This is a genomic window from Azospirillum sp. FG154 (assembly GCF_057809575.1).
Genome location: NZ_JBMDKF010000002.1, coordinates 173,015 through 230,685 on the forward strand (window position 1 = coordinate 173,015; position 57,671 = coordinate 230,685).

Genomic DNA, 57,671 nt, shown 5'->3' on the forward strand with positions numbered 1-57,671 from the left:
TCTTTCGCGAACGACAGACCAGAGACAAGGCACCATGGACAAAGGCTCGCCGAAGGCCATCCGGCTTCAGGATTACCGCCCCCCCGCCCACCGCATCGACCGCGTCGCTTTGCACGTCGATCTGGGGGAGGACGTCACGACCGTTCGCGCCGTGCTGGCGATCCGCCGCAACCCCGACCGACCCGACGCGGCGGCGGAACCGCTGACGCTCGACGGCCAGCGGCTGGCGCTGGTTTCGGTCGCGCTGGACGGGCGGGCGCTGACGGCGGCGGATTACACCGTGACGCCCGACCACCTGATCCTGACCGACACGCCCGACAGCTTCACGCTGGAAACGGTGGTTCAGATCAAGCCGCAGGAAAACACGGCGCTGGAAGGGCTGTACAAATCCTCCGGCAACTTCTGCACCCAGTGCGAGGCCGAGGGATTCCGCAAGATCACCTATTTTCTCGACCGCCCCGACGCGATGGCGGTCTACAGCGTCACCATCACCGGCGAGAAGGCGCGTTATCCGGTTCTGCTGTCCAACGGCAATCTAGCCGAATCCGGCGATCTGGCCGACGGGCGCCATTGGGCGCGCTGGGAGGATCCCTTCCCCAAGCCCTGCTACCTGTTCGCGCTGGTGGCGGGCGCGCTGGTCCATGGCGAGGATCGTTTTCGCACCGCGTCCGGCCGCGACGTCACCCTGCGGATCTATGTCGAGCCGGGGAACGAGGACAAGATCGACCACGCCATGCGCTCGCTCGTCAAATCCATGCGCTGGGACGAAGAGGTCTATGGGCTGGAGTATGACCTCGACATCTTCAACATCGTCGCGGTCGGCGATTTCAACATGGGGGCGATGGAAAACAAGTCGCTCAACGTCTTCAACACCAAATACATCCTGGCCAAGCCGGAAACCGCGACCGACGCCGATTTCCAGAACATCGAGGCCGTCGTCGCCCACGAGTATTTCCACAATTGGACCGGCAACCGCGTCACCTGCCGCGACTGGTTCCAACTGTCGCTGAAAGAAGGGTTGACGGTTTTCCGCGATCAGGAATTCTCCGCCGATCTGAACTCCCGCGCGGTCAAGCGCATCGCCGACGTCCAAGGGCTGCGCACCGTGCAGTTTCAAGAGGACGCGGGCGCGATGGCTCACCCGGTGCGGCCCGACAGCTATGTGGAGATCAACAACTTCTACACGCCCACCGTCTACAACAAGGGCGCGGAAGTCATCCGCATGATCCACACCCTGTTGGGGCCGGACAACTACCGCAAGGGCACGGATCTGTATTTCCAGCGGCATGACGGGCAGGCCGTGACCTGCGACGATTTCGTCGCCGCCATGGCCGACGCCAGCGGCGTGGATCTGTCGCAGTTCCAGCTCTGGTACCGGCAGGCGGGAACCCCGGAGCTGGACGTCGCGGGCGCGCATGACCCGGCGACCCAAAGCTATCGGCTGACCGTGCGCCAGACCGTGCCGCCGACGCCGGGCCAGCCGACCAAGCTGCCGATGCACATTCCGCTGGTCGTCGGCCTGCTTGGCCCCGACGGCGCCGATCTGCCGCTGCGTCTGGCGGGCGAGGATACGGCGGGCGGAACCAGCCGCATTCTGCACGTCACCGCCGAAACCCAGACCTTCGTCTTCCAGGACGTCGCCAGCCGCCCGGTCCCGTCGCTGCTGCGCGGCTTCTCGGCTCCGGTGACGCTGAAGACCGACCTGTCGGACGCCGATCTCACCTTTCTGATGGCGCATGACAGCGACGCCTTCAATCGATGGGAGGCTGGGCAAAGTCTCGGCGGGCGCATCCTGTTGGGGTTGGTCGCCGACCAGCAGGCGGGGCGCGCCCTGGTTCTGCCCGACAGCTACGTCGCCGCCGTCGCCAAGGTGCTGGAGGACGCCGATCAGGATCCGGCCTTCGCCGCCCAAGCCCTGGTTCTGCCGACCGAAGCCTATCTGGGCACCCAGATGGCGGTGATCGATCCTGACGCCATCCACACCGTCCGTGAATTCGCCCGCAAAATTCTGGCGACGGCTCTGCGCGCTCAATGGTTGGCGGCCTATCGGCGCAACGCCACGCATGGGGAATTCTCGGTGGACGCCGCCGCCATCGGCAAGCGGGCGCTGAAAAACCTGTGCTTGGCCTATCTGATGGCGGCGGAGGACGCCGAGGCGTTGGGCCTGTGCCTGGGCCAGTATCACGGGGCTATGGCGATGACCGACGTGATCGCCGCCCTGCAATTCCTGTCCAATTCGGCGGCGGAGGAGCGGGCCGAGGCCATCGCCAGCTTCTACGAGCGTTGGAAGGGGGAGGCGTTGGTCGTCGACAAATGGTTCAGCGTTCAGGCGATGTCCCACCGTGCCGACGCTTTGGAACGGGTGACGGAACTTCTCGACCACCCGGCCTTCGAGATTCGCAACCCGAACAAGGTCTACGCCTTGATTGGCGGCTTCGCCAACGGCAACCCGGTTCGCTTCCACGCGATCAGCGGCGCTGGGTATCGGTTCCTGGCCGATCAGGTTCTGCGGATCGACCCGATGAACCCACAGGTTGCGTCGCGCCTGATGGGGCCGTTCTCCCGCCTGCGGCGCTATGACGCGGCCCGTCAGGGGCTGATGAAGGCCCAGTTGGAGCGGATCGTCGCCACGCCGGGCCTGTCGGCGGATGTTTACGAGGTCGCCAGCAAGAGCCTGGCGGCGGCGGGCTGACGCTGAACATGGAAAAGGGCCGGAGGTTTCCCTCCGGCCCTTCCACCATCGCGAAGACCGCGTGGAGTCCCAGGCTTACTTCTGCTCGCTCAGGAAGGCGACCAGATTATCGACCTTCTGCGGGTCCTTCAGGCCGGCGAAGGCCATCGTGCCGCCGGGGACGATTTCCTTCGGGGCGGTGATGTAGGCCTTCAGGTTGTCGGCGGTCCAGACATAGCCAGCCGCGCCCTTTTCCTTCATCGGGGCCGAGTATTTGAAGCCGTCGATCGAGGCGGCCGGGCGGCCAACCACGCCAAACAGCGACGGGCCGACCTTGTTCTTGCCCTGCTCGGCGGTGTGGCAGGCCATGCAGACCTTGAACACGTCCTTGCCAGCGGCGGCGTCGCCCGCCTGCGCGGCGCCGGCGCCCATGACAACGGCGGCCACCAGAGCCACGCCCATCAAATGCTTCTTCATTCCTCGGCTTCCCTTCCGATGTGATGGTCAGCGAAGCCCGCCGACCGAATTCGCGCGGCAGCATACACATTCCAAGGGTCAGGCCAACCCCCCAACATGCCGCTGTCCTACCAAAGAACACCCCGACGGGGCTATTTCATCCAAGTGAGAAACGCAACCATGGCGGCAACCACAAGGATCGCCGCCCAAGGCAGATAGAAACCGTTTTGCGCCGACGCGGCCTTGCCGTGGCCGACGACGACCGGCGAGGCGATGTCCGCCGCCGCGTCCGGGGCATCAGCCGCCGCCGGGGCGGGCGCGTCGAGCAGCGCGGAAAAACGGACGAAGAAATCATCGGCCATCTTGCGCGCCGTGGCGTCGACCAGACGGGAACCGATCTGGGCCAGCTTGCCGCCGACCTGGGCGTGCGCCTTGTAGGTCAGCACGGTGGCGGTCCCCTCGCTGGCCAACGTGACCGAGGCCCCACCCTTGCCAAAGCCCGCGACGCCGCCCGAACCTTCGCCCGTGATGGTGTAACCGTTCGGCGGATCGAGATCCGACAGCGTCACCTTGCCGGAAAATTTCGCGCTGACCGGCCCAACCTTGGCGACCACCTTGGCGGTCATTTCCGTGTCGGATTGTTTCACCACCTCGTCGCAGCCGGGAATGCACTGGCGCAGCACCTCCGGGTCGTTCAGCGCGGCCCAGACGCGCTCGCGTGGGGCTTCGATCCGGTGGCTTCCGCTCATGTCCATGGTTCGTCGATCCTCCAAGCCCGTTGTTGTCCGCACGCGCGGCGTTCCGGTTGCGATCCAAGATAAGGGATCGTCGCGCGCTTCAACAGCCCCCTCAACCATAGAAAAGCGATCATGACGCGCGTCTTTGCATTTGCTAAGACCGTGGCGTTTCCTGACCGCACCGAAATGGCGTCCAACATGTCTGATTGTCCCATCGCTGAGACCGCTTCCCTGACCCGCGTGCATTTGGCGCTGGGCGGCAACATTGGCGACCGCGCGGCCAATCTCGCCGCCGCCATCGCGCGCCTTGGCGCGGCGGTGCGGATCGACCAGACGTCCGCCGTCTATGAAACCGCGCCGATGTACGTGACCGATCAGCCAGCCTTTCTGAACATGGCGGTCAGCGGCGTGACCACGCTGGCCCCACCGGCCCTGCTGGCCTTCGTGAAAGAGATTGAGGCGGCGTTGGGGCGGGAGCAGGGCGGTTTGCGGTTTGGACCGCGCCCCATCGACATCGACATTCTGCTGTATGGCGCGGTGACGATGGCGGACCCGACGCTGGAAATCCCGCATCCCCGCATCGCCGAGCGCGCCTTCGTGCTTTGCCCGCTGGCCGACGTCGCCGCCGCCGTCACGCACCCAACTCTGGGACGGACCATCGCCGATCTTGTGGCCGAGGTTCCGGGGCGCGACACCGTTCTGCGGATCGCCGAAAGTCTCGACCGTTTGTGACGTCCGGGCCGCCGCCGTCGCTGGCGGGTGGCAAGACCGGGCGCTTGCGCCTATAGTGCCAAGAGGGGGCGGGCAAGGCCGCCCGAACCGTTCCAGGGGCCGTTCCGATGGGACTGGCTGGGAGATGCCGTTTGTCAGACAACAGCGCGGATCGTCGCGCCATCGTCCAACCGGGCGGGGCGACGCTCACTTACACGATTCTCGTGCGCGGCTTCACCGCTCCGGTTCGGCTGGCTGGACGGGATGGTCCAGTCATCGCCAGTTTTGACCTGACCTTGACGGTGGTCCATCCGGGACAGGGTTTCCCCGACGACATCGCGGCTGTGATGTCCTACGAGGACATCGTGGAGGAGTTGCGCCGCCTGTGCGCGGAGGAATCGATTTCCGGTCCGGACTATCTGGCCGAGAGCGCCGCCGATTTGTGTCTGGCCCACGCCAAGGTCCAACGGGCTTCCGTCGCTGTGGAGTTGCCGTCTGTGACCGAAGATGGCGCAGGAACGGGCGCAAGCATCACACGTATGCAACAAAACAGTCTTTCATCTTTCTGAATCCATCACGTTACTATCTTTGACCTATTGGTCAGTCCGATGGGACTACGCTGGCGTGACGATGTATGAATTGCCCATGACCAAAATCTGGGCATTTTTTCTTTTCCGCCGTCGGATATCGTTGCGGAATTGTATTTTTCGCGTACAATCCAAAGCTAAGGGTTAACAGCCCGTATATTCCGACCCAAACAGCGCGCAGGCACCCACCATCCGCAGTGATTGATCCGTTTCAAGGGAGGGATCCATGGACCGCAGCACGACGCCGACCCTTTCGGAACTCCTTGAAGACCCAATCATCCTCACCGTCATGGCCCGCGATGGCGTCAGTTGCGAAAATTTGCGGCAGTTGTTTGACAAAATTCGCCGCAATCGCCGCCTGCAAGAAGAGCGGATCGCGGCTTAAGGTCGGTTTTCGCTCTCGGCTTTGGCCGCATTGCTCGTGTTGAACGATAAGGATGTCGCTCCAGTGGGAGCGGCATCTTTTGGTTTTACGACGCCTTTTCAATCGTCACACTCCCAAAACCTCGTTGACCGCCTCCATCACTTCAGCGGGGGTGAAGGGTTTGCGCAGGGTTTTTTGCGCGCCAAGCGCCTCGGCGACGGGCAGAACGTCAAGCGAGGCGCGGGCGCCGCCACCGGAAATGGCGATGATTTTCAAATCGGGCATGACGCGCCGCAACTCCATGATCGTGGCCAGCCCCTCCTGGTTGGGCATGAAGATGTCGGTGATGACCAGATCGGCGGGATGCTCGTGGAATCGGGCGACTCCCTCCACCCCGTCACGCGCGCCGAACGCTTCATGCCCGCCACGCGTGACGGTGCGCAACAGCATGGTTCGCACCATATCGTCGTCGTCGATAATCAGAACGCTGGCCATGGCATGGTTTCCTCTTCGTTCTTATTGAAAGTGGGACGGGGTTGCGGGCGTGGGGCGCCCAAGAGACAGTTGCTTCACCAGTGTGACGAACGGATCCGGCGCAATGGGGGTGGGCAGCACGCGCGTGATGCCGGCGGCCTGGATGGCGGCCTCCTCCCGGTCGATGGGAACGTCCGCGCACAGCAAGATCGGCATGCCTGGAGAGGCGGTGGCAAAGGCGCGGGCCAACGTCAGCAGCTTCCAGGTCGGCTCAAGGGCGCTCTGAACCAAAACAACGATGTCGAACCGCTCTGGCGCGACGCTGAACAGCGCCAAGCCACGGCGGCTGTTCACCGAAGCCGCCACGCGGAACCCTTGCGACCGCAACAGGCGGCTGGCCATTTTCAGCATCGTGCGTTCGCCGTCCAGCAACAGCACCCGTCGCGCGTCGTCGTGTCGGCGGTGCGGGGCGTCCGGATCGTGCAAGGGTAGAAAGATGGTGATGGAGGTTCCTTGACCGGGCGCGCTGGTCACGTCGATCACGCCGCCATGGTCGGCGACGATGCCATGAACGGCGGCGAGACCAAGGCCGGTTCCTTTGTCCACCGGCTTGGTGGTGAAAAAGGGATCAAAGATTCGCTCCTGAACGATCGGACTCATCCCACAGCCGGTGTCGCTGACGGTCAGTCTGGCGTAACGCCCGGTGTCGAGGCGGCTGCGCGCCAAATCCCGTGGGACCGCGACGGACAGGGCGCTCACGGCAAGGGTGACGCGACTTCCACCGTCGCGGGCGGCGGCGTCATCAAGAATGGCGTCAACGGCGTTCTTGCAAAGATTGACGATCACCTGATGCAATTGGCTGGGGGCCGCCAAAACCGGGATCGGTTCGTCTCCGCATCGCAACACCCACTCCACCCCGTTGAGGATGGTCGGCTCAACCAACTCCACGGCGTCGCGCGCGATGTCCCGCAGATCCATCGGCTCGCGTTCCAGCTTTTCCTTGCGCGCGAAGGTCAGCAACTGTTGCACCAACCCTTTGGCCCGGTTGGCGGCGGCGGTCACATGGCGCAAATCGTCGCGAATGTCGCTGTCGGCGGGCAGAGCGTCGAGCGCGAGATGGCTGTAGCCGAGAATCGCCGTCAGAATGTTGTTGAAGTCGTGGGCGACGCCACCGGCCAGAACGCCGACCGCCTGCATCTTTTGGGCGCGCCGCACCTGCTCGTCGGCCTGCCGACGGGCGGTGACGTCGTCCAGGGTGGCGATGAGGTTGGTCATGCGGCCATCGTCATCCAGCATGGGGGTCACGCGGATGGCGGCCCAGAAATGTTCACCGTCGTTTTTGCGGCCGGGCAACTCGGTCTGCCAACTTTCGCCAGCCGACAAAGCCCGCCACATCGCCGGATGATGCTCCGTCACCGCCAGCGGACCAGAGGCGGCGACGCTGGCGATGAACGCGTCCAGATCCGGCGCGACGTCGGGCGTGCGTCCCGTCATCATGCGGAAACGTGGGTTGAGGTAGATGGTTTTGCCCAGCGAGTCGGCGATCAGAACCGCCACCGGGCTTTGCGCGACGGCCAGCGACAGGGTGCGCAGCGTGTCTTCGGCGGTCTTCAACTCGCTGATGTCGGTGACGAAGCCTTCGACGGCGGTGATCCGCCCCTCGGCGTCGGCCACCCCGACGCCCTGCTCCCAGACATGACGAAGGTTTCCGGCCCGGTCGATCAGACGGTAGCTGAGGGTGAAACGGCGGCGCTGGCCGAGCGCGGCGTCAATGCCGCTGCGGACATGGTCGCGATCAGCCGGGTGAATCAGCGCGCCGAACGGCACGCTTCCATCGATCAAATCGTTCGGGTGATGGCCGGTCAGCCGCTGCCCGCCTTCGCTGACAAACAGCATCGACCGTTCGGCGTCGGCCCGCCCCCGATAGGCCATGCCCGGCAAATTGCCCAGCAGGGTGGCCAGCCGTCGCTCGCTTTCCCAACGTTCCCGCTCAGCCCGCGCCTTCGCCGTGATGTCGCGGGCCACCGCCACCAGCCCCAGCACAGCGCCGGACGGGCCAAAATAGGGCGTCTTGATGGTTTCCAACAAGACGGAACGACCGTCTGGGAAATCCACCCGCTCCTCCATGCGATGCAAGGTGCGGTGGCGCAACACTTCGGCGTCGCGTTCTTGAAAAAACACGGCGCGATCTTCTGGCACCAGATCATGGTCGGTGCGCCCGACGATCTCGGCGACTGCGCGTCCCATAAAATCGGCGAAGGCTTTGTTGCAACCGAGATAGACGCTGTGCGGATCCTTGAAAAAGATCAAATCCGGGATCGAATCGATCAACGCTTGAATCCGCGCATGGCCGTCGGGCGGGACGGCGGCGGTTGGCGGATCGTCCCGCAGGGCGGTGACGTTGAAGGCGTGGCTGACGCAAAACGCCCCGCCGTCAGGGCTTGGGCGCAGAATCGTGACCGTATGCCACCAAGCGGCGCGGCCATCCGCCAGCATCATCCGATGATCGGCGTGGCGGACAAGCCGCTGCCCGACCATCAGAGCGTGGGCGATTTCCGCCAAGAAACGGGCGCGGTCATCGGGCGGAAGCTGGTCCGGCAGCGGCCCGGCCCCGAATTCCCGCCCGTTGGAAGGGAAACGCCATCGCAGACGCAAGGCCTCGCCCTCGGACTCCTCGTCCGCAAGCGACGCCGCATCATCCAGCACCAAGCGTTGCATGCCGCATCCCATCGACGCTGATGATGGAAAGTCTAACGGTCTTTTCTCTGGTTATGAAGGGGCATGACGGGCGCCGCCTTGCCCCCTTCGTCATCAATAGAGCGGACGCCCTGCCGCGCGGGCGGCCAGCATCGCAGTGTGGTCCAACTGCACCTGATCGGCGTAATCAGCGGCAAAGCTGCGGGTTTCCGCCTTGAATCCGGAAGCCGACACGACGGCGTCGGTGATCTGCTTGTCTTCGCTGAACGGCACCAGCGACGAATCATAATCCTGGTCGGCCAGCGCGTGGGTCTTGGCCAGGATTTTTCCCATCGCCGCCACGGTGTCCTTGAAATTGCCGAGGCTGCCTTTCAGCGCCGTGTAGTCGAAATCCTGCTGGAAGGGCGACTTCTCTTTCACGAAAAAGGGCTTTCCGGCGATGGTGGCCGAACCGATCAACGGATCGGTGTTGGTCAACCCGGCCTTGTTGCTCATCGCCACGCGGGTTCCCTCGTGGTTGCCGTAAGCCGAGGACGGCATCCCGCCGGGGTTGGCCAGCGCCACCGCGCTCGGCCCCATTTCCTTCATTTCCAGGATCACGTCGTCGCTGGTTCCGCTGGTGGCGCCCTCGATCAGCACCCAGTAGCGGGCGCGGCCCAGGCTGCCGACGCCCGACCCCATCCGTTGGCGAACATCCTTCACCGCGTAAAAAGCGGTCGGCTGCCGTTTGGCCGCTGAAATCGAGGCGATGTAGCCGCTCATCGCGCCGGTGATCGCGCTGGTCGTCGCCGTCGGAACCGCCACCAGGGTGGAATCGCTGTTCAGACGGCGAACGCCGCCGCTGACGCTGGTGTATTTGGCCAACAGATCGGCCCGGCTCTTGGTCCCTACCTTCTGCACCACATCCTTGGCGACGTTGGACAGATCACCGGCTTTCAACCGATAGGACAGCTCGTCGTTCGTGCCTTTGAAGTCGGACAGCTTGTTCAGGTAGGACTCGACGAACTGGTCAACCAGCGTTCCCTGATCGCTCTTGGAAAAGCCAAGCTCGCGGGCCGCCAACACGATGCTGACCGCCATGCGGCGGACGTCCCAAGTGTAGCGGCCAAGATAGGATTCGTCGAAGTCGGAGATGTCGAACACGTCGTTCCCCGCCGAATCGCGGACGCCGCCGTAATTCTGCACATGCAGATCGCCGTCGATCCACGCGGCGCTGGTCGCCGCGTTCAGATAGGCTGACGGCGGCAGGGTCGCCATGTCCCGGTAAAACAGATGCGCGGCCCCCCGGTAGAAGACAAAGGGCGACGTCGCCATCTTGTCCATCTTGGTCGCGACCTCCGCCGGTTGCGACTGGGCCAATGGGTGGTTGAAACCGTACAGCTCCGATTCGACCCAACTCGGGCGGTTTGAGGCGGCGTTCACGGGACTGACGGCGAGAAGGGACAGCGACAGCGCAAGGGCGAGGTGGCGCATCGGCGCGAACTCCTGAAATCACGACGGACGAGGAGGGCGATGATCGCCGCCATTCCCGACGTGGTCGTGTGGATTCTGCAAAATTTTGATGACGGGGTTTCATGGTTGGGGCGAGTGCGGATGCTTGCCCCCTCCCTACCCCGCCTTCGGCGGGAGAGGGAACTCCGCCGTCCTTCGCCAAGGAGCCTGCCCCCTCTCCCGCGAAGCGGGGGAGGGATGGGGAGGGGGCAAGCTGGCGCTGAAGCCCTGGTCTCTCATCCTCCCCGCCCGATCATTCCGCCGGGTGGGCGGCGGCCTGCGGGCTGTGGTGGTCCATCGCCTCGTCCGTCGGGAAGGGTTTTTTCCTGGCGATGTAGCTGTAGACGGTCGGCACAACGAACAGGGTCAGGAGGGTGCCCAGCGTCATGCCGCCGACAATCACGGCGCCAATGGCCTGTCGGCTTTCGGCGCCCGCGCCATGGGCGTTGGCCAAGGGCACCGCGCCCAGCACCATCGCCCCGGTGGTCATCAGAATGGGGCGCAGACGCATCACGGCGGCGTCCTCCACCGCCTTGCGGATGTCCACGCCGGCGCGTTGAAGCTGGTTGGCGAACTCGACGATCAAAATGCCGTGCTTGGTGATGAGGCCGACCAGCGTCACCAAGCCGATCTGGCTGTAGACGTTCATCGTGGCGCCGCTGAACTGCAAGGCGGCGAGCGCGCCGGTCATCGACAGCGGCACCGTCAGCATGATGACGAACGGGTCGATGAAGCTTTCAAACTGCGCCGCCAGCACCAGATAGATGAAGGCCAGCGCCAGAATAAAGACGAAATAGAGGCCGGTCGCCGATTCCCGAAACTCGCGGCTTTGCCCGGCGTAGTCGGTCTGGGCGGTGGGCGGCAACGTCTTTTGCGCCGCCGCCTGCATCACCGTCAGCGCTTCGCCCAGCGAAACGCCCGGGGCCAGCGTGGCGGTGATGGTGGCCGAGCGCAGCTTGTTGAAGTGGTTCAACTCTTTGGGCGCCACCCGTTCTTCGACCTGCACCAGATTGGCCAGTGAGATCATCGGCGCGGCGCCGCCCGCCGTCGTCGTGCCGCCGCGCACATAGATCGACGCGATGTCGTCAGGGTTGCGACGGTCCACGTTGGCGACCTGGACGATCACGTCATATTGCTTGCCGTCTTTCTTGAAGCGCGTGACCTGCCGCCCGCCCAGCAGGGTTTCCAAAGTGCGCCCGACGGTGTCGACATCAACCCCGAGATCGGCGGCCTTGTCGCGGTCCAGCGAGATGCGCAGCTCCGGCTTGTTCAGCTTCAGATCGGTGTCGAGGTTGGTCAGACCGGGGAATTTCCGCGCTTCGGCCATCATCGCGTTGACCATCTTCTGCAACTCTTCAAAGGGCAGCGAGGTCTGGATGACGAAATTGACCGGCTTGTCGATCGGGCTTTGCCCCAGCGACGGCGGGTTGGTGACGAAGCCCAGGATGCCGGGGATGCCGAACATCTTGGGGAAGAGCTGCGCGGTGATCGCCTGTTGCTTCACCTCGCGCTGCTCCCAGTCGATCAGGCGGACGAAGGCGATGCCCTGGTTGACCACCGGGAAGCCGACGACGACGAAGAATTTCTCCACCACTGGGATGCTGCGGAACAGCGCCTCCATTCTCTGCGCGTAGCTCATCGTGTAATCGAGCGTCGAGCCTTCCGGCGCGATGGCGATGCCGACGATGGTGCCGCGATCCTCCACCGGCGACAGTTCCGATTTCAGGCCGGTGAACAGCGTGTAGCTGGCCGCCGCCACGCCAAAGCCGATCAACAAAACCAGAGGACGCGCCCGCAGCGACAGCCGCAACAGCCCGCGATAGGCGGCGGTCATGCCCTCCAGGAAGCCTTCGATCACCCGATAGAACAGATTGTGCTTGGTCTCATGCTTCAGCAATTTGGAGCACATCATCGGCGACAACGTCAGCGCGACGAAGCCCGACACGATCACCGCGCCCGCCAGCGTCAGGGCGAATTCGGTGAAGAGACGCCCCGTCCGCCCGGTCATGAAGCTGATGGGGGCGTAGACCGCCGCCAGCGTGATGGTCATGGCGATGACGGCGAAGCCGATCTCTTTCGATCCTTTTAACGCCGCCTGGAAGGGCGGCATCCCCTCTTCCACATAGCGGAAGATGTTTTCCAGCATGACGATGGCGTCATCGACCACCAGACCGATGGCCAGCACCATCGACAGCAGGGTCAGGGTGTTGATCGAGAAGCCAAAGGCGTACATCAGGGCGAAGCTGCCGATCAACGACACCGGGATCGTCACCAGCGGCACCAGCGTCGCCCGCAGGGACCGCAGGAAGAAGAAGATCACCAGCACGACCAGCAGGATCGCTTCAAAGATCGTGCTGAACACCGCGTCGATGGATTTTGAGATGAAAACGGAGCTGTCATAGGCGACCTCGACCCCCATGCCCTCGGGCAGGGCGGCGCGGATCGACCCCAGCGCGGCGTTCACCGCCTTCGACACGTCCAACGGGTTGGCGGTGGATTGCTTGACCACGCCGATGGCGACGGCGCCGCGACCGTTGAAGCGGGCGCTGACCCGCTCGTCCAACGGGCCGATTTCCGCTCGACCGACATCCTTCAAGCGCACCAGATAGCCGCTGTCGTCGCGCAGGATGATCCGCTCGAACTCGTCGGGGGAGCGCAGATCGGTTTCCGACACCACGGTGAACTCACGCGCCACGCTTTCGACGCGGCCCGCCGGGATTTCGACATTCTGTTTGCGCAGGGCGTTTTCGACGTCCTGCGGCGTCACCCGATAGGCCGCCATCCGCTGCGGGTCGAGCCACAGCCGCATGGCGAAACGCCGTTCGCCAAAGATGCGGACCTGGGCGACGCCGGGCAGATTTTGCAGGCGATCCTTGACGTAACGGTCGGCGAAATCGGTCACGTCCAGCGGCGTGTGCCGATCCGACGAAAAGGCGAGGTAGAGAATCGGTTGCGCGTCGGCCTCGACCTTGGCGATCACCGGCTCGTCGATTTCGGTCGGCAGGGCGGCGCGGACGCGGCCCACCCGGTCGCGCACGTCGCTGGCGGCGACGTCCACGTTGCGGTCCAGGCGGAAGCGCAGAGTGATCTGCGATTTTTCCGCCCGGCTGATCGACGACATGACGTCGATGCCCTCGATGCCCGCAAGGCTGTCTTCCAGCGTCTGCGTCACCTGGCTTTCGATGATCTGGGCCGAGGCGCCCTTGTAGGTCGTCTCAACGGTGACGACCGGCTCGTCGATCTTGGGGTATTCGCGCACCGACAGCCGTTGGTACGACACGACGCCGATCAGCATCACTGCCAAACTCATGACGGTGGCGAGAACCGGACGGCGGATGGAGAGATCGGAGAGGACCATGGGTTCAGCTTCCCGACGGCTTGGCGTTGACGACGGCCACCGGGGAACCGTCGCGAATCTTCAACTGGCCCGCCGTGACCACGACGTCGCCAACCTTCAACCCCTGCGTGATCTCCACCTCGGCGTTGCGGCGTTCGCCCAACGTGACCTTGGTCTGCGCGACCTTGCCGTCCACCACCTTGAACACGAACTGTTCTTTGCCAAAGGCGACGATGGCTTGTTCAGGGATCAGCACGGCGTCGGGCACCACGGTCAGGGTCAGCGCCACACGGGCGAACAGGCCGGGGCGCAACGCTCCGTCCGGGTTGGCGACGCGGGCGCGGATGACCACGGCGCGGCCATTCACGTCGATCAGCGGGTCGATGGCGTAGACCTCGCCGTCAAAGTTGCGCCCGGCGAAGGCGTCCACCGCGACCTTGACCGTCTGGCCCATCTTCACCGCCGTCAGGAACATTTCCGGCACGCGGAAATCCAGTTTCAGCGTGTCGATGGCCTCCAGATTGACGATGTCCTTGCCAGACTGGACGAAGTCGCCGACCGACACCTTGCGCAGCCCCAGAACCCCGTCGAAGGGCGCGGTCAGAACCTGCTTGTCCAACTGCGCCTTGGCGAGCTGGACCGTCGCCTCGTCGGCCAGCAGTTTGGCCGCCGCTTGCTCGCGGGTGCGGACTGGGCCGGTGTTCTGCCGCACCAACTGGTCGGCGCGCGACAGTTCGGCGCGGGAAAAGGCGATGCTGGCCTGGGCCTGGGCCAGCGTGGCGCGCGCGATGGAATCGTCCAGACGCACCAGGATGGCGCCCTTGGTGACGCGCTGGCCTTCCTGGAAGGTGATCTCGGCGATGCGCCCGGCGATTTCCGGTCGGATCACCACCGATTCGCTGGACAGCAGCGAACCAACCGCCGTCACCGAACGGGCGACGGCGCCGATCTTGACCGGGACGGCTTCGACCGGCATCGGCGGCATGCCGCCGGGCGGCGGTCCTGCGGGCTTCGCGCCCGCCGCGTCGCCGCCCGGAAGCGGAACGCCGTGGCTTTTCAGCAGCGCCGTCAGTTCCGTCACCGTTCCGCCTTGCTTGACGAAGTACCAGTAGGCGCCGCCGCCCAGCGCGGCCAGGACGAGAAGGGCGAGGATGCGGAGCGAATGGCGCATGGAGGAACCCGGACGACGTTTCGTTTCAACCGCAGTGGAGCACCCTGCGGCGTGGCAAACTAAACTATATCGTTCAGTTCACTTCCGATGTCGAGAATGTTCAATCCGCAACCGCATCATGCTTGATGCGTCGGAGGCGCGCGGGTTGTTCACGACTCGTTCAGGGCAAGAAATTCCTGGAAGTTGGCGCAGCGACCGGCCTTGAAGGCGGCTTCATAGGCGGCGTTGCGGGCGCGCTTGGCCTCCACCGCTTTGGCGAATCGGGCGCGCAAAACTGGATCGTCGATCCGGAGACCGTCACCCGCCAGACGCGCCAGAACATGACGGTAGCAGCGTTCGGCCCGGTCGCCGCTGTCGGTGGAGAAGGTGATGGATCCGGCGCGCTGGCGATACTCATAGAGCGGGTTTTTGACCAGCGGGATTGGGCCGGTTCGGTCCAGAATCTGGACGTTGAAGACCACATCGTCGCAGAAATTGACGTCCTCCTCCCACCCCGGACACAGGTCGCGGCGCACCAGCGGAAACATCGGCACGGAGGTGGCGAGGAAACCTGCCGCGTTAAATTCTGCGGTTCCGTCGTCCGGTGGAAACAAGGTGGACAGCGGCGCGCCGTCTTCGTCCCGCACCACGGCGACGTTGTCGAAGGCGGCGCCGCGCGCCCAGGCCAGGGGGGCCAGAACGGCGAGCCGTTCCGGGCGGAACAGGTCGTCGGCGTCGAGCGGCGCGACCAGCGGCAGGGTCGCCGCCGCCAACCCGGCGTTGCGCGCGGCGGGCGCGCCAGCCCCAATCCGTCCGGTGCTGGTGAAGCGAATCCGAGGATCGTCGAGTCCCACTCCCAACAGGGTTGGCCGGTAATCCGTGCCGTCGTCGCTGACGACCACCGCTTGCCAGGCGGTCCAGCGCTGGCTCAGCAGGCTGCGCACGGCGCGGGCGATGGTGTCATGGGCGCGGTGCGCGGCGATGATGACCGACACGCCGATATCCGTGTCGTTTTCGCGTGTCGGTTCGGCCATTTGTCGCACCCTTTGTCCCGCTTGCGCGTGGGAGTGTGGGGAGAAGGGGGCCGGGTCGTCAACGCGCCTGTCGCTTTTGCCGTCGCCGGGCGTTGAACATGGACCCGATACGGGCTATGTGGTGAATCATGCGAGGCGCCATGCGGCTCCAGCTTTGAATATTCAGGTTTCCGATATCCAGGTTTCCGATAACTTAGGATTCCGACACCAGGGAGAACATCATCAATGGCGCAGGTCGGATACACCCGGTTCGACGACGAACCCGAAAAAGAACCGGACGAAAAGTCGAAGGACACCGCCCAGCCGCCGTTCGCCGCCGTGCAGCAATCCCTGTTCAAGGCGCGCACCGTGCTGATCTTCGGTCAGATCGACATGAAGCTGGCGCAAGGCGTGACGGCCCAGTTGTTGGCGCTGGCCAACGAGGGCGACGGCGACATCACCGTGGTGGTGAACTCCCCCGGCGGCCATGTCGAGGCGGGCGACACCATCCATGACATGATCCGTTTCGTGAAGCCGCGCGTTAAAATGTTGGGAACGGGCTGGGTCGCCAGCGCCGGTTGCCACATTTTCTTGGCGGCGGACAAGGAAAACCGTTTCTGTCTTCCCAACACGCGCTTCCTGATTCACCAACCGCTGGGCGGCACCGGCGGACGGGCGACGGACATCGCCATCGAGGCGAAGGAAATCATCCGCATGCGTGAACGGCTGAACCGCATCATCGCGCGCGAAACCGGCCAGACCTATGAAAAGGTCGCCAAGGATACGGATCGCAATTACTGGATGTTCGCAGGCGAGGCCAAGGAATACGGCATCGTCAGCCACATCATCGACGGCATGGACGAGCTGAAGTAACCGAACGCCCAAACAAAAAGGCCCCCTCCCGTTGGGAAGGGGCCTTTTTTATGACCGGAATTCGCCTTTCCGAGAAGGCGACCGTGTCTTACACGGACAAATTCAGCAGAGAGCCGCGCTGCGCCGCGCGATAGCCCTGGCCATTGACTTGAGCCGCCAGCGCCGCCGCGTTGCTGTCCTGAGACGAACCATTGTGCGTGCCGGAACGGGTGTCGCGGGTTTGTTCGGATTTTCCCGCCGCCTGTGGGGCGGCCACCGTCTGGGTGCGCACCACCGAAGCGGTTTGCTGCGCCGCCTGCACCGCCGGGGACAAAGCCAATTGCGCCGCCGGTGTGATCGACGGTTGCGGCTTGATCGCCTGAAGCGACGGAGTGGGCGCGTTGATTTGCATGATCCAAGATATGTGCCTTTCGGCGCATGTTCGCAAGACGTGATACCGCATGGGACAAGGTTTGAGCCATGCGCGCCGATGTGGTCAGGGCGCTTTCAACGCGTCGCTGCGGGCAAAGACGAACGGCCCAAAAACGCAGACGGCTTGCGCCGCGACCACAGCCAGCATCGCCAGCCGGTGGCCTGTGATCGTGTAACCGCCCGCATCCGCTGGAAAATGGCCCAACGCCCAGCCGATGGCCGGTTGCAAGGTGAAGGCGACGATGAACATCAACAGATTGACCGCCGTGTTGACCCGTCCGGCCAACTCCGCAGGAAAGCGCTGGGTCAGCAGCGAATAGCCCATCACCGACGCGCTGGCGGAAAAGGAATAAAGCGCCCAGCCGACCAGCGGCGACAGGCCCAGATCCAGCGCCATCGCGCCTTGCGTCAGCAGTGCGATGGACACCCCGATGGTCTGCACCATGGGCGGGGTCAAGCCGATCCGCCGGGCGGCGTCGGCGATCATCCCGAACAGGGCGAAGCCCGCCACCATCGCCACCGCCGCGTGTTGCAGATGCGTGGCGACGGCCAGACGGTCCATGCCTTCGACGTCGCGCAGCCATGGCCCGGCCCACAGGCTGATGTAAGCCAGGAAAGCCCCTTGGATCGCGGCGCAACTGGGAGCGAGAGTCCAAAAAATCCGGCTGCGGAACACCGTCATCGTGCCGCGCAGCAAGGCGCCGACCGTAAGGGTTCCACGACCTTCCGCCCGCCGTTCCGGCACGACGGCGAACAGCACAATCGCCACCACCACGGTGGCCGCAGCGATGCCGAAAAACAGGCCGCGCCAGTCGGTGAAGCCGAGCAGCAAGCGCACCGGGGTGGTGGCGAAGACCGCCCCCAAACCGCCGCAGGCCAGAAACAGACCGTTGATCGTCGGCAGCCGCTCGCGCGGCCACCACATGACGTTGGCGGTCAGGGCGGCCATCAGACAAGCCGACACGCCAAGCCCGATCATGGCCCGCGCCAAAGCCAGCGTGGGCAAATCATGGCCCAACGCGAACAGCGCCGCTCCGGCGGCGGCGACCAACAGCAGGGCGGATTCCACCCGTCGCGGCCCGAAGCGGTCGAGCAGCAGACCAAGCGGTGGTTGGAACAGGCCAAAGGCGATGAAATAGGCGCTGGTCAGGAAACCCAACCCCGCCGCCGTCACGCCCAACGACGCCGTCAGCTCATCGGCGATCACCGCGTTGACGGTGCGGTAGAGGAAAGACAGGAAATATCCCATGGCGAAGGGAAGGAAGACGAGAAGGACGCGCCGCAGAACGCTGGGCGCGCCATCAGGGGCGGCGATGGTTTGGTCTGTCACCTGTCTTGTCCCCCCAAGGCCGCGTTCGGCGCGGAGGCAGCTAAACCCACCAACGTCGGCGCGTCCAGCGGAAGGCGCTGATTGTCAGCCATGCGAACTTGACGGGACCGTCGAACAGGTGCAATCTTTGCCCTGTGTTGGATGATGCTGGCCCAAGCATTGATCCCACAACACCGACCATTCGCGCAGACTGGCCGGAAAGAAGGCTGGAGTTCAAGCGGCAACGTCTTGCGGCAAGTTGTTCCACTTGCCTGCTGATTGACAACGTTGCCCGTCCGGCTGACCGGCGGCAGGTCCACGGATTGATGGGCCTGCCGCCGATTGTTTCAATGACGCCTCCCATTGTTTTGTTTGCTGGTCGTCTGCGGAGGAGCCGTAGGTTTGCGGTGTGGATTGGCGCGTGACGCTCGTCTTCCGCGTGTTGTCTCTGCGGAAAACCAATTATGGACGGGCGGCGGTGAAAGACCGGCTTTCATGACAGGCGGTCGGCATTAAAAATTAAATTTATGAAATGTTTCAGGACGCGGCAAAATTTTGCTTTCTATTGAGCAAGTTAATTGACAATTAACCAACAATCACCGATTTTTGGACAAAGCGCGGTGAAAAAATTGGCCATTCTTGTGACCTCGATTTGATCGGCGCTGTTGCATTGCCGCCAAGCCGCACCAATCTACCAATTCCGACCCTCTCCGTTCCGAAAGGTTCGACCGCATGACCGCAACGGGCGTCCTCCGCAAGGTGGCCAAGGCAAGAAGCCATGGGCGGCGCCACGCCATGGGACTTGTCCTGGCGGTTGTCCCGTTGCTGGCGAGTTGCCTTGGCGTGACGACGATCCCGCCGAACGCCTCTGCGCCCGAGGCGCGCTTGACGGCGGCGGCGAGCCGGACGACGGCGAAACCGTTGCCCAAGGTGAAGCCCGCTCCGCCAATGGCGACGTCGTCGCTTCCGATTCAAACGGCGTCTCTGCCCGACCTTGCGCCACAGGCGGAGCCAGCCGCGCCTCCAGCGCCGACACGTTCCCCCCCTCAGGCGACGCCCGACACGTTGGTTGGCCTGAACGAAGCCCAGACGGTGAAGCTTTTGGGCAGCCCCGCCACGCGGGAAGAGGCGTCGCCGGGTCGTATTTGGCGGTACGCCAAAGGCGGCTGTCGGCTTGACGTGTTCTTTTTCATGGACATGACCCTGTCCCAAGACTTTCGCGCCCTTTCTTACGACATGAAGAGCAATCCCAATGTCCCCGATTCAGACCGCCAGTGCTTTGCCCAACTCCTCGCTCAATCCGGTTCCGCCGGTGGATCCGAACCGAGGGCTGTCCGCAATGACTGAGCCTGCCGTCACCCGCATCGCGTTGGTGGACGACGACGACCTGTTCCGCGAATCCCTCAGCCTCAATCTGGCGGATGAGGGGTATGTGGTGGAGACGTTCGACCGAGGCCCGCCTTTGCTGGAGTTCTTCGCGGCGGGCAAGATCGTGGACATTGTGCTGCTCGACTGGCGCATGCCCGGAATGGACGGAATCGATCTGCTCCGCCAGATGCGGGCGCGGGGTATCGACGTCCCGGTGATCTTCCTAACCGTGCTGTCCGATGAAATTTATGAAGAGGCGGCGTTGGCGGGCGGCGCTTTGGACTTTGTCGAGAAGTCGCGCAGCCTGTCGATTTTGCTGAAACGGATCCGCCTGATCCAGGCGGGAACCAAAAGTGGTGGCGAGGAGGGCGGCGCGGCGGCGCAACCGGCCCTGCGCCAGTTGGGCAGTCTGGAGTTGCGGCTGGAGAACAGCCGCGCCTTCTGGAAGGGCGAGCGCGTCGATCTGACCCTGACCGAGTTCAACATCGTCAGCCTGATGGCCGCCCAGCCCGAACAAGACGTCTCGTATCGACAGATTTATGATCTGGTGCACGGCAAGGATTTTGTCGCTGGTTTTGGCCCATCGGGCTACCGGGCCAACGTCCGCGCCTTCATCAAGCGCATTCGGCAAAAATTCCGCGCCGCCGACGCGCAGTTCGACTGCATTGAGAATTACCCCGGCTTTGGCTATCGCTGGGGGCAGGAGGGGGGGGCGGTTGGAGCCTCCGTGGACGAGGAGTCGCCGGATCGCGCTCGTGCCGACTGACACGCGGTCGGGCGGCGGGCGTGGCGTGTGGGGCGCCCGTTCGGCCTTGGGGCGCTGGCTGTGGCATTCCCTGGCCAGCCGTCTGATGCTGTTGGTCCTGGTCTTTCTGACCGTGCCGGTCCTGCTCTATGACCAGTTCCGCCGCGCCGACGAGGCGACCCAGCGGTTGCTGCTGAACAGCGCTCAACGTCAGGGCCAATTGGTCGCCCGGGCGCTGGAGCCGGAGTTGGTCAACGCCGACCGTTCCGCCCTGCCGACGCTGAGCGGGGCGCTGGCCCGGTTCACCGACGACCGCACGCGGTTGCGGCTGTTGGTCCGCCCGCGCGCCGGGGCGGTGGACGGGTTCTATTACGTCGCCACCGCGCCCAGCCTGCCGACCGCCGATCTGGATCAAGAGCGACGGCAGTTGGCGGCGCTGGGGATTCTGGACCGGCTGGGGGCCAGTTGCGCCGAAAACACCACCCTGGCCATGCGGGTTCCCCATTCGTCCGGCGGGGAGGAGGTGTTGTCCTCCATCACCCCGATCACCACGCCATTTGGCTGCTGGGCGCTGGTGACGAGCCATGCGACGGAGGGGTATGTCGCTTCGTCCTTGGGACGACCCTATTGGCGCACCCCGGCGGTGCAGGCGGCGGCGGCGGTTTATCTGGTGATGGCGGTTCTGGTCCTCGCCGTGCTGGCTGGGGTGTGGCGCAGCCTGCGCCGTTTCGGCGATCTGGCCCGTGACATTGTCGGCGGCGAGGGAGGCACGGGCGGGGGAGCGTTTGCCGCGCGCAACCGGGTGCCGGAATTGTCCGGGGTGGCCGAGGATTTCGACCGGCTGGTCGACACCCTGCGCGACAGCGCCCAATCCTTGCGCCGGGCCGCCGAGGACAACGCCCACGCCTTCAAGACGCCGATCGCGGTGATTCGACAATCCGTTGAACCGCTGCGCCGCGCCTTGCCGTCGGAAAACGCTCGCAGCCAACGGGCGTTGGCGATGATCGAAACCTCCGTGGACAAGCTGGACAGTCTGGTGTCCTTCGCCCGTCGGATGGACGAAGCCGCCGCCGATCTGCTGGCTCCGGCCCGCCGTCGGGTCGATTTGTCCGACTTGGTGGACCGTATGGCCGACGGCTACGCCGGAGTGTTGGCGGAGCGGCGGCTGCGCTTGCACGCCTGCGTCGAGGTTGGGTTGTTTGTCCGCGCCAGCGAGGAGACGTTGGAAACCATCGTCGAGAATCTGGTGGAGAACGCGGTCAGCTTTTCCCCTGCCGACGGTCTGATCTCGGTGCGCGTTGCCCGCGATGGGGCGTGGGTCGCCTTGACGGTTGAGGATGACGGGCCGGGGGTGGAGGCCGACAACCTTGACCGCATCTTCGAGCGCTATTTCTCCCAACGCCAACCAGGCCATGGCATGCCGAACGGCGAGCGAGGCGACGCTCAAGCGGATGGTCCCTCGGCTGACGGCGCGCATTTCGGCATCGGCCTGTGGATCGTCCGGCGGAATGTGGAGGCGTTCGGCGGGCGCGTCCGCGCCGAAAACCGCGCCGAAGGCGGCTTTCGGATGACGGTCGCGCTGCCGGTCGCCGGGTAAGGGTTACAGCTCCGCGTCGTGGGCGGGCAGCAACTCGTATTGCGGGGCGTAGCCGGGTTGCGCCTTGACGCGGTCGGCCCAAGCCTGAAGGTTCGGGTATTTCGCGGGATCGACCGCCGATTCGCTCAACAAGTCGATCCAGGGAAAGGCGAAAATGTCGGCGATGGTCAGCCGCTCGCCTTCGATGAAGGTCCGACCGGCAAGGTGCTGCTCGAACAGGGCGAGGCCGGTGGCCGCCGACGCGTCGATCCAGGGCAGGGCGTTGGCGTCGCCGTTGAACTTGCGCACCGCGCGGGCGCGCTGCACCGGCAGAAGCACATCGGCCAACCAGCTCAGCCATTCGGCCAAACGCAGTTTTTCGGCGGCGTCATGCCCGCCAAATTTGCCGGTCTGTTCGGCCAGATAGGTCAGAATAACGCTGGATTCCGACAGCGATTGCGCGCCATGGACCAGCGTCGGCACGCGCCCGAAACGGTTGATCGCCAGATACTCCGGCGTTTTTTGCTGCCCGTTGCGCAGATCGACGTGGCGGTAGGAGAAGGGGATCCCGGCCAGACGGAAGAACAGCCCGACGCGGGTGGCCGGTTGTGAATTGACGTTCCCGTACAAAGTGAAAGCGGCGGTCACGGTGTCTGATCTCCCTTCTTGAGTTGCGGCGGATCGCCGCAATGATCGGAAGCATGGCCAGAAATTAGGTTTGGGCGCCAGTGGGAAAAATGAGAATCAAATGCGCTCCTTGCGAAACAATATCTCGCCGCATGGCAGTGTTGTGTCTTTTTTGCTTCTCGCGATGGTTGCCCTGGTCTGCTTGACCAACGCACGCCATTTTAGTACAAAATATGCTGAATTTAAGCCAATGACCGCAACGGTTGTTGGTTGTTGTCCTCCTGGCGGCGTGATGATGGATACGGTCGAAAAAACCCGAACAATCCTGGTTGTTGAAGACAACATCTTGATGCGAAAGCTGTTTGTCCGTTGTCTTGAGGAGGGGGGCTATTCAGTCGTCGAGGCGACGGACGCGCGCGCCGTTCTTGACCTGATGCGGGATCTGCAACCCGATTTGGTTGTGATGGACATCGTGATGCCCAACCTGTCCGGCGTTGAGTTGATTAAGCAAATCCGCGCCGACTCCGATCTGGCGGCGACGCCTGTGGTGGCCGTCACCAATCTGGCGTCCCCGGCGGACAAGCGCCGCCTGGCCGACGCCGGATTTGACGGGCATGTCTCCAAACCGATCAAGCCGAAGGAGTTCCAGGCGGTGGTCGCCGAATTCCTGAAAGCGGTCGCGGCCTGACGATTGAGGCGCGGCTGCGGTTGGCGCGGCAGTTTCAGACGTTTTTCCAAGAATCCACGACAACAGGAACACCGCGACCATGGCGCGATATCTTGTCACCGGCGGCTGCGGCTTCATTGGCTCCCATCTGGTGGAGCGTCTTTTGGCGGCGGGGCATGAGGCGCGGGTGTTGGACGATCTGTCCACCGGCAAGCGCGCCAACCTGCCGGATTCGGTCCCGGTGACGGTCGGCACGGTCGCCGACCCGGCGGCGGTCGCGGTGGCGATGGCTGGGATGGATGGTTGTTTCCATCTGGCGGCGGTGGCCTCGGTTGACCGTTCCCGCGAAGCGTGGCTGGAGACGCACCACGCCAACCTGTCTGGAACCATCGCCGTGTTCGACGCCGCCCGCCGCGCCAACCCGCGCGGGCCGATCCCGGTGGTCTACGCCTCCTCGGCCGCCGTCTATGGCGACAATCCGAACATGCCGCTGGGCGAAGACGCCGCGACCCGCCCGTTGTCCGCCTATGGCGCCGACAAGCTGGGGTGTGAGCTGCACGCGCGCGTCGCTGACGGCGTTCATGGCGTACCGACGACCGGCTTTCGCTTTTTCAACGTGTTTGGCCCGCGCCAAGATCCGAAATCACCCTATTCGGGGGTGATTTCCATTTTTGCCGGGCGAATCGCCAAGGGGCAGCCGATCACCATCAACGGCGACGGCGAACAGGTGCGCGACTTCGTCTATGTGAAGGATCTGGTGCGCTGCCTGACCGCCGCGATGGACGCGCCCCGCGCGGGCGCCCCCGTCTTCAACGTCTGCACGGGGATTCCAACCACGGTCAACCGTTTGGCCGAGGTGTTGGCGTCCCTGTCCGGGCGCGTGCTGGATCGGACCTATGGCCCGGCGCGTCCAGGCGACATCCGGCTGTCCATTGGCGATCCGGCAAACCTGCGCGCCGCCTTCGGCGTCACCTGCGACACCCGTTTGGAAGACGGGTTGCGCGACACGTTAGAGTGGTTGGGGTGATCGGGCGGCGGGCGGTCGCGGGCGGACTGCTGGCCGGGGGAGCCTCCTTGGCGCTTCCCCGTGTGGCGCGCGCCGCGCCGCCTTCGGTTGGCGCCGGGGTGAGTTGGGCCGTCTATTACGCCGACAAGGAGCCGACCCGCGCCTTCGAGCCATACAAGCTCCTTGTGCTGGACAGCCGAAATCACCCGCCGCTGCGTCCGTTGAAGGATCGCGGCAAAACGCTGCTCGGCTACATCAGCGTCGGCGAGGTTGAGACGCACCGCCCTTGGTTTGATCGGGTCAAGGGCTGGGGCCTGCTGGACCAGGAAAACCCCAACTGGCCGGGCAGCTTTTACGTGGACGTTCGTGATCGTCGGTGGGTCAAGCTGGTGGTCGAGGAGTTGATTCCGGGCTTGCTGCACGCCGGTTTCGACGGCGTGTTCCTCGACACGCTCGACAACCCGCCGCATCTGGAACGCACGGATCCGAAGCGCTGGGCCGGGATGACGGACGCGGCGGCGCGGCTGGTCGCGACGATTCGGACCAATTGGCCGCGCATCCGCATCATGCAGAATCGTGGTTATGAGATCCTGCCGCAAACCGCGCGCGCCATTGACTATGCGCTGGGCGAAAGCGTCTACGCCGGTTGGGATTTCGCCGCCAAGACCTCCCACCTTCAGAGTGAGGAGGATTACCGCTTTCAGGTGGACGCCCTGACCGGGGCGAAGGCGATCAACCCGGCGCTGGGCCTGTTCTCGTTGGATTACTGGGATCCGGCGGACGCCGCTGGTCTGCGCGCCATCTACGCTCGCCAACGCGCCAACGGCTTTTCCCCTTACGTGTCCGTGGTCGATCTTGACCGGCTGGTCGCGGAGCCGCCACCGTGACGGCGTTGTTCCGCTGCCTGTGCCTTCTTCTGTTGATCGCGGGCGGCGCGGCGCGGGCCGCCGATCCCGTGGCGTCCACCGTGACGACGCCGCGCACGATTCTGGCTCTGGTGGATCTGCGCGAAGAAAAGACCATTCGTTTGAGCCGCATTCACGGCATGGTGGAGATGCCGCTGAACCATTTGGGTTTGCTGGTGGTCTATTGGGACGTGGCCGATGGGTTGCCCGATCTGGCGCGTTACCCCGATTTGCGCGGCGTCGTCACCTGGTTCGCGGGGGAACCCTTTGACGACGCGGGCGCCTACATCGCCTGGGCGGGGCGGGCGATGGATCGGGGCGTGCGCTTTGCCGTTTTGGGCCAGCCGGGCGTTCGTCGATCGGCCGGCAGAAAGCCGGTGCCGTTGGCGTTGACGAACCGCTTCTTCGCCAAATTTGGCTTGCGCGATGATGATGGTTATTCCGACCTGACCTACAAATCCCGTCCGGCGACGATGGATCCGATGGTCGGTTACGAACGTCCTCTGATCGGCGTGTTGCCCGGCTATCCGCTGTACCGCAAGCTGGACGCCCGTTTCACCTCCCATCTGGTGATGCGGCGAGGGGATGACGCGGCGACCGACAGCCATCTCGTCGTCACCGGACCGACCGGCGGTTTGACGACGGACGGTTATGGCCGCTATTACGATCCCGAAATCAACCGTCGCCAGTGGATCATCGACCCTTTCGCCTTTTTCCGCGCCGCCTTCGCCACCGACGATTTGCCCAAGCCCGACGTCACCACCTTGTCGGGGCGGCGGATCTATTTCAGCCACATCGACGGCGACGGCTGGCGCAACGTGACGGAGGCGGCCCCCTACGCCAAGGACAAGCTTCTTTCGGCGGACGTCGTGCGCAAGGCGGCGGTGGAGCCGTTTCCCGATCTGCCGGTGTCGGTGGCGCCCATCGTCGGCGATCTGGACCCAAGTTGGAAAGGCACGCCGGAATCGCTGGCCGCCGCCGCGCGGCTGTTCGCCCTGCCGCAGGTCGAACCGGCCAGCCACACCTGGACCCACCCCTTCCAATGGGCCTTTTTCAAGGATTACGACCCACAAAAGGAAACGATGTTCCAGACGGGGGAGGGAGGGCCGAGGCGCAGCGCGCTGGATCGGATGCTGGGGCGGTACGCGGCGGGCGACGCGGCGGAGACGGGGGGCGAGGGCGTCGACATCGGACGCTACGCGGTTCCCCGCGCCTATCTGCAAAAACCCTTCAATCTCGATCAGGAAATCGGCGGGGCGTTGGACTATTTCACCCGTCTGGCCCCGCCGGGCAAAACGGCGCGGCTGGTGCAATGGTCGGGCGACACCTCGCCGTTTGAAGCGGCGGTGGCGGCGGCGCGCAAGGCGGGCGGGCACAACATGAACGGCGGCGACGCCCGGTTCGACGCCGATTACCCATCGATCACCACAGTTCCGCCGATTGGCCTGCCGGTTGGAGCGGAGCGGCAAATTTATTCGGCGGGCAGCAATGAAAACACCTACACCGATTTGTGGACCAACCGCTTTTACGGCTTCCAGAACCTGATCCACACGGCGCGCAACACCGACAGCCCCATCCGACTGAAGCCTTTCAACATCTATTACCACATGTATTCCGGCCAAAAGGCGGCCAGCCTCAACGCTCTGCGCCGGAATCTGACGGCGGCGCGCGCGACGGAACTGGCCCCGGTCGCCGCCTCCACCTACACGTTGATCGCCGAGGGTTTTTACAACACACGATTCGAGCCGCTTGGCGAGCGGTGGTGGCGCGTGCGGGATCGCGGCGCGCTGAACACCCTGCGCTTTGATCGGGCGAGCTTCACGGCGGTTGATTTTTCCCGCTCAACCGGCGTTCTGGGGCAGCGCCACAGCCAGGGCAGCCTGTATGTCGCGCTCGACCCCGCCGTGGTGACGCCGGTGGTGGCGCTGATCGAAGGGGAGCGGGGCGACGTTCCGCCACCCGCGCCGGTCCCCTATTTGATCGAGGGGCGTTGGGCCTTTTCCGGGCTGCGGACGGATGGCGATGGCTTTACCGTCACGGCCAGCGGCTATGGCGATGGCGCGATGACGTGGCGGCTGCCGCTGACCGGGCGTTACACCGTGCGGGCGGAACGCGATGGTCGGCTGTTGTGGTCGAGCGAGGCGCAAACGGACGACCAGAACCGGCTGTCTGTCGCCATCGCGGTGTCGGCTGTCCAGCCCGTGACGTTGCGCGTGCAACGGCTGGCGCGGTAGGCTGGACGCGCCATGCCGATCAATCTCCTGGTTGCGTTTTTGATTCTTGCGATTGGTGTCGGCGCCAGCCTGCTGCTGATTCCGCGCGGGGCGGAATTGGCCTTGCAGAAGTTCCGCGACAGCGATTTTGTGAGCGCGCGCGCGGAGTATGAGGAGCGCTTCGCCAATGGCGACCACAGCGCCGCCACGGTGATGCCCCTGACCAAGCTGCATCTGGCCGACGGCTCGGTTGACAAGGCGATTGCTCTGATGGAGCGCTTTGTCGCCGACGAGCCGAAATCCGTCGATGGCCGTGAACTGTTGAGTCGTCTGTATCAGGACGCCCAGCGTCAGGGTGATTATCTCGACAATCTGCGGGAATTGGCCCGTCTGCGCGGCAACGACGAAACCTACCGCGAGTTGGCCTATCTCGCCGGGTTCCAGGGACGGCTTGACATCCAGGTGGAGGCGCTGAGCCGCTATTGCGAGCTGCGTCCCGACGACGTCCAGACCCAGCAGGATTTGGCGATGCTGTTGGCCTCGCAAGGCGATCACGCCGGGGCGGTGGACTGGTTGACGAAGGCCGACGACCGCGCCAACGGCGCCATCGAGGCTGACAGCCGCGAGTTGTTGATGAGCTTGCTGATCGACCTGGACCGGGAGCCGGACGCCTTCCAGCGCGCCCAGCGCTGGTTGGGGGAAGATCCCAAAGTGCCGGACATGATCGGTCTGGCGAGCCAGCTTGCCGCCGCCGCCCGGCCCGATCTGGGGCTGCGGTTGATTGAGCCGCAAGTCGCCAAGCCCGATCACCCGCTGGCGTTGGAGTTGACCTTCATCGACTTGCAACTCGCCGCCGGGCGCGTCGCCGACGCGCAGGCGCGCCTGAACGCCCTGCCGGGGCCGGTGGACGACGCGTCGTTTGGTCGTCTTCTGGCCTTGCAGATGAACGCGGGGCTGGAGCGGGCGGCGTCCGTCACGGCGCGCGGGCGGGATTTGCGGCTGGTTCCCGATTGGGTGCTGGCCGGGCTGGCCGATCTGGCTTACCGCGACCATGACCGCGCCTTTCTGGATCGTCTGGTCGGCGAGCTGGGGGACGGCTTTCTGGAAGACCGCCCGATTTTGGCCGCCAACATCGCGCTGGGCCGGGGCGACACAGCCGCCGCGATCCGCTGGGCTGAGCGTGGCGTGGCGGATGTCGGACAGTCCCTGTCGGATCGGCTGGCGGCGGTCCGCATTCTGGATCGCGCCGGGCGGCGCGCGGCGGCGGCGGCAGGATTCGACGGGTTGCCGTTGGCCGACGGCGTCGCCGACGATCTGCTGGACGAACTGGGGGCGTTGTTCCTCGACCTGGATCGGGCGGCGGCGGGCGTGGCGTGGTTCGAGGCGCGACGGCGGGCGGCGCCGTCGTTGTCGGCGGATCTGGGCTGGGCGCGGTTGGCGGCGCGGGCCGGGGATCCGTTGGCGGTCGCCGCGTGGCTGGACAGCCAGCCCAAGCTCGACGCTGGGTTGTTGCAGGACATCGCGTCCAGCGCGGTGGAGCGTGGCGCGGTTTCGTTGGCCTTGAAAGCGGCGGAACGGGTCTTCGCCATGGCCCCGACGCCACGCAGCCGCTTCGCCTTGGCGTCGGCCCTGCTGGCCGCCGGGCGGGCGGCGGACGCGCTGCCGCATTTGACCATCCTGTTGCCGCTCCAGGCCGAACTGGGCGCCGCTGTCGGAGCGGAGGTGGAAAGCGCCTATCTCGCGGCGCTGGACGCGACCGGACGGGTGGAGGAGCTGACCCGCTTTCTGGCCGCCAAACTGGCGCGTGGCGGCTTGTCGGACGCGGACGAACAGGCGTTGATTTACGCGTTGCTCGATCACAAGGCGTTCCGGGCGGCTTTGCCGGTCCTGCGCCAGCGGGCGCAGCGGCTGGGGGGCGAATGGCTGTTCGCCTACGCCGACGCGGCCCGGCAGGCGGGGGCGCTGGCGGAACTGGCCGATCTTCTGGAACAGCAACTGGCCGATCCGGCGCTGGACGCCGCTGGACGCGAACAACGGGCCTCGTTGCTGCTTGAGGCCGCTGGTCCCGAACGCGCTTTGCCGGTGTTGAAGCAGCTTGCGGCGGATAGCCTGACCGGACCGTGGGATTCCCTGTACCGGGAGGCGTTGACCAAGCTTGGCCGCAAGGCGGAGTTGCGGCGCTATCTGCTGGCGCGGGGAGCCGACGCCCGGCTGCCGCTGACCGACCGCCGGGCCGTGGTGTTCGCCCTGCTTGATCTGCAAGACAAACCAGGGGCTGAACGGATTCTGCGCCAACTGGCGACCGGGCAGGGACCAAAGAGCGAGGACGCCAGGCAACTGGCCTTCCTGTGGGGGCCGCGCCCGAAGGCGGCGGCGCTGGATTGGATCGAGGACCGCGCCCGAACGGCGGCGACCCTCGCCGATCAAGCGGGATGGTACGGCGTTCTGGCTGAGTTGGGCGGGGCAAGCCGGGTGACGGCCCGGTTGGGGCAGAATGGCGGCCCGACCGCCGCTGAGTTGAAGGTTCCCTACATCGAGGCGCTGGCCGCCGACGGCAAGGGCAAGGACTTGGCCGAGGCTGTCCATTCCGCTTTGGCGATGGAAAGAGATCCCGAACGGCTGCGCCGCTTCGCCCGTTTGGCCGAACAGACGCGGGAACGCAAAGCCTCAGCGGACGCGTGGCGCGCTCTGTTGGCGCAACGGCCCGAGGATGGCGAGGCGTTGCGCCAACTGGGAATGCTCGCCTTTGACGAAAACCGTTTGCCGGACGCCGAACGGCTGCTGCGCCGCTTCGTCGCGCGTGCGCCCGACGATTATGAAGCCTATTATTTCCTGGGCGAGGCGCTGACCGCGCTGCAACGGTCCAGCGCCGCCACGCCCTTTTATCAGACCGCTCTGGCGCAACTGCGCGCGGGCAAAACCCGCAACGACGCCGTGACGCAAACGGAGGCCAATCTGCTGAATCGGTTGGGCAAGGTGGACGACGCCGTGGCGCTGTTCGAGGGACTGCGCAGGCAACGGCCCGAGGACACGCAGCTCAGGGCCGATTACGCCTCCCTCCTCATCGAACATGGCCGTTTGCTGGAGGCGCGTCGTGTTCTCGGCCTCCCGTAAACGCGTCTTCGTCCTGTTGGCCCTGCTGGCCGCCGCCACGCCGATTCTGCCAGGGCGCTCGCAAACGCCGCCGCCGATGGCGCAGGTCGAGGTCACGCGCGAGGGGGGGCGGGCGCGCTTCGTCCTGCGCTGGCCGGGATCGGTGGCGACCGAGGAGATCGAGCGGCGCGGGCGGGAGCTGACCTTGCGCTTCAGCCGCCCGCTGGGCGGCGTGGCGCTGGACAGCGTGCCGGGACGGCTGCAAGGCTGGGTGGACAACGTCCTCTATGGCTATGACAGCCTGCTGCTGGTGCTGGCGGCGGACGTGGTCGCCGATGTCGCGGCGGATCGGTCCGGCGTCGCCGTCACCTTCACCAAGGAGGCGAAAAGCGTTCACGCCGCCGGCGCGGCGCTGGCGGAGCGGGTGGCGCGCCGGCGACTTGACTATTTTCGCGCCTTGACGCTGCTGGAAAGCGGGCAGGCGCGCGAAGCGCGCGCCCTGCTGCGCGACCGGGCGCAAAGCGGCCCGCGCGACGCCCAGTCCAGCGCCCTGCTGGCCCAAACGGAGGAACGCTTGGGCCGCTGGCGGGAAGCCGCCGCCGCTTATGACGAGGCGTTGGCGCAGACGCCCGCCGAACCGTCGCTGGTCGTCGGCAAGGCGCGGCTGCTGCATGAGAACGGCGACCGGGCGCGGATCGACACCGATTGGCAACAGGTGCGCGGGGCCGACGTCCAGCGGATTCAGCGGCTGACCGGAGTGATGAATCTTCCCGGCTCCAACACGATCACCTACGCGCTGGAAAACCGGCGCGTCGATGTTGACGCCGCGATTCACCGCGACGGCGCGCCCGCCCCCTTCCATGGCGCCCGCCAACGGATGGAGTTCGCCATCGCCCATGATTGGCCGGAAACGGAACGCTCCACCCTGTCTCTTTACGCGGCTCAGCGGGTGTTGGGCGTCGGCCTGACCCACCGCTGGAAAGATGAGGATTCGGAAACCCGCGCTGGTTTGATCTGGAGCGAGCCAAGCTTTGCCTTTCTTGAGGGCGTCATCGATGGCGGGCGACGCGACCGGCTGTTCGTTCAACATGAGAATCGCTTGTCCGACCGCTGGAATCTGAGTTTTGCCGTGGGGTACAATCGTTATGGGTTGTCGGGCGCCGCCGATCTGGCGCGCTCCGCCAGCGTGGAGGGCGCGTTGCGCTACGTGCTGAACCCGGAGGGACCGTTGACCAGCGTCGCCTATCTGCTGGACGCCGAATATGTCGGGCGGCGCGTGCAATGGGAGAACGCCCAGGGACAACCCTTCGCCCCCCTGCCAGCGGCGACGCGCGAGGTTCACGCGCTCCAGCTTTCGGTTGAGGATTGGATCGCCGATTATCTTCGCTACAGCGCGCAAATCGGTTACGCCTATGACCGGCGCGGCAAGAGCGGCCCGCAAGGGGCGGTGTCCTTGGGTTGGGAGCCGCTCGACGCGCTGGAGATCGGTGTGCGGGCCAGCCACGCACGATCGACCGCGCGCGGCACGGCGAGCGCGGTCAACGCGGCGGGAGGGTATCTGTTGTGGCGCTACTGAAGTCAAAGGGGCTGGAAATGGAACGAACGCAAGGCGCGCGCGCCATCATGGGTTCGATGCGGTCATTGATCGCGCTGGCGCTGGTGGCGGCGACGCTGGCCGCTTGCAGCGTTGGCCGCAGCGCCAACCGCGATTTCGCGCGGGCCGGGGAGAGCCTGCCGATGGGCGCGTCGGTGGCCGTGCTGCCCTTTGAAAATCTGACCAATTACCCCAACGCCGGACAGATCGCCGCCGATCTGCTGTCCACGGAACTCTATGGGCTGGGGCTGTATCAGGTGGCGGAGGCCAGCCGGGTCCGCAACCAACTGGTCACAGCCAAGATCGACGCCGAAAAGCTGACCGACGGCACCTACGCCCAGGCCGCCGGGCGCACGCTGGGGACCGACGCCGTCCTGGTCGGCAGCGTCTCGGAATATGGCTATCAGCATGGTTTGCGGGAGGAGCCGGTGGTCGGGCTGAACGCCCGATTGGTCCGCACGTCCGATGGCGTGGTTTTGTGGGCGTCCAGCCAGTCAGCGGCGGGCCGGGGCATTTTCAGCCGTGACAGCGTGAACAACGTCGCCCAGCGCGTCGTGACCCGCATGGCGGACAGCCTGCGCGACGCGGCGGACGCGGGCATGGCGGGCATGGCCCCGGCGGCGCCATGATCCACAGGACGATGACGGCCCTATGAGCGACTCCGCCGCCCCCTTCCAGCAAACGACCCAACAAACGGACGACGCGGCCCAAGTCGCGCCGCGCCGTTTGTTGGGCTTTCGTCGGGTGGCGTTGATTGAACTGACGTTGTTCTTTGGCGTGGCCTTGTGGATGGATTGGGCGCTGGGCAATGGCCAGCGGTTTGAAAGCGTGCAGCCGCATCCCTTTTGGATCCCGGTTCTGCTGCTGGCGATCCAGTACGGCACCAACGAGGGGGTGTTGGCGGCGCTGGCGGCGGCTGCGGCGCTGCGCGTCGGCAATCTGCCCGAACAGACGATTTCCCAAGATCTTTACCAATATCTCTACGCGATGACCCGCGACCCCATCCTGTGGCTGGTGGCGGGCGTGCTGGTCGGCGAGTTGCGGATGCGCCAGATCCGCGAGCGCGAGGATTTGCGCAATGGTCTCGCCATGGCCCGCAAGGAGTCCGAGGCCATCACCCGGTCCTATCGGGCGCTGAAATCGGTCAAGGAGAATCTGGAAACCCGCGTCGCCGGTCAGTTGCGCACCGTCTTCACGCTCTATCAGGCGGCCAAGGCCATCGACAAGCTGGACGAGGGCGAGGTGATGCTGGGCGTCGCCGACCTGATCCGCACGGTGATGAAGCCGGACAAATTCTCGCTGTTCCTGCTGAACAACGACGTTCTGGAATCGGTGACGAACGAAGGGTGGGACGAGGAGCAGGACGGTTACGCCCGCTGGTTCGACCATTCCTCGTCCCTGTTCGAGCGGGTGGTCGGACGCCAGCGTCAACTCTGCGTCACCCGGATCGAGGACGAGCGCATCCTGAACGGCGAAGGCGTTTTGGCCGGCCCCCTCATCAGCAGCGACACCGGCGAAGTGGTCGGCATGATTAAGATCGAAAGCATGGGATTCACCGATCTCAGCGTCAACACGGTGGAGAATTTCCGCATCCTGTGCGAATGGATCGGCACCGCGCTGGCCAAGGCCCGGCAATACAGTCTGGCCAACGAACAGCGGATCATGACCGACGATTCGCTCTATTCGTCGCACTACATCGGACGACAGGCCGAATTTCTCGCCCTGCTTGGGCGTCGCATGGGGTTTGAGACCACCTCGATCACCATCCGCCCGTCGGGTCTGTCGCGCTTGTCCGCCGGTCAGCGGGCGGAATTGGCCACAGCCATCGGCAACGCCGTGCGCGAGAGCCTGCGCGACACCGATTTGGCCTGTGATTTCGGCAACCAGGGCGGTTCCTTCGGCGTCGTGCTGACCGGCACGCCGCTGGAGGGCGCGAAGCTGGTGGAGGCCAAGCTGGAAAAGGCGGTGCGCGCCTCCCTGCCCAGCGGCCTCAGCCGGATTCCGATTTCCTTCACCACGCAAAAGGTTGAGGCGCGGGAATGAGGATGGGCGCGCCATGTCCATGACCGACGGCGTTCTGGAAGAGGCCCCCAACGCCGGAACCGGCGATCTGACCCTGGCCGGGCTGCTGGTCTTGGCGGGCGAGGCCGGGTTGGCGCTGGGCGCGGCGAATCCAGCGCTGGTGATGGCGCGCCTGCCCGCCCTGCCGTCCGATCTTCCGTGGCCGACTCACTTGCCGTTGATCGCCGCCCTGATTGGTCACGGGTTGATTTGTGGGGTTCTGGTCCTGTGGGCGCGCGCCCGCGCCCGGCGCGGCTTGGATCTGCGGTTGGCCGGGCTGATGCTGGTGACGACGCCGGTGTTGGGGCCGCTGGGGCCGTTCTTCACCCTGCTGACCACCGGGCTGCACGCGCTGTTCCGCCGCTACGCCACCGGCTTTCAGGATTGGTATCTCTCGCTGTTCCCGGAAAGCGAGGTCGAACCGGCGCAGGAGCTGTATGAACTGATCGTTTCGGGCCGGGAAACCGCCCATCTGGCGGCGGGGGAATCCTTCACCGACGTGATGTCGGTTGGCACGCCGCAGCAAAAACAGGCGGTCATCGCCCTGGTCGCCCGCCATTTCCGCCCCGCCTTCACCCCCGCCCTGAAAGCCGGGCTGGGCGACGCCGACCCGTCCGTTCGCGTCCAGGCCGCCACGGCGACGGCGCGGGTGGAGCATGAGTTCAACGGACGCTGGCAAAGCCTGGACAACGCCGTGCGCTCCAACCCCGACAATGTACCGACCCGCGCGGAACTGGCCCGGCATCTGGACGATTACGCCTTTTGCGGCCTGCTCGACGCCAACCGCGAGGCGGAAATCCGCGAGAAGGCGTTGGACGGCTACCGCCGTTGCCTGGAACTGGCCCCCGACGACGACGACATCCGCCACGATCTTGGCCGTCTGCTGCTGCGTTGCGGGTTGGCGGAGGAGGCGGCGATGCGGTTGGAGCCGTTGATCGACCGCGCCGCCGACCGCCGCATTCTGTTCTGGTACGCCGAAAGCCTGTTCCGGCTGAAGCGCTACGCCGATCTGCGCGCCCTGCCGCAACGCCGTCCCGACCAATTGGGCAAAGACGTGCCGTTGCCCGACGCGCTGCGCGACGTCTTCGCCCTGTGGCGCGACGACGAGGACGCGGCGTCCGACATCCCGTTGAGCGTGGCGGCATGAGCGCGGCGCAAAGCTCACCCAAGCCCCCCTTGCCGGAGGGGGCGGCGGCGCCGTTGGCCGACGTCTGTTTGCTGATGGAGGGATCCTATCCCTATGTCGCGGGCGGCGTGTCGACCTGGACGCACGACCTCATCAAGTCGCACGCCGATCTGACCTTTCACGTCGTGGCGCTGGTGGCCGACCGCAACGCCCGCAAGCTGGCCTATGAGCTGCCCGGAAACGTCACCGGACTGACCCACGTCTATTTGCAGGATCCGGCCCCCGGCTGGCGCTGGATGCCGGGGATCAAGGGCTTTCTGGCGGCGATGGAGCATCCGTTGCGCCGCTTGCAGCAGGGCGGCGGCTTGGCCGAGGTGGCCGACGTCGCCCGCCTGATCCACAAATCGCGCGGGCGGGCTGGGCGGCGGATCCTGCTGAACTCTGAAGACTCCTTTCACATGGTGGTGCGGATGTGCCGGGCGGCGCTGCCCGACGCGTCCTTTCTGGAGTATTTTTGGGGATCGCGGGCGCTGATGAGCGGGCTGTTCGCCACCATGCTGGCGCCGATGCCCCGCTGCAAAATCTACCACGCCATTTCCACCGGCTACGCCGGGCTGTTCGCCGCGCGCGCCGTGCTGGAAACCGGACGTCCGGCGGTCTTGACCGAACATGGCATCTACACCAACGAACGGCGCATCGAAATTCTGATGGCCGAATGGCTGTTCGAGGGCGCGGACACCTCGCTGGCGCTCGACAAGAAAAAGCGCGATTTGCGGGATTTGTGGCTCGACACCTTCGCCAGCTACTCCAAAGCCTGTTACGACGCCTGCGACAAGATCGTCACCTTGTACGGCGGCAATCAGGAGTTCCAGCGCCGCCAGGGCGCCGATCCGGCGAAATTGAAGGTGGTGCCGAACGGCATCGATTATGACGGCTATTCCAAGGTGAAGCGCGAGGAGGCCAACCGCCCGCCGACCATTGCCCTGATCGGGCGCGTCGTGCCGATCAAAGACGTGAAGACCTACATCCGCGCCGCCGGAATCCTGCGCGAGGACATCCCCGACGTGAAGGCGATGATCCTTGGGCCGCTGGAGGAGGATCCCGGCTATGTCGAGGAATGCAAAACCATCGTCAAGCATCTGGGGCTGGAAGACACGGTGATCTTCGCCGGGCGGGTCAAGCTGACCGACTGGCTGGGCCGGGTGGACGCCATCGCCCTGACCAGCGTCAGCGAGGCGCAACCGCTGGTCATTCTGGAGGCGGGCGCGTCGGGCGTGCCGAGCGTGGCGACCGACGTGGGGTCCTGCTCCGAACTGCTGCTGGGGCGGCCCGACGAGGATCCGCCGCTGGGGGCGGGCGGGGCGATCACCCCCCTGGCCAGCCCGTTGGACACGGCGCGGGAGTTGCGCGCCCTGCTGCTCGACCGGCCATGGCGGGAGAAGTGCGGGGAGGCCATCGCCAAGCGGGTCGCCCGCTATTACGACAAGGTGGAGATCGACCGCATCTACCGCGCCATCTATGACGAGCACATCGCCAAGCCCGACCGGCCCACCCTGTTCGACCCGGATTTTCGCGGAACGGACCATTACCAGACGGGGATCGACTGATGGCGGGCATTGGCTTCGCGCTCCGCAAGCTGGCGCGGCGCGACGATCTGCTGGGGGTGTTGCAAGGCTACGCCCATTCGGCCTTCATCACCTCCGGCCCCTGGATGTTCACCATCCTGGCGCTGGCCGGGATCAATTTCGTCGGGCGCGACATGGTGGGGTTGGAGGAGCTGGCCCTGTTCCGCGTCGTCGTCATCTACAATTTCTGTTTCTCGGTGGTCTTCACCGGGCCGTTGGTGCTGGTCGCCACCCGCTATCTCGCCGACGCCATCTATTCCAAGGAGGTGGACGCCGCCCCCGGCATGCTGCTGGCGACGCTGGGTTTGGCCTACGCCATCGCCGCCCTGACCGCCGGGCCGTTCTATCTGTTCTTCAGCGATCTGCCGACGCCGATCATGCTGGGCGGGCTGGTCAATTTCTTTCTGGTTTGCGGCATCTGGGTGGTGTCGATCTTCCTGTCGGCGCTGAAGGATTATTTGTCCGTCACCACCGCCTTTGGCGTCGGCATGCTGGTCGGCATCGCCACGACGGCGCTGTTCGGCAGCCTGTACGGCGCGGCGGGGATGGTGTGGGGCTTCTCGCTGGGGCTGGCCGGGATTCAGTTCGGGTTGATCGCGCGGGTGTTCGCCGAATACCCCTACAAGGTGGCGCGGCTTTTCGCCTTTTTGTCCTATTTTCCCAAATATTGGGATCTGGCCTTGATCGGTCTGGTCGCCAATCTGGCCGTCTGGTCGGACAAATGGGTCATGTGGTTCGTGCCGGAACGGGAAATCATCTCCGGCGCGATGGTGATCTACACCGAATATGACAGCGCCATGTTCGTGGCCTATCTGACCATCCTGCCCGCCCTGACCCTGTTCACCGTGAACATCGAAACCCGCTTCTTCGAGCATTACCAAGGTTTCTACCGCGACATCCAACAGCACGCGACCTACGACCAGATCGCCCGCAACCACCGCTCCATCATTGCGGCGCTGCTGGAAAGCTGCCGCAATCTGGTCATCCTGCAAGGGGCGGTGTGCGCCGTCACCATCTTCACCGCCCCCGCCATCATCGGAACGCTGGGGCTGCATTACCAGCAGATCGGCATGTTCCGTTTTGGCGCGTTGGGGGCGTTTTTCCAGTCGATGTTCCTGTTCTGCACGGTGATTCTGGCCTATTTCGATCTGCGGCGGCGCAATTTGGCGGTTCAACTGATTTATCTGGCGGCGAATGTCGGTTTCAGCCTGCTGTTCAGCGACATGGGGTTCGCCTGGTACGGCTACGGCTATTTCCTCAGCTCCCTGTTCGCCTTCGTCGTCGCCTATCTGATGGTGGCCGACGCGGTGCGCCGTTTGCCCTATTTCGCCTTTGTCGCCAACAACCCGTCCGTGCGTTGACCATGTCACTGTGGTAACATTGCGCCATCGGTCACGCTGGGGAGAGGGTGGAATGTCGCGGGCGCTGGTTGGTTCCGTTTTCGCGCTGTTGGCGGCGGGGCTTCCCTTGGGCGCGGCGCTGGCCGACGACATCCCCAAGACGGATTGGCCGCCGACCACCCGGCATTCCCTCTACCGTTCCCTGCCGCCCCGGACCTACGCGCCGCGCATCCTCTACGCCCCCGCCCGCGCCGTCTACAAGCTGCCCAAGGGGTTGGACGGTCTGGCGGCCTACGACAAGGCGCTGACCCAGGCCTGCATGGCGGGAACCTTCCAGCAGAAGAGCGACGGCTATTACTGGGCGGTGACGCCGGAGCGGCGTTACGGCGTCGCCTTTTCCGGCGGGGCCAATCTGGAGGATCCGCAGAACAAGCGGCAGCCCGGCAAGGTCTATTTCTTCCTCGACCAGGACGCGCGCTGTTCGGTGTATGTCGGCGATCAAGCGAAATTGATGCCGAACTACATTCCGCCGGTGTGAGCGGGAACAACCCTGGGATTGCCGGAAACCATCCCCATATAGGGGCGATTCTCCCTGTCCGGTGATTGAGCGGCGACCGTGCGTTTTCCCGATCTGACCAATGTTTTCGACGTCGGCGCCCTGATGGAGACCAACGTCCGTCTGGGCGTCACCGGCCTGCGCCGGTCGGGCAAGACGGTGTTCGTCACCGCCCTGGTGGACAATCTGCTGAAGGCGGGGCGGCTGCCCTTTCTGGACGTGGTGTCTACGGGCCGCTTCCAGGCGTCGCGCCTGCGTCCGCAGCCCGATCCCGACGTGCCGCGCTTTGACGTCGAAGGCCATCTGGCGGCGTTGACCGGGCCGGAACCGCGCTGGCCGGAGACGACGAAGGGCATCGGCCAGTTGCGCGTTTCCCTGCGCTACCGGCCCGGATCGGCCTTGATCCGCACGGTGCAGCCGATGGCGACGCTCAACCTCGACATCGTCGATTACCCCGGCGAATGGCTGCTCGACCTGCCGCTGCTGCGCCTGAGCTTCGCCGAGTGGAGCGCCTTGACGTTGGATCTGGCCGCCCAACCGCCGCGCGACCGGCTGTCGGCGCCGTGGCGCGGCTGGCTCGGCGACATCGACCCGGCGGCCCCGGCGGCGGAGGACGACGCCCGGCGCGGGGCGGCGCTCTACACCGACTATCTGCATGATTGCCGCCGCGCCGACACGCTGCTCAGCCTCATCCAGCCGGGCCGCTTCGTCGAGCCGGGCGACCTGAAGGACGCGCCGCTGCTGACCTTCTGCCCCTTGCCCGGCGGCGCTTGCGGGCGCGGCAGCCTGTGGGAACTGATGGATACTCGGTACGAGGCGTACAAGACCAACGTCGTCCGCCGTTTCTTCGCCGATCATTTCGCGCGGCTCGACCGCCAGATCGTGTTGATCGACGTGTTGGGGGCGCTGAACGCCGGGCCGTTCGGCATGGCCGACATGAAGCGCGCCCTGGAATTGAGCCTGGAGCCGTTCCGCCATGGCTCCTCGGGCTGGTTCGACTGGCTGTTCGGCGGCAAGATCGACCGGGTGTTGTTCGCCGCGACCAAGGCCGACCACATCGCCGCGCACCAGCACGCGCATTTGCGCGGCCTGCTCGACCAGTTGGTCGGCAACGCCCGCTCCGCCATCCGCTTCGACGGGGCGGAGGTGGAGACCATGGCCATCGCCGCGCTGAAATGCACCGACAGCGTGACGGCGGAGCATGACGGGCGGCAATTGCGCTGCGTGCGCGGAATCCCGGTGGGACGCGACCGCCCGACGGTGCTGTTCCCCGGCGAAATCCCGGAGGACGCCGACGCCTTCCCGCCGGGGCGCGAGCATCCATACAATTTCCTGCCCTTCCGCCCGCCCGCCGATCTGGGCCGCGACTCGCGCGGCCTGCCCCACATCCGGGTCGATCAGGCGCTGCAATTCCTGCTGGGGGATTATCTGGAATGAGCGAGCATTCCCACAGCGCGCGCGGCGCGGCTTGGACGCCGCCGATGGAGCTTGACCTCGCCGCCGCCGCCCCGCTGCCGGTGGCGGAGGAAGAGGCGCTGTTGACCGACAACCGGCTGGAGACTCTCCCCACCGCCCCCGATCTGCCGGACGCGCCCGGCCCGCCGCCGCGCCGGATCGGGCGCTGGCTGGTCGGGGCGGTCGCCGGGCTGTTGCTGGTGGCGGTGGGGCTGGACACGGCGGATTTGCTGGCCCGCGCCTTCGCCGCCAGCGCCGTTCTGGGCCTGGTGACGGCGCTGCTGGTCGCCGGGGTCGGCGTGGCCGTCGTCGGCTTGCTGATTGGCGAATGGCGCGCCCTGCGCCGTTTGCGGCGGATCGAGGCGTTGCGCGGCGAGGCCGAACGCTTGAGCCTTGACCAGACTCACGGGGCCGCCGCCCGCTTCGCCGGGGCGCTGACCGCGCTCTACGCCCCGCGCGCGGAGTTGCAACCGGCGCTGGCCCGCCTGCGCGACCATGTCACCGACGCGCACGACGACGGCGACATCGTCCGCCTGTTGGACCGGGAGCTTCTGACGCCGCTGGATCGTCTCGCCCACCAGCGCGTGTTGCGGGCGGCGCGGGACACGGCGGTGGCGACGGCGCTCAGCCCGTCGGCGCTGCTCGATCTGGCGGTCGTGCTGTGGCGGAATCTGACTTTGGTGCGCGAGATCGCCGCGCTTTATGGGGCGCGGCCCGGCTATTTCGGCTCGCTGCGGCTGACGCGCCGGATGCTGGCGAACATCGCCGTCGCGGGCTTGAGCGAAAGCGCCCATCATGTGGCGGTCGATGCGCTGGGCGGCTCCATCGCCGCCGCGATCTCCACCCGGATGGGTCAGGGCGTCATCAACGGCTTGCTGACGGCGCGCGTCGGGCTGACCGCCATGCATCTGTGCCGCCCCATCGCCTTTGGCCCCGACAACCAGCCCAGCCTGACCCGCATCCGTAAGGAATTGCTGACGCTGCCCAAACAGGTGCTGTGAGGGCTACCGGCTTCACACATCTTTTTCTTGCCGCAACCAATTGAAATAAAATGGCTTTCTCGTCATCCCCGCGAAGGCGGGGATCCAGAGTTTGTCAGACGAACCCTGTGGGTAAGCCTGGATTCCCGCCTTCGCGGGAATGACGGAGAAAAGTTCTTTTTCTTTCAATGAGTTGCCGAAACCAAAGATGTGTGAATGCCATAGGTTGTGAGGGAGGGGCGAGGCGACCTCGCCCACCCGTCCTGGTCAGGCGCCCGCGTTTTCCGGCTGTTGGTTGCGCACCGTGCCGATCATGTGCAGGGAGTTTTGCAGGCTCAGCTTGTCCAACGCCTCGACCCGCAGGCTGGAGAAGATCTTGATGCGGCTTTCCAGTTCGACATAGGCGCGTCGGAAGGCGCGGCGGATCTTGTCCTCCGACCCTTCGGCGGTCGAGGGATCCTCGACGCCCCAATGGGCGGTCAGCGGCGCGCCGATGAAGGCCGGGCAGGTCTCCCCCGCCGCTTGATCGCAGACCGTGAAGACGAAATCCAGCGGCGGCGAGCCGGGCATGGCGAACTCGTCCCAGCTTTTGGAGCGCAGGCCGTCGGTCTTGTAATTGAAGGCTTCCAAGGTCGCGATGGTGTAGGGGTTGATCTGCCCCGCCGGGTTGCTGCCGCCTGAATGGGCGACGAAGCGTCCGGCCCCCCAGCGGCGCATCAGGCATTCCGCCATGATGCTGCGCGCCGAATTGTGGGTGCAGACGAAAAGGACGTTGTAAACTTTCTCGGACATGGCCCATCCCCCCAATCAGACCCGCCGCACGGCACAAGCGGGCGGCGGCATCCTGCCGCGCCCGCTGGCCCCTTCTCAAATCAAGCTTTTGTGTCAGTTGACTTGCTTTGTATCAGTCGTCGCCATAACCCGGCGCGGGTTCCCCGGCGAAGGGCAAGGCCGCGCCCGCCGGCGCCCGGCGGTGGCTGCCCACCATGTGGCGGAGCAGCACATAGAAGACCGGCGTCAGGATCAAGCCGAACAGGGTGACGCCCAACATTCCGAAGAACACCGCGACGCCCATGGCGTGCCGCATCTCCGACCCGGCCCCGGTCGACGTCACCAGCGGCACCACGCCCATGATGAAGGCGAAGGAGGTCATCAGGATCGGGCGCAGCCGCAGACGGCTGGCCTCGATGGCGGCCTGGACGGCGCTGCGGCCCTGATGCTCCAACTCGCGGGCGAATTCGACGATCAGGATGGCGTTCTTGGCCGACAGCCCGACCAGCACCATGAAGCCGATCTGGGTGAAGATGTTGTTGTCGCCGCCGGTCAGCCACACCCCGGCCAGCGCCGACATCAGGCTCATCGGCACGATCAGCAGAATGGCCAGCGGCAGGGTCAGGCTTTCATACTGCGCCGCCAGAACCAGGAAGACGAGCAGGATGCTGATGGGGAAGATCCACAGCGCCGAATTGCCCGCCAGGATTTGCTGATAGGTCAGGTCGGTCCACTCGAACCGCACGCCGCGCGGCAGGGTTTCCGCCGCGATCCGCTCCGCCGCCGCCTGGGCTTGGCCGGAGGAGAAGCCGGGGGCCGGGCCGCCGTTGATGTCGGCGGCGGTGTAGCCGTTGTAGCGCACCACCATTTCCGGCCCGTAGCTTTGGTTGACCGTCACCAGCGAGGACAGCGGCACCATGGCCCCTTGGGCGTTGCGGGTCTTCAGCAAACCGATGTCGGCGGATTCGGCGCGGAACGGCGCGTCGGCCTGCACGCGCACCTGATAGACGCGGCCAAAATTGTTGAAGTCGTTGACGTAGAGCGACCCCAAATAGATCTGCATGGTGTCGAACACGTCGCCGACCGCCACCCCCTGCTGTTTGGCCTTCACCCGGTCGAGATCGACGTCCAATTGCGGCACGTTGATCTGATAGCTGGAAAAGCTCGGCCCCAGCTCCGGCGTTTGCATCGCCTGCTTGACGAAGGCGCCGACCGCCGCGTTCAGCGCCTCGTACCCCAGCGCGCCCCGATCCTCCAACTGCATCTTGAAACCGCCCAGCGTGCCAAGCCCCAGCACCGGCGGCGGCGGGAAGATGGCGACGAAAGCCTCTTTCAATCCGGCGTAACGCTTTTGCAGATCACCGGCGATGGCCAGCGCCGACAGGGACGGATCATGACGCTCGGCGAAGGGCTTCAGCGTGACGAAGACGATGCCGGCGCTGGAGCTGTTGGTGAAGCCGTTGACCGACAGGCCGGGGAAGGCGACGGCGCTTTGCACGCCGGGACGGCTCAAGGCGATGTCGGTCATCTGGCGGATCACCGCTTCGGTCCGGTCGAGCGAGGCGCCGTTGGGAAGCTGGGCGAAGCTGATGAGGTATTCCTTGTCCTGCGCCGGAACGAAGCCCATCGGCACCGCCTGCCCCAGAAACACGGTCAGGCCAAGCAGCCCGGCGTACAGGACCATCATCACGCCCTTGCGGCGCACCACCCCGCCGACGCCCCGGCCATAGCCGGTGGAGGCGCGGTGGAACACCCGGTTGAACAGACGGAAAAATCCGCCGAACACCCGGTTCATCGCGCGGGTCAGCCAATCCTGCGGCTGGTCATGGCCGCGCAGCAAAACCGCCGCCAGCGCGGGCGACAGGGTCAGCGAGTTGAAGGCGGAAATCACCGTCGAAATCGCGATGGTCATCGCGAACTGCTTGTAAAACTCGCCCGACAGGCCGGACATCGCCGCCAACGGCACGAAAGCGGCGACCAAGGTCAGGGCGATGGCGATGATCGGCCCGCTGACCTCCTGCATGGCGCGGTAGGTGGCCTCCTTGGCCGACAGGCCGGACTCGATGTTGCGTTCGACGTTCTCCACCACGACGATGGCGTCGTCCACCACGATGCCGATGGCCAGCACCATGCCGAACAGCGACAGCGCGTTGATCGAATAGCCCAACCCCAGCATCAACGAGAAGGTGCCGACGATGGAGATCGGCACGGCCAGCAAGGGGATGATCGAGGCCCGCCATGTCTGAAGGAAGACGATGACCACCAGAACCACCAGCGCGATGGCCTCCAACAGGGTGTGGATCACCGCCTCGATGCTGGAGCGGACGAATTGGGTCGGGTCATAGACGATGCTGAAATCGACGCCGTCGGGCATGTCGGCCTTCAGTTCCGCCATCGTCACGCGGACCTTGTCGGAAATCGCCAGCGCGTTGGCGCCGGGGGCCTGGCTGATCGCCATGGCGACCGCCGGTTTGTTGTCCAACAGAGAGCGCAGGCCATATTGCGCGGCGGACAGCTCGACCCGCGCGACGTCGCGCAGATAGGTCACGCCGCCGTCGGGGCTGGTCTTCAACACCACCTCGCCGAACTCCTCGGCGCTTTTCAGGCGGCCGCGCGCGTTGATCGACAGTTGCAGCGGCACGTCGGGCAGGGTGGGCGACGCGCCGATGACGCCCGCCGCGACCTGGACGTTCTGTTCGCGGATCGCCGTCACCACGTCGGTCGCGGTCAGGCCGCGCTGGGCCACCTTGTTGGGATCGAGCCAGACCCGCATGGCGTAATCGCCCGAACCCCACAATTGCACCTCGCCGACGCCGGGAATCCGGCCCAGCCGGTCCTTGACGTTCAACAGGGCGTAGTTGCGCAGATAGGTCATGTCGTAGCGGTCGTTGGGCGACAGCAGATGCACCACCATGGTCAAGGTGGGGGAGCTTTTGACCGTCGTCACCCCCAGCCGCTGCACGTCGGACGGCAGGCGGGGCAGGGCCTGCGACACCCGGTTTTGCACCAACTGCTGAGCCTTGTCCGGGTCGGTTCCCAGCTTGAAGGTGACGGTCAGCGCCATGTTGCCGTCGCTGTTGGCCTGCGACTGCATGTAGAGCATGTTTTCAACGCCGTTGATCTGCTCCTCCAACGGCGAGGCGACGGTTTCGGCGATGACCTTGGGGTTCGCGCCTGGGAATTGGGCGCGGACGACGACGGAGGGGGGAACGACCTCCGGGTATTCGGAAATCGGCAACCGGAACAGCGAGATCGCCCCCGCCAGAAACAGCGCCACCGACAGAACGCCCGCGAAGATCGGGCGATCAATGAAGAATTTCGAGATGTTCATGTGCGGCTCTCCGGCGGGCGGCGGCTCAAATCGGCGCGGCGCTTAGGGCTTGGCGGCGGCCAAAGCCGATGCGGTCTGAATGGTTTCGGCGGCCTTGCCGTCCATCGCCACCGCGCGCGGGGCGACGCGGGATCCGGGGCGGGCGTGCTGGGTGCCGTTGACGATGACGCGCTCCCCCGCCGACAGGCCGCCCGTGACCACCCGCAGGCCGCTTTGCAGCGCGCCCAAGGTGATGGGGCGGTACTGCACGCGGTCGTCGGCGCCGACGACCAGGACGAATTTCTTGTCCTGGTCGGTGTTGATGGCGCGGTCCTCCACCATCAGCGCGTCGTGCGGGACGCTGCCGCCAACCTTGACGCGGGCGAACAGGCCGGGGACCAGCAGCCCGTCGGCGTTGTCAAAGGTGGCGCGGACGCGGATGGTGCCGGACGCCGCGTCCAGCCGGTTGTCGACATGCTCGACGACGCCCTGACGCGAATAGCCGCTCTCGCTGGCCAGACCAAGCTGAACCGGCACGTTGGCGGCGTCCTTCACAGTGGCGATGTGACGCAGATAGGTTTGCTCGTCCACGTCGAAGGCGGCGTAAATCGGCGAGACCGACACCAGAATCGTCAAGGGGGCCGCCGCCGCGCCCGCCGCGACCAGATTGCCCACCGTCGCCTCGGCCCGCGAGACGCGGCCCGACACCGGGGCCGTCACCTGGGTGTGGTCCAGATTGAGACGGGCGATCTCCAACGCCGCTTGCGCCGCCTTCAGGTTGGCCGCCGCCGCGCGCGCGGCGTTGTCCTTTTCGTCGAGCGACTGGCGGGAGATGGTGGCGTTCAGGATCAGGCGTTGGGCGCGGTCGAAATCGGCGGCAGTGAAACGCAGTTGGGCTTGCGCGGCGGCGATCTGCGCCTCGGCCCGCGCGACCTCGGCCTGATAGGGGCGCGGGTCGATGGTGAACAGGACGTCGCCCTGTTTGACCAGCGCGCCGTTGCGGAAATGCACGGCGACGATGGCGCCGGACACCTGCGGGCGGATCTCCACCCGCTCCGCCGCTTCCAACCGCCCGGAATAGCTTTGCCAATCGGTGATCTGGCGGGCGACGACGGCGGCGACGTCCACCTCGGGCGGCGGCGGGGCGGCGGCGGACGATGGCGCGTCGGCGCGGCTCTGGTTGATCGACAGGCCGACAATGACGGCGGTGGCGGCGCTGGCCGCCAGCAAAAGGGCCAGTTTCGGGCGGGACAGGATGGGCATGACAAGCTCCCGGAAAAAGAATGTTAAGCGGCGGCGGTCAGGCGGCGACGCAGGAAATCGGCGGCGGCCAGCAGGGCCGGGCGATGGTTCGGCAAGGCGCGGTTGGAAATAGCGGGAAAGCGCGTGACCTCGGTCGGAACACCCGCCGCGATCAGATTGGCGGCGTAGTGCTCCGCCTCGATCCGCAACACGTCGTTCTGCGCGGTGACGATCAAAGCGGGCGGCAGGCTGGCCAGACGGCGGGATTCCAGCGGGGCGGCGTAGGGGTGCAGCCGTTGCGACGCCTCGGGCAAATAAGCGCGGTAACATTTGGCGCAGGAGGCGACGGCCTCCTCGCCGCCCATCGCCTGGGCCTCGCGGATGGTGGTTTGGCTGGCGCGGGTCATGCTGGGATCCAGCATGGGGCCGAGCAACGCCTGCGCGGCGATGGCGACCTCGCCCAGATCGCGGGCCAGAAAGGTCAAGGACGCGGCGACATGGCCGCCCGCGTCATGCCCGGCCACGCCCAGCGCGCCGGTGACGCCCAGTTCCTGCGCGGCGTCCTGAGTCCACAGGGCGGCGCGGTGGGCGTCGTGGGCTGCGGTGGGGAAGGGGTGTCGCGGGGCCAACGAATAGCCGACCGACACGACCAGCGCCGGAATGGTTTCGGCGATCATCGAGGCGGCGGTCTCCGCCTCCTCCAGCGATCCGCCGGTGAAACCGCCGCCGTGCAGATAGAGCAGGGCCGGAACCGCCAGCCCGATCAGCGGGCGGTAAAGCCGCAGCCGGATGTCCTGCGCGTGACCGGCGATGGTCCGGTCATCGACGGCGAGCGGGCAGGGTGTGAGGGGTGTGACGCTGTTTGGCTGACGCGATGACCGATCCATGTTCCCTTGGCGCCCAGCGCCCCTTCCGCATTGCGACGCGGCGGAGTGTGGGCGGCGGCGGGATCACGATAAACAGCGGGTTGCGGCCAACACAATTCGGATTGGACGAACAATCACCGGATCAAAGCGCCGGATCAATGGACGGGCGGGGGTCAGACCACGCACAGGCGGGAGTCCGTCGCTTCCTCCAGCACGTTGGGCGCGGCGGTGGCCTTGCGGGCGGGTTTGGCGCGCTTGCCCGGCTTCTCGCAGTCCAGGAGGATGTCCTCGCCCTGCATCAGCGGGCAGCGCTCGAACAGCTCCGCCACCCAATCGACGAAGACGCGGACCTTGGGCGACAGATGGCGGTTGTGCGGGTAGAGCGCCGAAATCGGCACCAGCGGCGGGCGCCAAGCGCTCAGGATCTCGATCAACGCGCCGTCGCGCAGATGCGGCAGGGCCATGAAGCGCGCCGGTTGGACGATGCCCAACCCCTCCACCCCGCAGGTCACATAGGCGTCGGCGTCGTTGACCGACACCTTGCCCTTCATGGCGACCTCCAGGCTTTCGCCGTCGCGTTCAAAATGCAGGCCATAGAGTTTGCCGGTGCGGGTGAAGTAATTGACGGCGGTGTGCCGCTCCAAATCCTCCAACGTCGTCGGCAGGCCGTGGCGGGCGAGGTAATCCGGGCTGGCGCAGGTGATCGGGCGAAAGGCCCCGACCCGCCGCCCGATCAGGCTGGAATCCTGCAAATCCCCGGCGCGCAGCACGCAATCGACGCCCTCTTGGATCAGGTCGATGGGGCGGTCGCTCAGCCCGATCATGATGTCGATGTCGGGGTATTTGGCGTGGAATTCGGGAAGCGCCGGAATCAGCATCAACCGCCCGATGGAGCCGGACATGTCCACCCGCAACCGCCCGCGTGGGGCCCTGCGCGTGCTGGTGAAGGAGGATTCGACCTCTTCCAGGTCGGACAGGATGCGGGTGGCGCCTTCCAGATAGGCCGCGCCGTCCAGCGTCAGATTCAGCTTGCGCGTGGTCCGCTGCAACAGGCGGGTTCCCAACGCCGCCTCCAGATTCTGGATGGTCGTCGTCACCGACGCGCGCGGCAACCCCAGCGTTTCCGCCGCGCGGGTGAAGCTGTTGGTCTCGACGACGCGGACGAAAACGCGCATCGCGTGCAGTTTGTCCATGGTCCGTCCATCGACTTGGGGGCAAAGCGGGTCGCCGGATAATCTGGGGGCTGCCCGTCCCCTTGTCGATGGCGGCTGACGGCATGCGTCCTATGCTTGGGCTGGAACCGGCGTCGGCGGGGCGGATCAGCGCCGGTGGGTCAGTACAGCGGGCGTTCAACCGCGATGGCCGTCGCCTCGCCGCCGCCGATGCAGAGAGAGGCGACGCCACGCCGCAAGCCGCGCGCGGCCAGCGCGTGCAGCAGGGTGACGATCAGCCGCGCGCCGGTCGCCCCGATGGGATGCCCCAGCGCGCAGGCTCCGCCATTCACGTTCAACGCGCTGGCCGGGATGCCCAAATCGCGCTGGGCCGCCATGGCGACGACGGCGAAGGCCTCGTTGATCTCGAACAGATCGACGTCGGCGACCGACCAGCCCACCCGGTCCAACAGCTTGCGGATCGCCGGGATCGGCGCGGTGGTGAACCAGGCCGGATCCTGGCTGTGGGTGGCGTGGCCGAGGATGGCGGCGAGGATCGGCAGCCCTTCGCGCTCGGCCAGCGAGCGGCGGGTGAGGATCAGCGCCGCCGCCCCGTCGGCGTTGGCCGAGGAACTGGCCGCCGTGATGGTTCCGTCGCGGCGGAAGGCCGGTTTCAGGGTGGGGATCTTTTCAGGCGACAGTTTCAGCGGATGCTCGTCCTGGGCGATCAGCCGGTCGCCGCCCTTGGCGGCCACGGTGATTGGGGCGATTTCATCGACGAACGCGCCGCCGTCAATCGCCGCCCGCGCACGGGTCAGGGTTTCGATGGCGTAGGAATCCTGGTCGGCGCGGGTGAAGCCGTAACGCGCGGCGGTGGCCTCGCCGAAATCGCCCATCGGGCGACCGCCTTCATAGGCGTCCTCCAACCCGTCGAGCATCATGTGGTCGAACAGGCGGTCATGCCCGACCCGGTAGCCGCCGCGCGCCTTGGCCAGCAGATAGGGGGCGTTCGACATGCTTTCCATGCCGCCCGCCAACGCGATATCGGCGGATCCGGCGCGGATCAGATCATGGGCGAGCATCGTCGCCTTCATCCCCGATCCGCAGACCTTGTTGATGGTGGTCGCCCCGACGGCGTCCGGCAGCCCGGCCCCGCGCGCCGCCTGTCGGGCGGGGGCCTGCCCTTGTCCGGCGGGGAGGACGCAGCCCAGCAGAAGCTCGTCGATGCGGTCAGCGGACAGGCCGGACCGGCTCAACGCGGCGCGGACCGCGTGCGCGCCCAGCGCTGGGGCGGTCAAGCCGGACAAATCCCCCTGGAAGCGGCCAAGCGGGGTGCGGGCGGCGGCGACGATGACGACAGGATCGGACTGGTTCATGGCGTTTGGTCTTTCCAGATGGGGCAACAGAGCATCACTGAGTTGTGAAGCCGCCATCGACGTTGATCGACTGGCCGGTGACGAAGGACGCGGCGTCGGAGCAGAGCCAGAGCACGGCGGCGGCGACCTCGTCGGGGCGTCCGACCCGCCCGATGGGGTGGAGCGGCCCCAGCGCGGCGTCCACCGCCGCCGCCCCGCCGAAGGAGCCTTGGGTCATCGGCGTCTGAATGATCGCCGGGCAGACAGTGTTGATCCGAACGCCGGATTTGGCGACCTCGATGGCGGCGCTGCGGCTCATGCCCTCCACCGCCGCCTTGCTGGCGGAATAGACGCTGTTGCCCGCCAACCCGATCTGGCCAAGGACGGAGCCGGTGGAGACGATGGCCCCCTTGCCCTGGCGCTGCATGATGGCGACCTCATGCTTCAGGCACAGCCACACGGCCTTCACGTTGGTGGCCATGATCCGGTCGAACTCCTCCTCGCTGGCCCCGGCCAACGGGCTGGCGCTGTGGACGCCCGCGTTGTTGAAGGCGAAATCCAGGCGACCGAAATCGCGTTCGATCCGGGCGAAGAGGGCCGCGACCTCGGCGGCGTCGGACAGATCGGCGCGCAGGAACACGCCCCGACCGCTTCCACCCGCTTGCTCGATCAACGCCACGGTTTCCTGGCCCTCGGCCTCGCGCCGTCCGGTGACGATCACGATGGCCCCCGCCTTGGCGAAGGCCAGCGCGGTCGCCCGCCCGATGCCCGAGGTTCCGCCTGTCACCAAGGCTACGCCGCCCGTCATGTCCGTCATTGTTCCGATTCCTGTTCAAAGCCCGGTCGAGCGGCGCGGTTGCCGTTTGGACGGGGGCAGCTTATGATGACGATCATCATGAATGATTTTTTGATGATGACAATCATGAATAAACGCGGACGCTGTCGCCAGACGCGCGTCAGCGTTGCGTGGAGGGCGGGGCGTGAAGGTTTCCAAGGAAAAGGCGGCGGAACACCGCGCGGCCATCGTCACGGCGGCGGGGCGGTTGTTTCGCGAGCGCGGCTTTGACAAGGTGGGGGTGGCGGAAATCACCAAGGCCGCCGGTCTGACCCATGGCGGCTTTTACGGCCACTTCCCGTCCAAAGACGCGCTGGCCGCCGAGGCGTGCGACGCGGCTTTTCAGGAGAGCTTGAACCGGCTGGCGCAGGACGAGGCGGCGGCCAACGGGCCGCTGGCCGCGTTCCTCGACCGCTATTTGTCGGACCTGCACCGCGACCGGCCCGACGCCGGTTGCCCGATGCCCGCCTTCGCGACGGAAGTGGGGCGGCAGGATCCTGCCGTGCAGGCGCGCTTCACCGGCGGAGTCGAACGGTTCGTCGCCGTCGTGCGCGACCGCCTGCCGCCGTCGGTCGCGCCGGAGGCGGAGCGCGACGCCCGCGCCGTGACGATTGTCTCCGCGCTGGTCGGCGGGGTGGCGCTGGCCCGCGCCACGGCGCAGACCGATCCGGCGCTGTCACAGGCGATTTTGACCGGGCTGCGCGGGCAATTGGCTGGATTGATCGGCGGTGGGGCGTAACCGCTCCCAGCCCCTCAATCCAGCCCACTCAATCCAGCATCGGGTGTCCGGTTTCGATGCGGACCAGGGCGGCCAGCAGCGGCGCGCCGATGTCGCGGCGGACAAAATTGCTCGATTTCTCCGCCGCGTTGATCGCCAACTGGAAGCTGCGGCGCCAACGGTCGTCGGTGTAGAGCGCCTTTTCCGCCTTGGCCTTTTGCGCCAGAAGACCGGGGCGGCGACCGGCGGCGTCATCGGCCAGCTTGCTCAGCCGCTTCATCAGGTCATTCGCCGTGGCCGGATCGCCGCGTCTCAGCGCCGCTTCGATCAGTTCGGCGTAGGCCTCCCCCCGCGTGTCGGTGTCGGCCACCTGCTCGGCGTAGGTCAGCGCGGGCGCGCCCTCGCCCCGGCGGGCCAAACGGCCCAGAACCGTTGGGATGGTCCAGGGGTTCTCATCCTGCACGGTGCGCAGCAGCGACAACGCCAACGTGGCGTCGCCCATCTCCGCCGCCGCCACGGCCAATTCCGGCGGGCAGCATTCGCCCCGGGTTTCCTTGAATTTGGAGAATTGGGTTTCCACCGTGTTCAGAAACAGGGTGCGGGCCTGCGCTTCTTTCCCGGCGCGCAGCAGGGTTTGCGCGACCAACCCCAACTCCCACGAACAACCGCGCGAGGTCGCGAAGTTTTTGGCCTCCTCGGCCAGCGCGTTGGTCAAACCCAGATCGCCGCGCCACGCGGCGGCCTTGGCGATGTCGGCGAGGTTGTAGATCCGGGTGGAGCAGTCGGCGATCTGTCGGGTGATGTCCAACGCCAATTGGGTTTGGCCCATCAGCGTCAAGGCGCGGGCGACGAACAGATCTTGCCCCGAACTGTCGGCGACGGAACCGCGCCGGACGGCGCTGACGAAGGGGGCGACGATTTCCTTGGCGCGGCCCGTGTCGCCGATCTGGTGATAGGCGACGGCCAGCGACAACCAGTCCCAACGGGCGGCGGCGATGGGAGTTTCGACTGGAGGCAGCATCTCGCCAATCCGGTGCAGGAAACACAGGCTGGCCAGCGGTTCGTTGCAAACCATGGCGCGGATGCGCGCGCGGAAATCATAGAAATCGAAGTCGCCGACGAATTGGTTGGTGACAAGCTGCACCGACAGCGCGCTGTCTGGGTATTTGGTGACGATTTCGTTGAACAGCTTGTCCGCTTCCTTCAAAAGGCGTGATTCTTCAGCGACGTCAAAGCTGTTGTCGGCTTGCTTAATCAGTTGCAAAGCCTGAACGAACATCCGGTTCGCCGGCCCCGATTCCTGCGCCATGGCCCCGCCGGTCGCCATCGCCGACACGACCAGCGTGACGAGAACAAACAAAGAGCAGCGGAAGAACGTGGTCATGCGGGCGAAGGCGGAGGCCATGGCGATGTGGTTTCGATCTTAGAGGCTGGCGAGAAGACGGACGTAGTTGACGACGCGTTGGACGTTGGCGACGGAACGAGCATGCTCGATCACCCGGTCAAGTTCAGCCTGAGTGGTCGCCGTTCCCATCAGATAGACGACGCCGTCGACCGTATCGATGCTGTAATTCTGGCTGTGGATGTCGCCGTCGATGGTGATTTTTGTGCGGAGCTGAGTCGAAATCCAGGTGTCGCTGGCGCTGTCGAGGATGCCGCCGCCGTCGTTGATCTGAATTTCGTTGATGACCTCTTTGACCCCTTCGGCCTGCCAAGCCAGACGAACGGCGTCCAGGCGGCTTTGCGCGTCCGGCACGCGTCCGGTCAGCAGGACTCGCCCCTGATCGACCGTCAAACCAAGGCCGGAGGCCAAGTTGATGTTGTGCTGGAACCAGAGATGATTGATCGAGGCGCGAATTTCGGTGTCGGAGGCGAAGCCCTTGATTCCGCGATGTTCTGACGCCGCCATGGCGGCGCCGCCAACCCCGCCGATGACCAGCGGCGCGCAACCGGACATGGCCCCGCCCGATGCCAGAGCCAGCCCCACCAGCGCCGCAAAGCGGCTGAATCGTGTCACAGCGCGTCTCCCCCTGCCGGTTCCCCCACCGGCGTGCGCCGTCCCCGGTTGACAGGGCAGGCGGCGCGAAAAAGTCATGCCGGGCGAAGGTTGGCAATGGGGAATCTGTGATGATTTTCGGGTCATCGTCGATTTCTCCTTAGGTGATGCGCGGATGTTGCAGTTGCTGCGGCTGCGAAGGGATGCGGTGGCTGGGAATCACGCGAAGCTGCGGTTGGACAGAATCACGGCGATCTCCCGCGCCAGCACGCGGGCAACGCGGCGGCGGGCGTCGGGGTTGCGCAGAATATCCTCATCCTGCGGATTCGACAGGAAGCCGGTTTCAATCAGAAGCGACGGAACGTCGGGGGCTTTCAGCACCGCGAAATTGGCTGAACGCATCGGGTTTTCCAAAAGACGGAGATCTTTGGCAAGGCCTCGGACCAGAGTTTTTCGGGCGAACAGCGAGGCGTTCCGGGTGTGGCGGGCGGTCAGGTCGAGAAGGATGTCCTTGACCACCTGCCTGTTGCCTTTTTGGCTCAAACCGCCGAAACGATCAGCTTGGTTTTCCTGATGGGCGAGGCGGGAGGCGAAGCCGTCCGACGCCTTGCTGGACAGCGTGTAGGCGGACAGGCCGCGCGCGTCGGCGTTGGGCGCGCTGTCGGCGTGGATCGAAACGAACAGATCGGCTCCGGCCTTGCGGGTCAGGGCGACGCGGTCATCCAAAGCCAGAAAGCGATCATCGCTGCGGGTGAGGCGTGCGATGACTCGGTGATGGTCGGCCAACAGGCGGGCGACTTCGCGCGCGATGTCCAGAGTGACGTCTTTTTCCTGGGTTCCATGCGTGCCGATGGCGCCGGGGTCAGCCCCGCCATGGCCGGGGTCCAGCATGACCAGTCGGGGGGTGGTTGGCCGAGCGGACGGTTTGGAGGGGCGCTTGTGGTCGGCGGCCACGGCCATGGAGGATGCAAGGGGGAACGCGAACAGCCCGGTCGGCAACGCGACAGGCAGGCGCAAGGCCAATCTCAACAGCCGTCTGCGGTCCATTGTTCAAACACCGTCTCACACCAGGACCCTGGGCGACGCCGCGCCAAACATCCATCTCTTGTTAACCAATGGGCGCCCGACAAAGCCTTGTCAAGAGAGGGAGGATTGGCGGGAGCGAATATTGCCCCTGTTTCTGTGACGGAGATCGCAGCAACCTGAGACGGAGTCCATCAGGGGAAACCGTTGCTTGAAGATGGATGGGAAAGGGATTAAATTTTACCAATCAGCTCAGGAGGTGGCGATGTTGAGGAAAGCCTTGTTCAACATCATCCGACAAGAGCAGCGCGAGGTTGAAGGCGAGCTTGAAAAGGAAGAGCGTCGCCCGGCGCCTGATGTTGGCCGTCTTGTCGGTCTGAAGAAAGAGATGACAAGCTTGCGTCGTGAACTGGAGCATTTCCAGGACGTGTGATTGTCGTGGACGCCGACGGAGCGTTCGGCGATCCAGGCCCCTTCGGGGCCCCTTTCCTCCGCGTTGGTGGGAAGGGGCTTTGTTTTTTGTCACGCCAGCTTGACGTAACCGCGTTCGATGACACGCTCGGCGGCTTCGTAGACGGATTGCATTTCCTCATAGGCCGCGCGCAAACGCGCCAACTCGGCCACCGCCGTCGTTTCAGGGCGGCGCGCTTCCGCCGCCTTGATGCCGGCCCGGATGTAATCCGCGCGCAATTCCGCCACCCGGACCGCCATCCGCAGAAAGGAATCCCGGTTGAGGTTCGGCAACTCGCGCCCGATCACCTCGCAATTGGCTTCCAGGATCGCGGCGTCCATGTTTTCCAGAAAATGCCGGATGCGGTGGCGGGCGCCGCTGTCCGACGCCTCCGGCGTCAGCAGCTTGTCAACCTTGCCTTTGGTGTATTCACCGACGATCTTGCCGCCCGAGGTCATGGAAGCGCTCCGTTGCCAACCCGTTCGTCTGGGGGGCATTGTGGCATTGTCGGGCGGCGGGCGCCAGCAAGGGCTTGAGCCATTCCCAGATCGGGCAGGGGCCTTTTGCATCAAGCGGGTGCAAGCGCGCGCGGATCGTGATACGCAGACCTCCCTTTTCCTGTGCCCGTTCATATGGTAGACGCGCGATGGCTGACACCGGCTCCGACTATATCCTGACGATCTCCTGCCCCGACGCGGTCGGCATCGTGTTCGCGGTGTCCGGCTTCCTGGCGGAGCGGAGCTGCAACATCATCGACAGCGCCCAGTTCGGCGACCGGGTGTCGGGCCTGTTCTTTCTGCGAATCCATTTTTCCGCCGGAAGCGCGGGGCCGTCCCAGTCGGCGCTGGCGGCCGATTTCGCGGCGCATGTGGCCGACCGTTTCGCCATGACATGGAAGTTGCATGACGCCGGACGGCGCCAGCGTGTCCTGATTATGGTGTCGAAGTTTGGGCACTGCCTGAACGACCTGCTCTACCGCTACCGCACCGGCTATCTGCCCATCGAAATTCCGGCCATCGTCTCGAATCATCGGGATTTCTACCAGTTGGCGGCGTGGCACAACATTCCCTTCCACCACATCCCTGTCGGTTCTGACAACAAAGCCCAGCAGGAAGAGCGCCTGTTGGAGATCGTCGAAACCGAAAAGGTCGATTTGGTGGTGCTTGCCCGCTACATGCAGGTTCTGTCGGGGCGGCTGTGTGAACGGATGGCGGGGCGGGTCATCAACATTCATCACAGCTTCCTGCCCAGCTTCAAGGGCGCGAAACCCTATCACCAGGCGCACACGCGTGGCGTGAAGCTGATCGGAGCGACGGCGCATTACGTGACGTCGAATCTTGATGAAGGACCGATTATCGAACAGGAGGCCGAGCGCGTCGATCATACAATGACGCCGGATGATCTGGTCGCCATTGGACGAGACATCGAAAATGTCGTTCTGGCTCGCGCCGTGCGCTACCATGTCGAGCATCGTGTGCTGCTGAACGGCAGCAAGACGGTGGTCTTCCGCTGACGTCGGGGCCTCGCCCCGACGCATGAGCGGGGCGCTCTTCGCCCGTTAAGGACAAGATGGGCGCAACAATCCATCGAGGAGCCGCAAGATTTAGCCGCTTGCGGCGTCATGTGTTTCAAGTTGGACATCGTTGACGACCAAGCACTCAAGCCTGTCTTCTTTGTTCGTAGGGCAAACAGCAACAGACTTTTAACCGTTCTGAAAGACTTAGAGGGCTACTCTGACATCGCCCTCCGGCTTGTGGCTGTGCGAGGGCGAGGCGAGTGTTCCCGATCCTCAAACGCGCCGACGCCTCCCCCGGGTCGGCGCGTTTTTTCTGGCCTTGCGGCGTTCAGAATCTTGCCGGTCTTGGCTCTTTGGAACGCTCCGCCTGGATGAATCGCGTGTTTTTCCAGCCGTTGGCGATGCGGGCACTTGCAAGTCACTTAATCGGAAGTTAATGACAACGGCGCAGGGTCATCAAGGGTGAGAGATTGCGGTCAGTCGCCGCAATCATGTCTGTTGTCGCATCGGGTTCGGATTGGCGCATGGAAGACCAAGAGTTCGATCTGTCCGTGACCGAGGGTGTTCCGCCGGACGAATTGGCCGATTATGAGGTGTGGCGCGCCCGTGTGCGTGGCACCAACATTTCCGAAAAAACCCTGCTGGCGACGGACTATCTCAATCACTTCAACGAAATTGTGATGTTGATCGAGATGATCCCAGACATGCCCGACATGTTGGAGGAATGCCAAATCTGGCAGCCCAAATCCTACGCCGAGCATTTTCGGGACAGCGGTTTTTCCGACAAGGAGTTGGCGATCGAGGCCTACGGCCATGTCCCGTCGAAATTCCGTATTCCGTTTGAAGACACCATCGCTCAGGCCCATCAGGTCATCGCCCACACGGTGGAGCGCGTCGCCATCGACATCCAGGGCGGCGACCCGGACAAGCTGCGGGCGGACTGCCAAATCTCTGTTGCGATGATTCACCGGATCATCCAGGTCGCCAACGGCATCATACACGGCGCCGCCCATGTGATGGAACAGGGCGAGATCGATTTGTATCTCTGCGACGCCGACAACGTCGTCTGAAGGCGCAGCCTTCTCCTGACCCGTCAAAAACAGCGATTGATGGTGCACCCACCATTCCTTCGTTGCATGGCTCTGCGACCTTCCCCGGCACTATAGTCGTAAGCCTAAAAAAGACGGCGGGGCGTGCGCGCGCCGACCGCAGGGGGAGT

48 protein-coding genes are annotated in these 57,671 nt (G+C 65.3%); 26 read left to right on the top strand and 22 right to left on the bottom strand.

Features of this window, described 5'->3' with window-relative positions; all coding sequences use genetic code 11:
* Positions 1-34 precede the first annotated feature (34 nt).
* A complete protein-coding gene (pepN, locus tag ACODS4_RS03005) occupies positions 35-2,692 on the top strand; it encodes an aminopeptidase N (protein ID WP_488860575.1) in 2,658 nt (885 codons plus the stop codon).
* Positions 2,693-2,767: 75 nt separating this feature from the next.
* Here pepN and ACODS4_RS03010 read toward each other — a convergent pair whose 3' ends face one another.
* Both ACODS4_RS03010 and ACODS4_RS03015 read right to left on the bottom strand, forming a co-directional pair.
* The gene (locus ACODS4_RS03010; protein ID WP_488860577.1) at positions 2,768-3,148 is read right to left on the bottom strand and encodes a c-type cytochrome; all 381 of its coding nucleotides are present in this window, start codon (positions 3,146-3,148) and stop codon (positions 2,768-2,770) included.
* Between the two features lie 131 nt (positions 3,149-3,279).
* Positions 3,280-3,882, bottom strand: a complete 603-nt coding sequence (locus ACODS4_RS03015) for an SRPBCC family protein (RefSeq protein ID WP_488860579.1) — start codon at positions 3,880-3,882, stop codon at positions 3,280-3,282.
* Between the two features lie 180 nt (positions 3,883-4,062).
* Between ACODS4_RS03015 and folK the strand changes: the two genes are divergently transcribed.
* The 3 genes from folK to ACODS4_RS03030 all read left to right on the top strand — a co-directional run bounded on the left by folK (position 4,063) and on the right by ACODS4_RS03030 (position 5,547).
* Entirely contained in the window at positions 4,063-4,596 is a 534-nt protein-coding gene (gene folK, locus ACODS4_RS03020) for a 2-amino-4-hydroxy-6-hydroxymethyldihydropteridine diphosphokinase (RefSeq protein ID WP_488860581.1), read from the top strand.
* A 131-nt stretch (positions 4,597-4,727) separates the two neighbouring features.
* Entirely contained in the window at positions 4,728-5,144 is a 417-nt protein-coding gene (locus ACODS4_RS03025) for a hypothetical protein (protein ID WP_488860583.1), read from the top strand.
* A gap of 244 nt (positions 5,145-5,388) precedes the next feature.
* Positions 5,389-5,547, top strand: coding sequence for a hypothetical protein (locus tag ACODS4_RS03030; RefSeq protein WP_488860585.1), 159 nt, complete (start codon positions 5,389-5,391; stop codon positions 5,545-5,547).
* A gap of 105 nt (positions 5,548-5,652) precedes the next feature.
* On the opposite strand, the gene ACODS4_RS03035 is transcribed toward ACODS4_RS03030, so the two are convergent.
* From ACODS4_RS03035 to ACODS4_RS03060, 6 genes are all read right to left on the bottom strand, one after another.
* The gene (locus ACODS4_RS03035) at positions 5,653-6,021 is read right to left on the bottom strand and encodes a response regulator (protein ID WP_488860587.1); all 369 of its coding nucleotides are present in this window, start codon (positions 6,019-6,021) and stop codon (positions 5,653-5,655) included.
* A gap of 21 nt (positions 6,022-6,042) precedes the next feature.
* Complete coding sequence (locus ACODS4_RS03040) at positions 6,043-8,718, bottom strand: PAS domain S-box protein (protein ID WP_488860589.1); 2,676 nt, start codon at positions 8,716-8,718, stop codon at positions 6,043-6,045.
* A 93-nt stretch (positions 8,719-8,811) separates the two neighbouring features.
* Positions 8,812-10,170 (bottom strand): DUF2252 domain-containing protein, encoded by a 1,359-nt coding sequence (locus tag ACODS4_RS03045; RefSeq protein WP_488860591.1) that lies wholly within the window; start codon positions 10,168-10,170, stop codon positions 8,812-8,814.
* A 271-nt stretch (positions 10,171-10,441) separates the two neighbouring features.
* On the bottom strand, positions 10,442-13,546 hold the full coding sequence (locus ACODS4_RS03050) for an efflux RND transporter permease subunit (RefSeq protein WP_488860593.1): 3,105 nt from the start codon (positions 13,544-13,546) through the stop codon (positions 10,442-10,444).
* Between the two features lie 4 nt (positions 13,547-13,550).
* Positions 13,551-14,696 (bottom strand): efflux RND transporter periplasmic adaptor subunit, encoded by a 1,146-nt coding sequence (locus ACODS4_RS03055; RefSeq protein WP_488860595.1) that lies wholly within the window; start codon positions 14,694-14,696, stop codon positions 13,551-13,553.
* Between the two features lie 149 nt (positions 14,697-14,845).
* Complete coding sequence (locus ACODS4_RS03060; RefSeq protein WP_488860597.1) at positions 14,846-15,709, bottom strand: glycosyltransferase family 2 protein; 864 nt, start codon at positions 15,707-15,709, stop codon at positions 14,846-14,848.
* A gap of 225 nt (positions 15,710-15,934) precedes the next feature.
* Between ACODS4_RS03060 and ACODS4_RS03065 the strand changes: the two genes are divergently transcribed.
* Positions 15,935-16,561 (top strand): ATP-dependent Clp protease proteolytic subunit, encoded by a 627-nt coding sequence (locus tag ACODS4_RS03065; RefSeq protein WP_488860599.1) that lies wholly within the window; start codon positions 15,935-15,937, stop codon positions 16,559-16,561.
* Between the two features lie 88 nt (positions 16,562-16,649).
* On the opposite strand, the gene ACODS4_RS03070 is transcribed toward ACODS4_RS03065, so the two are convergent.
* Together ACODS4_RS03070 and ACODS4_RS03075 are read right to left on the bottom strand one after the other, a co-directional pair.
* Positions 16,650-16,952, bottom strand: a complete 303-nt coding sequence (locus tag ACODS4_RS03070) for a hypothetical protein (RefSeq protein WP_488860601.1) — start codon at positions 16,950-16,952, stop codon at positions 16,650-16,652.
* An 84-nt stretch (positions 16,953-17,036) separates the two neighbouring features.
* Positions 17,037-18,302: an MFS transporter gene (locus tag ACODS4_RS03075; protein ID WP_488860603.1), complete on the bottom strand. Its 1,266-nt coding sequence runs from the start codon at positions 18,300-18,302 to the stop codon at positions 17,037-17,039.
* Positions 18,303-19,013: 711 nt separating this feature from the next.
* Between ACODS4_RS03075 and ACODS4_RS03080 the strand changes: the two genes are divergently transcribed.
* Genes ACODS4_RS03080 through ACODS4_RS03090 form a run of 3 tightly spaced genes read left to right on the top strand, consistent with a single transcriptional unit; the run spans position 19,014 to position 21,991 of the window.
* Entirely contained in the window at positions 19,014-19,628 is a 615-nt protein-coding gene (locus tag ACODS4_RS03080; RefSeq protein ID WP_488860605.1) for a hypothetical protein, read from the top strand.
* Positions 19,621-20,415 carry a response regulator transcription factor gene (locus ACODS4_RS03085; RefSeq protein ID WP_488860607.1) on the top strand — a complete coding sequence of 265 codons (795 nt, stop codon included), beginning with the start codon at positions 19,621-19,623 and terminating at the stop codon, positions 20,413-20,415. The genes ACODS4_RS03080 and ACODS4_RS03085 overlap by 8 nt, the downstream gene beginning before the upstream one ends.
* Complete coding sequence (locus ACODS4_RS03090) at positions 20,405-21,991, top strand: sensor histidine kinase (protein WP_488860610.1); 1,587 nt, start codon at positions 20,405-20,407, stop codon at positions 21,989-21,991. Before ACODS4_RS03085 ends, ACODS4_RS03090 begins: the two co-directional genes overlap by 11 nt.
* 3 nt (positions 21,992-21,994) lie before the next feature.
* On the opposite strand, the gene ACODS4_RS03095 is transcribed toward ACODS4_RS03090, so the two are convergent.
* Positions 21,995-22,618 carry a glutathione S-transferase family protein gene (locus ACODS4_RS03095; RefSeq protein WP_488860612.1) on the bottom strand — a complete coding sequence of 208 codons (624 nt, stop codon included), beginning with the start codon at positions 22,616-22,618 and terminating at the stop codon, positions 21,995-21,997.
* Between the two features lie 100 nt (positions 22,619-22,718).
* Here ACODS4_RS03095 and ACODS4_RS03100 point away from each other — a divergent pair, with 100 nt between their 5' ends.
* The 14 genes from ACODS4_RS03100 to ACODS4_RS03165 all read left to right on the top strand — a co-directional run bounded on the left by ACODS4_RS03100 (position 22,719) and on the right by ACODS4_RS03165 (position 41,239).
* Positions 22,719-23,285 carry a response regulator gene (locus tag ACODS4_RS03100; protein WP_488860614.1) on the top strand — a complete coding sequence of 189 codons (567 nt, stop codon included), beginning with the start codon at positions 22,719-22,721 and terminating at the stop codon, positions 23,283-23,285.
* A 79-nt stretch (positions 23,286-23,364) separates the two neighbouring features.
* Positions 23,365-24,291 carry an NAD-dependent epimerase/dehydratase family protein gene (locus ACODS4_RS03105; RefSeq protein ID WP_488860616.1) on the top strand — a complete coding sequence of 309 codons (927 nt, stop codon included), beginning with the start codon at positions 23,365-23,367 and terminating at the stop codon, positions 24,289-24,291.
* The gene (locus ACODS4_RS03110) at positions 24,279-25,157 is read left to right on the top strand and encodes a glycoside hydrolase family 191 protein (RefSeq protein ID WP_488860618.1); all 879 of its coding nucleotides are present in this window, start codon (positions 24,279-24,281) and stop codon (positions 25,155-25,157) included. The genes ACODS4_RS03105 and ACODS4_RS03110 overlap by 13 nt, the downstream gene beginning before the upstream one ends.
* Positions 25,154-27,409 (top strand): polysaccharide deacetylase family protein, encoded by a 2,256-nt coding sequence (locus ACODS4_RS03115; protein WP_488860620.1) that lies wholly within the window; start codon positions 25,154-25,156, stop codon positions 27,407-27,409. The genes ACODS4_RS03110 and ACODS4_RS03115 overlap by 4 nt, the downstream gene beginning before the upstream one ends.
* A gap of 12 nt (positions 27,410-27,421) precedes the next feature.
* The gene (locus ACODS4_RS03120; RefSeq protein ID WP_488860622.1) at positions 27,422-30,502 is read left to right on the top strand and encodes a tetratricopeptide repeat protein; all 3,081 of its coding nucleotides are present in this window, start codon (positions 27,422-27,424) and stop codon (positions 30,500-30,502) included.
* The gene (locus ACODS4_RS03125; protein WP_488860624.1) at positions 30,483-32,057 is read left to right on the top strand and encodes a tetratricopeptide repeat protein; all 1,575 of its coding nucleotides are present in this window, start codon (positions 30,483-30,485) and stop codon (positions 32,055-32,057) included. Before ACODS4_RS03120 ends, ACODS4_RS03125 begins: the two co-directional genes overlap by 20 nt.
* Before the next feature lie 17 nt (positions 32,058-32,074).
* The gene (locus ACODS4_RS03130; protein ID WP_488860626.1) at positions 32,075-32,704 is read left to right on the top strand and encodes a GNA1162 family protein; all 630 of its coding nucleotides are present in this window, start codon (positions 32,075-32,077) and stop codon (positions 32,702-32,704) included.
* Between the two features lie 22 nt (positions 32,705-32,726).
* Entirely contained in the window at positions 32,727-34,118 is a 1,392-nt protein-coding gene (locus tag ACODS4_RS03135) for a GAF domain-containing protein (protein WP_488860628.1), read from the top strand.
* Between the two features lie 13 nt (positions 34,119-34,131).
* Positions 34,132-35,283 carry a tetratricopeptide repeat protein gene (locus ACODS4_RS03140; protein ID WP_488860630.1) on the top strand — a complete coding sequence of 384 codons (1,152 nt, stop codon included), beginning with the start codon at positions 34,132-34,134 and terminating at the stop codon, positions 35,281-35,283.
* The gene (gene pelF, locus ACODS4_RS03145) at positions 35,280-36,869 is read left to right on the top strand and encodes a GT4 family glycosyltransferase PelF (RefSeq protein ID WP_488860633.1); all 1,590 of its coding nucleotides are present in this window, start codon (positions 35,280-35,282) and stop codon (positions 36,867-36,869) included. Before ACODS4_RS03140 ends, pelF begins: the two co-directional genes overlap by 4 nt.
* Positions 36,869-38,248 (top strand): exopolysaccharide Pel transporter PelG, encoded by a 1,380-nt coding sequence (gene pelG, locus ACODS4_RS03150; protein ID WP_488860635.1) that lies wholly within the window; start codon positions 36,869-36,871, stop codon positions 38,246-38,248. Before pelF ends, pelG begins: the two co-directional genes overlap by 1 nt.
* 52 nt (positions 38,249-38,300) lie before the next feature.
* Positions 38,301-38,765 (top strand): hypothetical protein, encoded by a 465-nt coding sequence (locus ACODS4_RS03155; RefSeq protein WP_488860637.1) that lies wholly within the window; start codon positions 38,301-38,303, stop codon positions 38,763-38,765.
* A 78-nt stretch (positions 38,766-38,843) separates the two neighbouring features.
* Positions 38,844-40,220 (top strand): YcjX family GTP-binding protein, encoded by a 1,377-nt coding sequence (locus ACODS4_RS03160; RefSeq protein WP_488860639.1) that lies wholly within the window; start codon positions 38,844-38,846, stop codon positions 40,218-40,220.
* On the top strand, positions 40,217-41,239 hold the full coding sequence (locus tag ACODS4_RS03165) for a YcjF family protein (RefSeq protein ID WP_488860641.1): 1,023 nt from the start codon (positions 40,217-40,219) through the stop codon (positions 41,237-41,239). Before ACODS4_RS03160 ends, ACODS4_RS03165 begins: the two co-directional genes overlap by 4 nt.
* Positions 41,240-41,485: 246 nt before the next feature.
* On the opposite strand, the gene ACODS4_RS03170 is transcribed toward ACODS4_RS03165, so the two are convergent.
* The 7 genes from ACODS4_RS03170 to ACODS4_RS03200 form a co-directional block, all read right to left on the bottom strand.
* Positions 41,486-42,010 (bottom strand): arsenate reductase ArsC, encoded by a 525-nt coding sequence (locus tag ACODS4_RS03170; RefSeq protein ID WP_488860643.1) that lies wholly within the window; start codon positions 42,008-42,010, stop codon positions 41,486-41,488.
* Between the two features lie 112 nt (positions 42,011-42,122).
* Positions 42,123-45,320: an efflux RND transporter permease subunit gene (locus ACODS4_RS03175; RefSeq protein ID WP_488860645.1), complete on the bottom strand. Its 3,198-nt coding sequence runs from the start codon at positions 45,318-45,320 to the stop codon at positions 42,123-42,125.
* A 42-nt stretch (positions 45,321-45,362) separates the two neighbouring features.
* Entirely contained in the window at positions 45,363-46,562 is a 1,200-nt protein-coding gene (locus ACODS4_RS03180) for an efflux RND transporter periplasmic adaptor subunit (RefSeq protein ID WP_488860647.1), read from the bottom strand.
* A 23-nt stretch (positions 46,563-46,585) separates the two neighbouring features.
* A complete protein-coding gene (locus ACODS4_RS03185) occupies positions 46,586-47,428 on the bottom strand; it encodes an alpha/beta hydrolase (RefSeq protein ID WP_488860649.1) in 843 nt (280 codons plus the stop codon).
* Between the two features lie 152 nt (positions 47,429-47,580).
* Positions 47,581-48,600 (bottom strand): LysR family transcriptional regulator, encoded by a 1,020-nt coding sequence (locus tag ACODS4_RS03190; protein WP_488860651.1) that lies wholly within the window; start codon positions 48,598-48,600, stop codon positions 47,581-47,583.
* A 140-nt stretch (positions 48,601-48,740) separates the two neighbouring features.
* On the bottom strand, positions 48,741-49,934 hold the full coding sequence (locus ACODS4_RS03195) for an acetyl-CoA C-acyltransferase (RefSeq protein WP_488860653.1): 1,194 nt from the start codon (positions 49,932-49,934) through the stop codon (positions 48,741-48,743).
* Between the two features lie 34 nt (positions 49,935-49,968).
* Entirely contained in the window at positions 49,969-50,730 is a 762-nt protein-coding gene (locus tag ACODS4_RS03200) for an SDR family oxidoreductase (protein ID WP_488860654.1), read from the bottom strand.
* Between the two features lie 163 nt (positions 50,731-50,893).
* Here ACODS4_RS03200 and ACODS4_RS03205 point away from each other — a divergent pair, with 163 nt between their 5' ends.
* Positions 50,894-51,487, top strand: coding sequence for a TetR/AcrR family transcriptional regulator (locus ACODS4_RS03205; protein WP_488860655.1), 594 nt, complete (start codon positions 50,894-50,896; stop codon positions 51,485-51,487).
* Positions 51,488-51,515: 28 nt separating this feature from the next.
* Here ACODS4_RS03205 and ACODS4_RS03210 read toward each other — a convergent pair whose 3' ends face one another.
* The 3 genes from ACODS4_RS03210 to ACODS4_RS03220 all read right to left on the bottom strand — a co-directional run bounded on the left by ACODS4_RS03210 (position 51,516) and on the right by ACODS4_RS03220 (position 54,509).
* Complete coding sequence (locus ACODS4_RS03210) at positions 51,516-52,871, bottom strand: hypothetical protein (protein WP_488860656.1); 1,356 nt, start codon at positions 52,869-52,871, stop codon at positions 51,516-51,518.
* Between the two features lie 18 nt (positions 52,872-52,889).
* Positions 52,890-53,483 carry a BON domain-containing protein gene (locus ACODS4_RS03215; protein ID WP_488860657.1) on the bottom strand — a complete coding sequence of 198 codons (594 nt, stop codon included), beginning with the start codon at positions 53,481-53,483 and terminating at the stop codon, positions 52,890-52,892.
* Positions 53,484-53,681: 198 nt separating this feature from the next.
* Positions 53,682-54,509, bottom strand: coding sequence for an N-acetylmuramoyl-L-alanine amidase family protein (locus tag ACODS4_RS03220; protein WP_488860658.1), 828 nt, complete (start codon positions 54,507-54,509; stop codon positions 53,682-53,684).
* 187 nt (positions 54,510-54,696) lie between these two features.
* On the opposite strand from ACODS4_RS03220, the gene ACODS4_RS03225 reads away from it, so the two are divergent.
* The gene (locus ACODS4_RS03225; RefSeq protein WP_488860660.1) at positions 54,697-54,918 is read left to right on the top strand and encodes a hypothetical protein; all 222 of its coding nucleotides are present in this window, start codon (positions 54,697-54,699) and stop codon (positions 54,916-54,918) included.
* Positions 54,919-55,007: 89 nt separating this feature from the next.
* Here the strand turns inward: ACODS4_RS03225 and ACODS4_RS03230 are convergent, their stop codons facing one another.
* A complete protein-coding gene (locus tag ACODS4_RS03230; RefSeq protein WP_488860662.1) occupies positions 55,008-55,394 on the bottom strand; it encodes a hypothetical protein in 387 nt (128 codons plus the stop codon).
* 188 nt (positions 55,395-55,582) lie between these two features.
* Here ACODS4_RS03230 and purU point away from each other — a divergent pair, with 188 nt between their 5' ends.
* Positions 55,583-56,449, top strand: a complete 867-nt coding sequence (purU, locus tag ACODS4_RS03235) for a formyltetrahydrofolate deformylase (RefSeq protein WP_488860664.1) — start codon at positions 55,583-55,585, stop codon at positions 56,447-56,449.
* A gap of 527 nt (positions 56,450-56,976) precedes the next feature.
* On the top strand, positions 56,977-57,522 hold the full coding sequence (locus ACODS4_RS03240) for a hypothetical protein (RefSeq protein ID WP_488860666.1): 546 nt from the start codon (positions 56,977-56,979) through the stop codon (positions 57,520-57,522).
* Positions 57,523-57,671: the final 149 nt, after the last annotated feature.

Coding starts and splice junctions, on each gene's coding strand:
- pepN (WP_488860575.1), top strand. CDS start 35: ATGGACAAAGGCTCGCCGAAGGCCATCCGGCTTCAGGATTACCGCCCC.
- ACODS4_RS03010 (WP_488860577.1), bottom strand. CDS start 3,148: ATGAAGAAGCATTTGATGGGCGTGGCTCTGGTGGCCGCCGTTGTCATG.
- ACODS4_RS03015 (WP_488860579.1), bottom strand. CDS start 3,882: ATGGACATGAGCGGAAGCCACCGGATCGAAGCCCCACGCGAGCGCGTC.
- folK (WP_488860581.1), top strand. CDS start 4,063: ATGTCTGATTGTCCCATCGCTGAGACCGCTTCCCTGACCCGCGTGCAT.
- ACODS4_RS03030 (WP_488860585.1), top strand. CDS start 5,389: ATGGACCGCAGCACGACGCCGACCCTTTCGGAACTCCTTGAAGACCCA.
- ACODS4_RS03035 (WP_488860587.1), bottom strand. CDS start 6,021: ATGGCCAGCGTTCTGATTATCGACGACGACGATATGGTGCGAACCATG.
- ACODS4_RS03040 (WP_488860589.1), bottom strand. CDS start 8,718: ATGCAACGCTTGGTGCTGGATGATGCGGCGTCGCTTGCGGACGAGGAG.
- ACODS4_RS03045 (WP_488860591.1), bottom strand. CDS start 10,170: ATGCGCCACCTCGCCCTTGCGCTGTCGCTGTCCCTTCTCGCCGTCAGT.
- ACODS4_RS03050 (WP_488860593.1), bottom strand. CDS start 13,546: ATGGTCCTCTCCGATCTCTCCATCCGCCGTCCGGTTCTCGCCACCGTC.
- ACODS4_RS03055 (WP_488860595.1), bottom strand. CDS start 14,696: ATGCGCCATTCGCTCCGCATCCTCGCCCTTCTCGTCCTGGCCGCGCTG.
- ACODS4_RS03060 (WP_488860597.1), bottom strand. CDS start 15,709: ATGGCCGAACCGACACGCGAAAACGACACGGATATCGGCGTGTCGGTC.
- ACODS4_RS03065 (WP_488860599.1), top strand. CDS start 15,935: ATGGCGCAGGTCGGATACACCCGGTTCGACGACGAACCCGAAAAAGAA.
- ACODS4_RS03070 (WP_488860601.1), bottom strand. CDS start 16,952: ATGCAAATCAACGCGCCCACTCCGTCGCTTCAGGCGATCAAGCCGCAA.
- ACODS4_RS03080 (WP_488860605.1), top strand. CDS start 19,014: ATGACCGCAACGGGCGTCCTCCGCAAGGTGGCCAAGGCAAGAAGCCAT.
- ACODS4_RS03085 (WP_488860607.1), top strand. CDS start 19,621: ATGACTGAGCCTGCCGTCACCCGCATCGCGTTGGTGGACGACGACGAC.
- ACODS4_RS03100 (WP_488860614.1), top strand. CDS start 22,719: ATGCGCTCCTTGCGAAACAATATCTCGCCGCATGGCAGTGTTGTGTCT.
- ACODS4_RS03105 (WP_488860616.1), top strand. CDS start 23,365: ATGGCGCGATATCTTGTCACCGGCGGCTGCGGCTTCATTGGCTCCCAT.
- ACODS4_RS03120 (WP_488860622.1), top strand. CDS start 27,422: ATGCCGATCAATCTCCTGGTTGCGTTTTTGATTCTTGCGATTGGTGTC.
- ACODS4_RS03130 (WP_488860626.1), top strand. CDS start 32,075: ATGGAACGAACGCAAGGCGCGCGCGCCATCATGGGTTCGATGCGGTCA.
- ACODS4_RS03135 (WP_488860628.1), top strand. CDS start 32,727: ATGAGCGACTCCGCCGCCCCCTTCCAGCAAACGACCCAACAAACGGAC.
- ACODS4_RS03140 (WP_488860630.1), top strand. CDS start 34,132: ATGTCCATGACCGACGGCGTTCTGGAAGAGGCCCCCAACGCCGGAACC.
- pelF (WP_488860633.1), top strand. CDS start 35,280: ATGAGCGCGGCGCAAAGCTCACCCAAGCCCCCCTTGCCGGAGGGGGCG.
- pelG (WP_488860635.1), top strand. CDS start 36,869: ATGGCGGGCATTGGCTTCGCGCTCCGCAAGCTGGCGCGGCGCGACGAT.
- ACODS4_RS03155 (WP_488860637.1), top strand. CDS start 38,301: ATGTCGCGGGCGCTGGTTGGTTCCGTTTTCGCGCTGTTGGCGGCGGGG.
- ACODS4_RS03165 (WP_488860641.1), top strand. CDS start 40,217: ATGAGCGAGCATTCCCACAGCGCGCGCGGCGCGGCTTGGACGCCGCCG.
- ACODS4_RS03170 (WP_488860643.1), bottom strand. CDS start 42,010: ATGTCCGAGAAAGTTTACAACGTCCTTTTCGTCTGCACCCACAATTCG.
- ACODS4_RS03175 (WP_488860645.1), bottom strand. CDS start 45,320: ATGAACATCTCGAAATTCTTCATTGATCGCCCGATCTTCGCGGGCGTT.
- ACODS4_RS03180 (WP_488860647.1), bottom strand. CDS start 46,562: ATGCCCATCCTGTCCCGCCCGAAACTGGCCCTTTTGCTGGCGGCCAGC.
- ACODS4_RS03185 (WP_488860649.1), bottom strand. CDS start 47,428: ATGGATCGGTCATCGCGTCAGCCAAACAGCGTCACACCCCTCACACCC.
- ACODS4_RS03190 (WP_488860651.1), bottom strand. CDS start 48,600: ATGGACAAACTGCACGCGATGCGCGTTTTCGTCCGCGTCGTCGAGACC.
- ACODS4_RS03195 (WP_488860653.1), bottom strand. CDS start 49,934: ATGAACCAGTCCGATCCTGTCGTCATCGTCGCCGCCGCCCGCACCCCG.
- ACODS4_RS03200 (WP_488860654.1), bottom strand. CDS start 50,730: ATGACGGACATGACGGGCGGCGTAGCCTTGGTGACAGGCGGAACCTCG.
- ACODS4_RS03210 (WP_488860656.1), bottom strand. CDS start 52,871: ATGGCCTCCGCCTTCGCCCGCATGACCACGTTCTTCCGCTGCTCTTTG.
- ACODS4_RS03220 (WP_488860658.1), bottom strand. CDS start 54,509: ATGGACCGCAGACGGCTGTTGAGATTGGCCTTGCGCCTGCCTGTCGCG.
- ACODS4_RS03230 (WP_488860662.1), bottom strand. CDS start 55,394: ATGACCTCGGGCGGCAAGATCGTCGGTGAATACACCAAAGGCAAGGTT.
- purU (WP_488860664.1), top strand. CDS start 55,583: ATGGCTGACACCGGCTCCGACTATATCCTGACGATCTCCTGCCCCGAC.
- ACODS4_RS03240 (WP_488860666.1), top strand. CDS start 56,977: ATGGAAGACCAAGAGTTCGATCTGTCCGTGACCGAGGGTGTTCCGCCG.